41 protein-coding genes (1 of these 41 only partly in view) are annotated in these 43,268 nt (G+C 40.8%); 26 read left to right on the forward strand and 15 right to left on the reverse strand.

Going from position 1 to position 43,268, the window contains the following annotated elements; translation table 11 throughout:
- The 8 genes from J500_RS10120 to yjgA all read left to right on the forward strand — a co-directional run.
- Positions 1-48, forward strand: partial view of a ComEA family DNA-binding protein gene (locus J500_RS10120; protein WP_004994674.1) — the final stretch only. The gene continues 414 nt to the left of window position 1, outside the view; only the last 48 of its 462 coding nucleotides appear in the window; its start codon lies beyond the left edge, outside the window; the stop codon is at positions 46-48.
- 130 nt (positions 49-178) lie between these two features.
- Positions 179-1,633 carry a polynucleotide adenylyltransferase PcnB gene (gene pcnB / locus J500_RS10125; protein ID WP_004992978.1) on the forward strand — a complete coding sequence of 485 codons (1,455 nt, stop codon included), beginning with the start codon at positions 179-181 and terminating at the stop codon, positions 1,631-1,633.
- Positions 1,630-2,118 (forward strand): 2-amino-4-hydroxy-6-hydroxymethyldihydropteridine diphosphokinase, encoded by a 489-nt coding sequence (folK, locus tag J500_RS10130; RefSeq protein ID WP_034699472.1) that lies wholly within the window; start codon positions 1,630-1,632, stop codon positions 2,116-2,118. Before pcnB ends, folK begins: the two co-directional genes overlap by 4 nt.
- Before the next feature lie 36 nt (positions 2,119-2,154).
- Positions 2,155-2,964: a 3-methyl-2-oxobutanoate hydroxymethyltransferase gene (gene panB / locus J500_RS10135; RefSeq protein WP_010588722.1), complete on the forward strand. Its 810-nt coding sequence runs from the start codon at positions 2,155-2,157 to the stop codon at positions 2,962-2,964.
- Between the two features lie 3 nt (positions 2,965-2,967).
- The gene (gene panC, locus J500_RS10140) at positions 2,968-3,813 is read left to right on the forward strand and encodes a pantoate--beta-alanine ligase (RefSeq protein WP_004992987.1); all 846 of its coding nucleotides are present in this window, start codon (positions 2,968-2,970) and stop codon (positions 3,811-3,813) included.
- A gap of 24 nt (positions 3,814-3,837) precedes the next feature.
- Positions 3,838-4,689 carry an RNase adapter RapZ gene (gene rapZ / locus J500_RS10145; protein ID WP_004992999.1) on the forward strand — a complete coding sequence of 284 codons (852 nt, stop codon included), beginning with the start codon at positions 3,838-3,840 and terminating at the stop codon, positions 4,687-4,689.
- Complete coding sequence (locus tag J500_RS10150; protein ID WP_004993001.1) at positions 4,686-4,955, forward strand: HPr family phosphocarrier protein; 270 nt, start codon at positions 4,686-4,688, stop codon at positions 4,953-4,955. Before rapZ ends, J500_RS10150 begins: the two co-directional genes overlap by 4 nt.
- Positions 4,956-4,957: 2 nt before the next feature.
- Positions 4,958-5,494: a ribosome biogenesis factor YjgA gene (gene yjgA, locus J500_RS10155; RefSeq protein ID WP_004993003.1), complete on the forward strand. Its 537-nt coding sequence runs from the start codon at positions 4,958-4,960 to the stop codon at positions 5,492-5,494.
- Between the two features lie 77 nt (positions 5,495-5,571).
- Here the strand turns inward: yjgA and J500_RS10160 are convergent, their stop codons facing one another.
- On the reverse strand, positions 5,572-7,212 hold the full coding sequence (locus J500_RS10160; RefSeq protein ID WP_034699475.1) for an acyl-CoA synthetase: 1,641 nt from the start codon (positions 7,210-7,212) through the stop codon (positions 5,572-5,574).
- Between the two features lie 435 nt (positions 7,213-7,647).
- Between J500_RS10160 and thrS the strand changes: the two genes are divergently transcribed.
- The 4 genes from thrS (at position 7,648) to J500_RS10180 (ending at position 11,685) form a co-directional block, all read left to right on the forward strand.
- Positions 7,648-9,570: a threonine--tRNA ligase gene (gene thrS / locus J500_RS10165; RefSeq protein ID WP_004993008.1), complete on the forward strand. Its 1,923-nt coding sequence runs from the start codon at positions 7,648-7,650 to the stop codon at positions 9,568-9,570.
- 5 nt (positions 9,571-9,575) lie between these two features.
- Entirely contained in the window at positions 9,576-10,127 is a 552-nt protein-coding gene (gene infC, locus J500_RS10170; RefSeq protein WP_080632311.1) for a translation initiation factor IF-3, read from the forward strand.
- A 444-nt stretch (positions 10,128-10,571) separates the two neighbouring features.
- A complete protein-coding gene (locus tag J500_RS10175; protein WP_004993015.1) occupies positions 10,572-11,192 on the forward strand; it encodes a glutathione S-transferase N-terminal domain-containing protein in 621 nt (206 codons plus the stop codon).
- Between the two features lie 64 nt (positions 11,193-11,256).
- Positions 11,257-11,685 (forward strand): YqaA family protein, encoded by a 429-nt coding sequence (locus J500_RS10180; protein WP_034699478.1) that lies wholly within the window; start codon positions 11,257-11,259, stop codon positions 11,683-11,685.
- Between the two features lie 32 nt (positions 11,686-11,717).
- Here the strand turns inward: J500_RS10180 and J500_RS10185 are convergent, their stop codons facing one another.
- Positions 11,718-12,458: a TonB family protein gene (locus tag J500_RS10185; RefSeq protein WP_034699482.1), complete on the reverse strand. Its 741-nt coding sequence runs from the start codon at positions 12,456-12,458 to the stop codon at positions 11,718-11,720.
- A 133-nt stretch (positions 12,459-12,591) separates the two neighbouring features.
- On the reverse strand, positions 12,592-13,845 hold the full coding sequence (locus J500_RS10190; RefSeq protein WP_034699485.1) for an MFS transporter: 1,254 nt from the start codon (positions 13,843-13,845) through the stop codon (positions 12,592-12,594).
- Positions 13,846-14,081: 236 nt separating this feature from the next.
- On the opposite strand from J500_RS10190, the gene rpmI reads away from it, so the two are divergent.
- The 4 genes from rpmI to J500_RS10210 all read left to right on the forward strand — a co-directional run bounded on the left by rpmI (position 14,082) and on the right by J500_RS10210 (position 15,447).
- Entirely contained in the window at positions 14,082-14,276 is a 195-nt protein-coding gene (gene rpmI, locus J500_RS10195) for a 50S ribosomal protein L35 (protein WP_002054552.1), read from the forward strand.
- An 11-nt stretch (positions 14,277-14,287) separates the two neighbouring features.
- Positions 14,288-14,647, forward strand: a complete 360-nt coding sequence (gene rplT, locus J500_RS10200) for a 50S ribosomal protein L20 (RefSeq protein ID WP_004664213.1) — start codon at positions 14,288-14,290, stop codon at positions 14,645-14,647.
- A gap of 102 nt (positions 14,648-14,749) precedes the next feature.
- On the forward strand, positions 14,750-15,127 hold the full coding sequence (locus tag J500_RS10205; RefSeq protein ID WP_034699488.1) for a hypothetical protein: 378 nt from the start codon (positions 14,750-14,752) through the stop codon (positions 15,125-15,127).
- Positions 15,128-15,249: 122 nt separating this feature from the next.
- Positions 15,250-15,447, forward strand: coding sequence for a hypothetical protein (locus J500_RS10210; protein ID WP_005002516.1), 198 nt, complete (start codon positions 15,250-15,252; stop codon positions 15,445-15,447).
- A 54-nt stretch (positions 15,448-15,501) separates the two neighbouring features.
- Here J500_RS10210 and J500_RS10215 read toward each other — a convergent pair whose 3' ends face one another.
- A complete protein-coding gene (locus J500_RS10215; RefSeq protein WP_004993030.1) occupies positions 15,502-16,545 on the reverse strand; it encodes a hypothetical protein in 1,044 nt (347 codons plus the stop codon).
- Positions 16,546-16,721: 176 nt separating this feature from the next.
- On the opposite strand from J500_RS10215, the gene pheS reads away from it, so the two are divergent.
- Genes pheS through J500_RS10230 form a run of 3 tightly spaced genes read left to right on the forward strand, consistent with a single transcriptional unit; the run spans position 16,722 to position 20,407 of the window.
- Entirely contained in the window at positions 16,722-17,702 is a 981-nt protein-coding gene (gene pheS / locus J500_RS10220) for a phenylalanine--tRNA ligase subunit alpha (RefSeq protein ID WP_004993033.1), read from the forward strand.
- A gap of 33 nt (positions 17,703-17,735) precedes the next feature.
- A complete protein-coding gene (gene pheT / locus J500_RS10225) occupies positions 17,736-20,117 on the forward strand; it encodes a phenylalanine--tRNA ligase subunit beta (RefSeq protein ID WP_034699491.1) in 2,382 nt (793 codons plus the stop codon).
- Positions 20,114-20,407: an integration host factor subunit alpha gene (locus tag J500_RS10230; RefSeq protein ID WP_004993038.1), complete on the forward strand. Its 294-nt coding sequence runs from the start codon at positions 20,114-20,116 to the stop codon at positions 20,405-20,407. The genes pheT and J500_RS10230 overlap by 4 nt, the downstream gene beginning before the upstream one ends.
- A 497-nt stretch (positions 20,408-20,904) precedes the next feature.
- Here J500_RS10230 and J500_RS10235 read toward each other — a convergent pair whose 3' ends face one another.
- From J500_RS10235 to trxA, 3 genes are all read right to left on the reverse strand, one after another.
- Positions 20,905-21,201 (reverse strand): hypothetical protein, encoded by a 297-nt coding sequence (locus tag J500_RS10235; protein ID WP_004993040.1) that lies wholly within the window; start codon positions 21,199-21,201, stop codon positions 20,905-20,907.
- 412 nt (positions 21,202-21,613) lie between these two features.
- Positions 21,614-22,882 carry a transcription termination factor Rho gene (rho, locus tag J500_RS10240; protein ID WP_004993042.1) on the reverse strand — a complete coding sequence of 423 codons (1,269 nt, stop codon included), beginning with the start codon at positions 22,880-22,882 and terminating at the stop codon, positions 21,614-21,616.
- 336 nt (positions 22,883-23,218) lie between these two features.
- The gene (trxA, locus tag J500_RS10245; RefSeq protein ID WP_004993046.1) at positions 23,219-23,545 is read right to left on the reverse strand and encodes a thioredoxin; all 327 of its coding nucleotides are present in this window, start codon (positions 23,543-23,545) and stop codon (positions 23,219-23,221) included.
- Positions 23,546-23,822: 277 nt separating this feature from the next.
- On the opposite strand from trxA, the gene ppx reads away from it, so the two are divergent.
- The 5 genes from ppx (at position 23,823) to J500_RS10270 (ending at position 28,974) form a co-directional block, all read left to right on the forward strand.
- Positions 23,823-25,343: an exopolyphosphatase gene (gene ppx / locus J500_RS10250; protein ID WP_004994646.1), complete on the forward strand. Its 1,521-nt coding sequence runs from the start codon at positions 23,823-23,825 to the stop codon at positions 25,341-25,343.
- 74 nt (positions 25,344-25,417) lie between these two features.
- Entirely contained in the window at positions 25,418-26,242 is an 825-nt protein-coding gene (locus tag J500_RS10255) for an acetyl-CoA carboxylase carboxyltransferase subunit alpha (protein ID WP_004993051.1), read from the forward strand.
- Positions 26,179-27,558, forward strand: a complete 1,380-nt coding sequence (tilS, locus tag J500_RS10260) for a tRNA lysidine(34) synthetase TilS (protein ID WP_081402794.1) — start codon at positions 26,179-26,181, stop codon at positions 27,556-27,558. The genes J500_RS10255 and tilS overlap by 64 nt, the downstream gene beginning before the upstream one ends.
- Positions 27,555-28,391, forward strand: a complete 837-nt coding sequence (gene proC, locus J500_RS10265) for a pyrroline-5-carboxylate reductase (RefSeq protein ID WP_004994642.1) — start codon at positions 27,555-27,557, stop codon at positions 28,389-28,391. The genes tilS and proC overlap by 4 nt, the downstream gene beginning before the upstream one ends.
- Positions 28,392-28,407: 16 nt before the next feature.
- Positions 28,408-28,974, forward strand: a complete 567-nt coding sequence (locus J500_RS10270) for a YggT family protein (RefSeq protein WP_004993058.1) — start codon at positions 28,408-28,410, stop codon at positions 28,972-28,974.
- Positions 28,975-29,064: 90 nt separating this feature from the next.
- On the opposite strand, the gene polA is transcribed toward J500_RS10270, so the two are convergent.
- The gene (polA, locus tag J500_RS10275; RefSeq protein WP_004994641.1) at positions 29,065-31,827 is read right to left on the reverse strand and encodes a DNA polymerase I; all 2,763 of its coding nucleotides are present in this window, start codon (positions 31,825-31,827) and stop codon (positions 29,065-29,067) included.
- 148 nt (positions 31,828-31,975) lie between these two features.
- Here polA and J500_RS10280 point away from each other — a divergent pair, with 148 nt between their 5' ends.
- Positions 31,976-34,825, forward strand: a complete 2,850-nt coding sequence (locus tag J500_RS10280) for a DUF2339 domain-containing protein (protein ID WP_004994640.1) — start codon at positions 31,976-31,978, stop codon at positions 34,823-34,825.
- A 60-nt stretch (positions 34,826-34,885) separates the two neighbouring features.
- Here the strand turns inward: J500_RS10280 and J500_RS10285 are convergent, their stop codons facing one another.
- The gene (locus tag J500_RS10285) at positions 34,886-35,806 is read right to left on the reverse strand and encodes a mechanosensitive ion channel family protein (protein WP_004994636.1); all 921 of its coding nucleotides are present in this window, start codon (positions 35,804-35,806) and stop codon (positions 34,886-34,888) included.
- Positions 35,807-35,815: 9 nt separating this feature from the next.
- Complete coding sequence (locus tag J500_RS10290) at positions 35,816-36,640, reverse strand: hypothetical protein (protein WP_004994631.1); 825 nt, start codon at positions 36,638-36,640, stop codon at positions 35,816-35,818.
- A gap of 99 nt (positions 36,641-36,739) precedes the next feature.
- On the opposite strand from J500_RS10290, the gene gspE reads away from it, so the two are divergent.
- Positions 36,740-38,227 (forward strand): type II secretion system ATPase GspE, encoded by a 1,488-nt coding sequence (gene gspE / locus J500_RS10295; RefSeq protein WP_004994629.1) that lies wholly within the window; start codon positions 36,740-36,742, stop codon positions 38,225-38,227.
- A gap of 496 nt (positions 38,228-38,723) precedes the next feature.
- Here gspE and J500_RS10300 read toward each other — a convergent pair whose 3' ends face one another.
- The 5 genes from J500_RS10300 to J500_RS10320 form a co-directional block, all read right to left on the reverse strand.
- Entirely contained in the window at positions 38,724-39,170 is a 447-nt protein-coding gene (locus J500_RS10300) for a MarR family winged helix-turn-helix transcriptional regulator (protein WP_004994627.1), read from the reverse strand.
- Positions 39,171-39,252: 82 nt separating this feature from the next.
- Complete coding sequence (locus J500_RS10305; protein ID WP_004994624.1) at positions 39,253-40,077, reverse strand: carbon-nitrogen hydrolase family protein; 825 nt, start codon at positions 40,075-40,077, stop codon at positions 39,253-39,255.
- Positions 40,078-40,108: 31 nt separating this feature from the next.
- Positions 40,109-40,630, reverse strand: coding sequence for an anti-anti-sigma factor GigB (gene gigB, locus J500_RS10310; protein ID WP_004994622.1), 522 nt, complete (start codon positions 40,628-40,630; stop codon positions 40,109-40,111).
- A gap of 113 nt (positions 40,631-40,743) precedes the next feature.
- Positions 40,744-41,712 (reverse strand): RsbU family protein phosphatase GigA, encoded by a 969-nt coding sequence (gene gigA / locus J500_RS10315; protein ID WP_004993079.1) that lies wholly within the window; start codon positions 41,710-41,712, stop codon positions 40,744-40,746.
- Positions 41,713-41,838: 126 nt separating this feature from the next.
- Positions 41,839-42,738 carry a VacJ family lipoprotein gene (locus tag J500_RS10320; RefSeq protein ID WP_004994620.1) on the reverse strand — a complete coding sequence of 300 codons (900 nt, stop codon included), beginning with the start codon at positions 42,736-42,738 and terminating at the stop codon, positions 41,839-41,841.
- Positions 42,739-43,268 lie beyond the last annotated feature (530 nt).

Below are 43,268 nucleotides of genomic sequence, written 5' to 3' on the forward strand. Positions count from 1 at the left end.
ATCGGGCCAAAATTTATTGAAAAAAATAAATCAAATCTTGGTTTATAATACGCAGGATTTAACAAGATTTTTGAGCTAAGTGCCTAATCATTGAGAGAATCAAATTGCCCTTTAGGCGGGTTAGAGATATGATTAGCGCATCTTATCATTTACGTTCAGACGTAGGAGACAGCGTCTTTTGCAAACTTTGCGCGCGTCAAAATGTGGTTTATCTACAACGCAACTTCCTTCTTCTATCTTAGATGTGATCGATAGTCTGACCAAAGCAGGCTATGAAGCCTATATCGTTGGTGGTGGGGTTAGGGATCTCATGTTAGGTCTTAATCCAAAAGATTTTGATGCCGTCACCAATGCTACACCTGCTCAGGTAAAAGAAGTTTTTGGACGACGTTGTCGTATTATTGGACGACGTTTTGAGTTGGCACATGTGTATTCTGGTCGTGAACTGATTGAAGTTGCGACTTTCCGTGCGCCACCTAAAAAAGCAGTCACCAGTACATCAGGTATGATCTTGCGTGATAATAACTGGGGCACTATCGAACAAGACTTTGCTCGACGTGATTTTTCAATTAATGCGCTGTATTATCAACCACGCAAAGGTATTGTGCTGGATTTTTGTGATGCCATTTCCGATATTGATCATAAAACATTACGCTTATTAGGTGATCCGAAACAGCGTTTTGAAGAAGATCCAGTCAGAATGCTTCGTACACTGCGTTTTGCAGCCAAATTAAATTTTGATATTGATCCACAGATTTTAAAAATCTTTGATGTGGACATGACGCAACTGTTACGTGATGTATCGCCACATCGTTTATATGATGAATCGCAAAAATTATTCACGATGGGGCATTTGGCTCGTGTTTTACCAATGCTCATCGAATTTGATATCTGGAAGCAATTATTTGCAGATATTAAGCCTGATATCAGCAAATTTATTGAACGTGCCGCGAAAAATACTGATCAGCGTATTCAAATTGGTAAAACCATTAACCCTGCATTTTTCTATGCGGTGTTGTTATGGAAGCCTTTTTTAGAGCGTTGTGATTTTTATCTGGCGAAAGGCATTGTTCCTGCTGAAGCACGTGCGCAGGCAGGTTTAGACGTACTTAAGCGCCAAGCCACCCGTACTGTTATTCCTCGTTTTGCAGAAACTTTTATTCGTGAAGTTTGGGAAATGCAGGTACGTTTACTTAATCCTAAACCTCAACAAATTGAAGCACTCGCAAGTCATGCGCGTTTCCGTGCAGGTTTTGACTTCTTGTTGTTGCGTGAAAAATCGGGCGATGATTCAACACAGGGCATGGGGCAATGGTGGGATCATTATCAGTCCCTGTCGAGTGATGAAAAAGAAACTGCGATTAGTCAATATAATCGGCAACGTGCTAAGACGCGCCGTAAACAAAATATTGAAGCAAACGAATCTAAAGACACTACGGCTGAAATTGAACCTTTAGTTAACGTACCAGAAGCACGTAGTCGTCGTGCGCGCCGTGAACAAACACGGAGTAAAGACCATGTGGCTCGTAGTCCCGAATCTTCGACGGCAAACCTCAATACTGATCACCCAATTATGAAGCGTAAACGGGTACAGCGTGATTTGAGTCAGGTTGTTTTTGGACCTACTCAATGAATGTTGTCACCTATATTGGGATGGGCAGTAATTTAGGTGATTCCCGTCAGATTCTTCAATATGCAGTTCAGCGTTTAAAAGATTTGGGTCAGGTTCAGGTTTCTCGACTTTATCAAAGTCCTCCGATGGGACCGCAGGATCAACCGCATTATTATAATGCCGCGGCACAGTTAATCACTTTGCTTGAACCTTTGGATTTGCTGGATCAATTACAGCGTATTGAACATGAGGCAGGTAGAGTACGTCTGCGCCGTTGGGGTGAGCGTACATTGGATCTGGATTTACTTATTTATGCTGAGCAAGATATTCAAAATCAGCGTTTGACTGTGCCACATCCTGGGTTACTTGAGCGTGATTTTGTGATTGTACCTTTGTTGGATATTGATGCTGATCTCATTGTAAAAGGTCAAAAGCTAAAAGATTTAGAACTGGTAAAACATCCGTCTTTAACTGTTGTGGCGGATCGCAACTGGGTTGAAAAATAACTTGCCTGTTCGGGTTGGTTGATAGAGGACATCATGATGATTAGTCTAAGTGACTTAAGAAAATTTAAAAGCGAAGGACGCAAGTTTTCCTGCCTGACCTGCTACGATGCGAGCATGGCCAAAGCGATGGAGCTTGCTGAGGTTGATTCAATTTTGATTGGTGATTCTCTGGGAATGGCAATACAGGGTCATGACTCTACGTTGCCTGTGACTGTTGATGATATGGCTTACCACACTGCTGCGGTACGCCGTGGAAACAGCCATGCATTTATTATGACTGATCTACCCTTTATGAGCTATGCCACCTTAAATGATGCTTTGCAAAGTGCCAAAAAAGTCATGCAGGCAGGCGCGCAAATGATCAAAATCGAAGGCGGTGCGTGGCTCAGTGAATCTGTCCGTGTATTGACACAAAACGGTATTCCTGTTTGTGTACACTTGGGTTTAACCCCACAATCTGTGCATGTGTTTGGTGGTTATAAATTACAGGCCAGAACTCGTGAAGCCGCAGATCAGTTAATCGCAGACTGTACTGCGGTGGTGGACGCAGGTGCTGCGATTTTATTACTGGAATGTGTTCCTGCACAATTGGGTCAGGAAATCGCTGAATTATTTCCAAACATTCCTGTTATTGGGATTGGGGCTGGTCATCAAACCGATGGTCAGGTCTTGGTGGTACAAGATATGCTGGGTTTGACATTCGGGCGTGTGGCACGATTTGTACGTAACTTTATGAAAGAACAATCAGGTGAAACTGCGATTGTGGATGCGTTTAAAGCTTACCATGCAGCTGTGCAAGATCAATCTTTCCCAGCACCAGAACATACTTTTCAGGTCGAGTTATAACTCATGAAAACAGAAACAACCATTCATGGATTGGCGGCATCTTTACAAGCTGCTCGTGCGGCGCGTAAAAGTATTGGCTTTGTACCAACCATGGGGAATTTGCACCAAGGACATTTGAATCTGGTGCGTGAAGCAAAAAAACTCTGTGATGTTGTTGTGGTTAGTATCTTTGTGAATCCAATCCAGTTTGGTGAAGGCGAAGATTTCGAAAGCTATCCGCGTACCTTAGAGCAAGACAGTCATTTATTGGCAGATGTTGGCTGTGACATTATTTTTGCACCCACGGTTGAACAAATGTATGGCAAGCAACCACGTTTGACCAATATCACGGTCGGTGGTATTACCAATGACCTCTGTGGTCAATCACGTCCGGGTCATTTTGACGGTGTTGCAGTTGTTGTCACTAAACTGTTCAATATTGTGCAACCAAACTTTGCATTCTTTGGACAAAAAGATTATCAACAATTGGCGGTGATTCGCCAGTTTGTAAAAGATCTAAACATTCCTGTTGAAGTGATTGGAGTGCCGATTGCGCGTGCAGAAGACGGTCTGGCATTGAGTTCACGCAATGGTTATCTGACTGAAGATCAACGTAAAATTGCACCAACTATTTACCAATCGCTGAAACAGGCTGAAAAAGAGTTGCAAGCAGGTCATTCATTATCTGATGTGTTACAAAGTATCAAAGCGCAATTGACAGCTGCGGGCTTTGTTGTGGACTATGTCGAAGCACGTCAGCCAAACTTGCAGCCAATTGAGATATTTAATCAGGACATCGTATTGTTTGTGGCGGCAAAATTAGGCTCAACACGTCTCATTGATAATTTGCAGGTTCAATTTAAGGCATAATACTCATAAAAGGACAGCCATGCCATGAAGCGTATTCTTATCGTCACAGGACAATCTGGATCGGGTAAATCCTCAGCATTGCAGGTTTTAGAAGATCTGGGTTATTACTGTATTGATAACCTACCTTTGGCATTGCTGCCAGAAATTGTGTCTAAACTAGATCATGAAAATAATTTGGAGCAGTTGGCACTTGGTGTAGATGTTCGAAGTACACGGGCAGACTTGCAGGAGTTTGATCAGGTGTTTGAACAATTACAACGACATGGTTCTGTCGATGTGATTTATTTAACCACACAGGATCAAGAGTTAATTGCACGCTTTAGTTCCTCGCGTCGTCCGCACCCGTTGGCGAGTCGTTTTAAAAGCCTGAATGAATGTATTCAGGAAGAAAAACAGCTCTTGATGCCGATTCAATTTCGCTCAACGGTACATATCGATACCACGGATAAAAGTGTGCATGATCTTAAGCATACTTTACTTTCGAAACTGGGGCAGTCAGACAAATTAATTCTGATTTTACAGTCGTTCGGTTATAAACATGGTATTCCCTTAGATGCGGACTATGTGTTTGATGTACGGCATTTGCCTAATCCGCACTGGGATTTGGAGTTACGTAAATTTTCAGGATTAGACCAACCTGTTCAGGAATTTTTGGAAGCCAGTGAACAAACCAATGATATGTTTAATGATGTTTATCATTTTTTAGATAAATGGTTGCCTGTTTTTGCAGAAGGGCATCGACATTACATGACCATTTCGATTGGTTGTACAGGCGGTCAACATCGCTCAGTCTATATTGTAGATAGACTAAAAAAGGCACTTGAGGCAAAATGGTCTATTCAGGTTTTACATAGAGAAATGAAGCACTGGTCATGATTGATACCACTGTTGATGTAATTAATAAACTTGGCCTACATGCACGTGCGTCGGGGAAATTGATCGAAGTGACAACGAAATTTCGATCTTCTATTCAGATTGGTAAAGGCGAAAAGCTCGTCGATGCTAAAAATATTATGTCCTTGCTGATGCTTGGTGCTGGTAAGGGCACGACTTTGCGTTTGGTGATTGACGGCGCTGATGCTGAAAAAGCAGAAGACGAAATCAAGGCATTATTCGCAGCAAAATTTTATGAGGCAGATTAACCGTGGCACGTCGTCCCAATAAGCGTTACAGTGAAGAAGATTTTGATTCTTTAGAAGGGCGTGCAAGTAAAACTGAACAGAAGAAAGCTGTGCAGCGTATGGCAGCATTAGGTGAACAGTTGGCAGAGCTTTCTGCGAAACAAATCCAGAAGTTGCCTGTAGATGAACGTTTAATTGATGCTTTGCTCGATGCGCAAACGATTACTTCATTTGAAGCACGTCGTCGTCAATTCCAGCGTGTGGGTAAGTTGCTACGCAATGAAGATGAAACGGTCATTCTGTCCTATTTGACCCCACAACAAGGACTCAAAAAACAGGCACAATTACAGCGCTGGGTCGATCGTATGATTGAACAAGGTGACCCTGCGATTAATGAATTTAGTAAACTGCATAATGCGTCTGAACGTCATACCTTGCGTCAGCATGTATTACGTATTCAACGTGACATCACTCAAGCGCTAAGCGAAGAAGAACTCGCAGCCTCCAAGTTAAAGCTTTTTAACTACGTACAGCAAGTAGCATTATTATCGGATAATTGATTTTACTGACAGTTTCAAACGATGAATTTATAGTAAATGCCAGTCAGATCAAGTGTTGACTGGCATTTTTATTGACGTTAATTAAACTCACCTGTGGCACGTTGTTTGGCCCAGTCACGTAAAATAAATTTCTGTAATTTACCTGTTGAGGTTTTTGGAATCTCGGTAATCACAATATCTTTAGGGACTTTAAAACGCGCCAATTGTTGCTGACAATGTGCAATTAATTCATCGGTACTGACACTGATGCCTTGTTTTAATTCAATAAAAGCGCAAGGCACTTCCTGCCAGCGTGGGTCAGGTTTGGCAACGACTGCGGCGGTCATGACCGCTGGATGCTGATACAACACCTCTTCCACTTCAAGCGATGAAATATTTTCACCCCCTGAGATAATTACATCTTTGGCACGGTCAGTAATTTTGGCATAACCATCGGCCTGACAAACAGCTAAGTCGCCGCTATGAAACCATCCGCCTGCAAACGCTTCTTCTGTGGCTTTCGGATTTTTCAGATAACCCTTCATCACAATATTGCCACGGAACATAATTTCCCCCAGTGTTTGTCCATCGGCAGGCACGGGGTGCATGGTTTCAGGATCAAGTACCCGCATACTGTCTTGTAATGGATAAGGCACACCCTGACGAGAATGTAACTGCGCCTGTTCCTGAATCGATAAATCATTCCAGCCTGCCTGAGAGGCACAAAGCGCAGAAGGGCCATAAGTTTCAGTGAGTCCATAAACATGGGTCACATTGATACCAATATGACGCATCCCTTCAATAATCGCAGCAGGTGGTGCTGCACCAGCGACCATGACTTCAACGCGATGATCAAAATGAACCTGTTTGTCTTTAGGGGTATTGATCAACATGGATAATACGATGGGTGCGCCACAGAAATAATCCACTTTATGTTTGGCAATCAGCTCAAATACAAGTTCTGGATCTACTTTACGCAAACAGACATTGGTGCCGCCATTGGCTGCAATCGTCCATGCGAAACACCAACCATTACAGTGAAATAGTGGCAGTGTCCATAAATAACTGGCACGAGGCGTCATACCACAGGCAATAATATTGCTTGCTGCATTGAGATAAGCTCCGCGGTGATGATAAACCACACCTTTTGGATTACCTGTGGTGCCAGAGGTGTAATTCAGACTAATCGCATCCCATTCATCATTGGGAAGTGACCATTCAAAATTGGCATCGCCTTGACTCAGCCATGTTTCATATTCAATTTGACCAATCGGGTTGGAAAGTTCAGATTCATATTCGAGATCAGCAACATCAATCACGTAAATTTGTTGTGAGATCAGCGCCAGTGCTTCCCGAGCAACATGAGCAAATTCTGGATCGACTAAAAGTACTTTACTTTCTGCATGTTCCAACATAAACGCAATGGTTTTGGCATCAAGTCGGGTATTCAAGGTATTTAGCACAGCGCCTGCCATAGGAACAGCAAAATGTGCTTCGATCATGGCAGGGATATTCGGAAGTAGGACCGAAACTGTATCGTTTTTTTGAATCCCTAACTTTTGTAGTTGATGTGCAAATTGACAACAACGTTGATAGGTTTGTTTCCATGAGAGCTGACGTGCACCATGAATAATAGCTGCCTGATCTGGATAAATATAAGCGGCGCGCTCTAGATACCGTAAGGGTGAAAGTGCTACAAAATTGGCAGCCGTTTTAGGTAGCTCATCATAAGCATTCATGGCAATAGACTCCGTGTCATTGTTTTAATGATTGTTAACTAAAAGATAGGGGTTTAATTTCATCAAATCATTTAGGCTTTAGTCTTAGAATTGGTTGCAACCTATGAGCTTTAAATGCTGGATGAAAAAAACTTGTGGTTATTTTTATCATAAACGCCTCATAAACTAATCCGAGCAATAATTTTGCGTCTATTTGTTTTTATATGATTGAGCTTGTAAATGCTCCAATTGTCCTCATTAACTAAGACATGAATGCAAAAAATTGAGAAACTTATCTTTTTTTAAGTGTAGCTGTTTTCTCAAACTCTTAACCCGTGTAAAATTCTGCCATAATTTTATATTATCCACCGTTTTTATCTTTTGAGGTCTTCCTCGATCATAATCTCGCGGTGATATGCTCCATTGTGCGGGGCATCACTCCTTAAGGATTTTCTTATGCCAATTATCACATTGCCAAATGGCGATCAAAAATCATTTGATCAAGCTGTCTCTGTTATGCAAGTCGCTCAGAGTATTGGACCAGGTCTTGCTAAAAATACCGTTGCGGGTCGTGTCAACGATCGCCTTGTAGATGCATGTGATTTAATCACCGAAGATGCAACAGTACAAATTATTACGCCGAAAGACCCAGAAGGTGTCGAGATTATTCGTCACTCTTGTGCGCATTTGGTTGGACATGCAGTCAAGCAATTGTTCCCTGACGTGCAAATGGTGATTGGGCCTGTGATTGAAGAGGGCTTTTATTACGATATCTTTAGTCCAAAGCCATTTACTTTAGAGGATATGGCAGCGATTGAAGCACGTATGAAACAATTGATCGATCAGGACTATGATGTCATTAAAAAAATGACACCGCGTGCTGAGGTGATCAAAGAATTTCAATCTCGTGGTGAAACTTATAAATTGCGTTTGATTGATGACATGCCTGAAGAAACCCAAATGGGTTTGTATTATCACCAGGAATATGTGGATATGTGCCGTGGTCCTCACGTGCCAAATACCAAGTTTCTAAAGAACTTCAAGCTGACTAAAATTTCAGGTGCTTATTGGCGCGGTGACGCTAAAAATGAGCAATTACAACGTATTTACGGCACAGCTTGGTCAGACAAAAAAGAGCTAGCGGCTTATATCAAACGTATTGAAGAAGCTGAAAAACGCGACCATCGTAAAATTGGTAAAGCGCTTGATTTGTTCCATATGCAAGAAGAAGCGCCGGGTATGGTGTTTTGGCATGCCAATGGCTGGACGATTTATCAAGTTCTTGAACAATACATGCGTAAAGTTCAGCAAGAGAATGGTTATCAGGAAATCAAAACCCCGCAAATTGTCGATTTTAGTTTATGGGAAAAATCTGGACATGCAGCAAACTATGCTGAAAACATGTTTACCACACATTCTGAAAATCGCAATTATGCTGTTAAACCGATGAACTGTCCTTGCCATGTGCAAGTCTTTAATCAGGGTTTAAAATCTTACCGTGATTTGCCGATTCGTTTAGCCGAGTTTGGCTCATGTCATCGTAATGAACCATCTGGTTCTTTACATGGCATTATGCGTGTCCGAGGTTTTACTCAGGATGACGCGCATATTTTCTGTACCAAAGAACAGATTGGAAAAGAAGTTGCAGACTTTATCCAATTAACTTTGGATGTCTATAAAGACTTTGGTTTTGAAGATGTACAAATGAAACTTTCAACTCGCCCTGAAAAACGAGTGGGTGAAGATGCACTTTGGGATCTGGCAGAAAAATCATTGGCAGATGCTTTAGATGCTGCTGGACTGGATTGGGAATTACAACCTGGTGAAGGTGCATTCTATGGTCCAAAAATTGAGTTTTCATTAAAAGACTGTTTGGGTCGTGTTTGGCAATGCGGTACCATTCAATGTGACTTTAACTTGCCAGAGCGTCTGGATGCCTCGTTTGTAACAGAAGACAATGAGCGTGATCAGCCTGTGATGTTGCACCGCGCAATACTTGGCAGTTTTGAGCGTTTTATTGGTATACTTATTGAACACTATGCGGGTTTTATGCCACCTTGGTTGTCACCTGTACAAGCTTGCGTCATGAATATTACCGATTCGCAAGCTGAAGCATGCCAACAAGTAGTGGCAAAACTCAAAGAAAATGGTCTTCGAGCGATTTCTGACTTGAGAAATGAGAAAATCGGCTTTAAGATTCGTGAGCGTACACTTGAGCGTATTCCGTACCTTTTGGTTCTTGGTGACCGTGAAGTTGAAGAAGGTACTGTTAATGTTCGTACTCGCTCAGGAAAAAATTTAGGTACTATGTCAATTGATGCATTCATTGACTTAGTGAAATCTGCCGTTGCCGAACGTGGCCGGTACATTGTGGAGTAAGAAAGATTAAACAGCCTGATCGTAACCAACAACAAGGTGCAAAAAGTAACCGTCCTGCGATTAATGACGAGATCCGTGCAAAAGAAGTACGCCTCGTAGCCGCAGATGGAGAACAAAAAGGGATCGTTTCACTTGCTGAAGCGTTGCGTGCTGCCGAAGATTCAGATCTTGACCTAGTCGAGATTGTTGCTAATGCAGAACCACCTGTTTGTAAAATCATGGATTACAACAAGCACTTGTTTGATTTGAAGCAGAAGCAAAAAGATGCGAAGAAAAAACAGCATCAAGTACAGGTCAAAGAAATCAAACTACGTCCAGCAACGGATGTAGGTGATTATCAAGTCAAGCTTCGTGCGATTTTAAAGTTCCTTGAAGAAGGGAACAAAGTTAAAATCACGTTACGTTTCCGTGGTCGTGAGATGGCACACCAACAGTTAGGTTTGGCGCAATTGCAAAAAATTGAAGCAGACGTGACCGATTTTGGTGTGGTTGAACAGGCTCCGAAAATGGAAGGTCGTCAAATGGGCATGTTACTTGGACCAAAAAAGAAAAAGTAAGCTTTTACCCATTTTAAAAAACGCAGCCTAAACGCTGCGTTTTTTTATGTTGCTGCTTTTTTTATGTTTAGATTTATAGATAATTGAAAAAATAATCAGCACACTCTCACCGTATAAAAAATCTGGAGAAAAACAAGAACTCGTCCTAGTCATTCCTATATTATTTAAGGTGAATCTATTTGATCTGTTTCCTGTAGAAAAGTGAATAAAGGGAGAAAATCCAGGGCGTAAATTTGTCGGTAAGCAGGCAAAACCATATCAGAATAAACAGCATAGACTGACTAGATAAAGATTTAGATTCTCATTTTATGATTTTCTTTAAGGTTGTTAAGCAAAGTCACTGCTAAACTAAATCACTCTTTATACTTTTATTCGATGTTAAAAAACATGTTATAAACGTATACAAAGACTTAAAGATAGAAAAATAGGATAAGAAGGTATTTCATGATAGACCTATATTATTGGGGAACCCCCAATGGACATAAGATCAGCATCGCGCTCGAAGAAATGGAGCTGGAATATCAAATTTTTCCAATTAATATTTTAGAAAATGATCAGTTTCAGCCAGACTTTCTGAAAATATCACCGAACAATAAAATCCCTGCCATTATTGATCAAGATGGCCCAAATCATGAGCCAATTTCGATTTTTGAATCGGGTGCAATTTTACAATATTTGGGTCGTAAGACTGGACTTTTTTACCCGACAGATGAGCAAGAACGCGTTGAAGTTGAGCAATGGTTAATGTGGCAAATGGGCGGTTTTGGTCCAATGCTGGGTCAAAATCATCATTTTGGTCGCTTTGCTAAAGAAAAAATTCCTTATGCCATCGAGCGTTATGTCACTGAAACTAAACGCTTATATAGCGTACTTAATACGCAGCTCATTGGACAAAAATTTGTGGCAGGTGAGTACTCGATCGCAGATATGGCAATTTTACCGTGGGTATTACGTCATGAGTGGCAATCCATTGATTTAAACGACTATCCTTATGTGAAGGATTATGTAGAACGTTTGACTGCGCGCCCAGCCGTACAGAAAGCTTTATCCATTCAAATCATCTGATTTTTTTCTGAAAGATCATTCAATCTTTGATAAAAAGTAATGGCATTTTGTCAAAGATTCTCAGATGGCTGATTTTCTTTTATTTTTGTCTGCGTTTGGTGCAGCAACATTGTTGCCATTGCAGTCAGAAGCCGTATTGTTTTCTCTGTTCGTACTTCAACAGCATCCAGTCGTGTTTTTATTATGGGTAGCGACGTTGGGTAATGTATTGGGTTCGTGTGTCAACTGGTGGTTAGGTCTGCAAATTGAACATTTGAAATATAAAAAATGGTTTCCTGTTTCAGCAAAGCAATTGGAAAAAGCACAAAAGATTTATCATCGTTATGGTTTTTATTCCTTACTGCTAAGTTGGGTACCGATCATTGGGGATCCCATTACCTTAATTGCAGGTGTCCTGAAAGAAAATTTCTGGCGTTTCGTAATAGTGGTCAGTTTTGCGAAAGCAGGACGTTATTTGTTTATTTATTTACTTTATATCGGAATGATTGATTGACCAGAAAGCGATGTTTCTGGTCAATTTAAACTTTAGAGTGCAGAACATTTATCCAGTTTAAAATGGATTTCATCTTTAAGCTTGGATTTTTTAAAGAACCAAAGTTTTTTAGGAACATCCACTTGAGTATTTGAAAGGGCTTGCATCACCTGTGCATCTAAAGCGTAAATCCCTGAGCCTTTGTTAATTTTGACTTGGGTTGCTTCACTTTGTTTATTCACTTTAAAATTAAAACGCACCAAGCGATCTTTGCCTTTAAGTTCATCACGTGGCACATTTAATCTAGGTTGCTGAACATAGCGAAAAGGAACTGATTTGGCATTTTGCTGTTTTAACCAGTTCTTTGAATCAAAATGATAAATACATTCAGCAGTTGAGTCATCGCGGTCTTTATAATCCAGATTAAAAGTTTGGTAACCTATTGTCGAAATGAGATTTCCATCTTGTTGGAACGGTTTTACTTTGGCTTGTTCTACTGCTTTTACGAGCAAATCGTCCAGCTTTTTATTACCAGTACTTTCCTGAACTTTGACTTGAGTGACTGTTCCTGTTTCATCTGCCGCGACACGTAAAATCGCAGCCCGATCCTGTCCTTGTAAATCTGCATTGTCATAATTGAGCTTTGGAAATTCACGCCATTCAAGCCGAGTTGTCAAATGTGCGGGAAGGGCAGAGCTTTTTTGTGGTGCCAATTGTGAAGAGTTTTCTTTTGCATCAGCTTGGGTGATGGATACACTTGCAAAAAGTGCAAGGCAAAAAATAGATTGTTTCATCTTGGATGGTTTGTGATTGTAAAAGCATTGTTGCGAAGTATTCCCTGTTCAGGAAATACACGCAACAAAAAAATGCAGACTTGAGGGTATCTAATGAAAAATCATATTATTTGAGTGAAAACATACCTTAAACTTAAGGATCGGTGCCTTTATTAATATCTACATGAAATAAATCTTTGGTTTTCGTCCAGCTTAATATCACCACTGCAAGCGTCATACAGCCACCAAACAGGGTTGCTGCAAGAGTTCCCATATATTTAGCAGCCAAACCTGATTCAAACGCTCCTAGCTCATTACTACTCGAAACAAACATACCATTGACCGCGGCAACGCGACCGCGCATATTTTCGGGTGGAAAAATTTGTAGAATGGTTTGACGCACCACCACAGAAATACTGTCGCAAGCGCCTGTCATAGCTAAAGCAAAGAGTGACAACCACATGTGACTTGAAAAAGCAAAAATAATGGTAAATATGCCGAAACCAGCTACAGCCAGTAGCATATTGCGCCATGCATGATGTGTTGGTGGAAATCGGGTTAAAGCAATCATGGTAAAGAGCGCACCAATAGAAGGAGCTGCTCTTAAATAACCTAAACCTTCGGGACCAACTTTTAAAATATCTTCAGCAAAAATTGGCAGTAACGCCACTACGCCACCAAATAAGACGGAAACCAGATCCAGTGAGATTGCCCAAAGCACAATCTTGGTTTTCCAGATAAAACGAAAGCCTTCTCCCAAACTTGACCACATATTTTCATGTTCAATTGCGGGAAAGCTTCTTTTCTTCAGCAACATGATTAAACAAAAACAAATGAACAGAAGGATGGAAACACTTAATAGACTGGTTCCACGACCTAAAAAAGCCAGCATAAAGCCGCCGAGCATCGGCCCTAAAATCACTCCACTTTGCCAACCTATGGTTGTCCAAGTTGCGCCATTGGTATAAAGCTCTCGTGGAATCAAAAACGGCTTAAGTGATGTCGCAGATGGGCTATAAAAGCCTCGAATCACACCAAAACAGAAAATAACCGCATAAATCCCTAATGCTAGGACATGGACACTGATTTGATTTAAACCATATAAGTGAAAGAGTCCCCACCGCACTAAGGGCAAAGGAAATGAAAAGAACAGACAAATTTTCATAATCAGTTGTTTATTAAATTTATCTGCTATATAGCCGCCCCAGAGTGACAGACTAATAAATGGAATCGCTTCTGCAAGACCAATCAGACCCAAAGTGAGTGGATCTTTGGTAATTTTATAAAGTGAATAGGCCACAATAATTTCCTGAATCAAAATGGCAAGTGTCAGGCAAAATTGATTGACCGTAATAATGGAAAAATCGCGGTATCGGAGTGCGGCAAAAGCATCCTGCTTGGGTTTCATAACTATCGTATTTTGAGAATCTTGCTTTAATTATAAGCACGAATTCTTAAAAGAAGGCTATAAAACTAAGTTTTTTGATGGATAAAATAGTCAAACTGAGAGCTGTGTATACGATATAATTTCAACTGAATTTGCTTTTGTTTTAAGCAAAGATGCTATATCATACTGCCTTCCTTACCTGCAGGTCGATTTGCAATGGTGCAAACGTGCCGAACAGGTGCTCAAAAGAGGTTACTATGGCTAAGTTAAAAACTCGCCGTGGTGCAGCTAAACGCTTCAAAGCGACTGCAAACGGTTTTAAGCGTAAACAAGCGTTCAAGCGCCACATCTTGACCAAAAAATCTGCTAAACGTATTCGTCAATTACGCGGCTGTGTAATGGTTCATGTTTCTGACATGAATTCAGTTCGTCGTATGTGCCCATACATCTAAGGAGATTATAAATGGCTCGTGTAAAACGTGGTGTAGTGGCTCATCGTCGTCACAAAAAAATTCTTGCTCGCGCTAAAGGTTACTATGGTGCTCGTTCACGCGTTTACCGCGTAGCGTTCCAAGCGGTAATCAAAGCTGGTCAATACGCTTACCGTGACCGTCGTCAGAAGAAACGTCAATTCCGTGCTCTATGGATTGCGCGTATCAATGCCGGTGCTCGTCTAAACGGTTTGTCTTACAGCCGTATGATCGATGGCTTGAAAAAAGCTCAAGTGATCATCGACCGTCGCGTATTAGCTGACATCGCTATGCATGATGCAGTTGCATTTGCTGCCTTAGCTGAAAAAGCGAAAGGTGCATTAGCTGCATAAGCTTAGAGATTCAAAAGAAGGCCGCTTTTTAGCGGTCTTTTTTATTGGTTGATTTATGGTTGAGGCAGATTTTTCAAAAATTATAAAAGAAAGAGAGATAAAATGCGTAAACAATACCATTTTCGTCAGGTTGGTCATGATACTTATATTTGGGATGTCCATCGACTTGTAGCGTTATCCAAAAACTTAAAGATCAAAAAAGTCTTGCTCAGCCAAATTATCGAGCTAAATGAAGCGTATTGGTTTCCTGATCAATTTCCGACGACACTGCAAATTCTTGAACATATTCAACTCATCGAGCAGGCGGATTTAACCTATCCAATTATTCTAAGCGCTGATGGTCGGATCATGGATGGTATGCATCGAGTGGCTAAGGCAAAACTACAGGGAGATTTGAAGATTCTCGCTGCACAATTTGAGAAAACGCCTGTACCTGATTTTATCAACGTTGATGAGGATGACTTAAACTATGATGAATAAGATGATGCATTGATTGTCTTGAAGATTACACAACCCCAACATCTTTGATTAGACATTTAGCCTCGAATCTTTCTACAGTAAAGAAGCTTTTACAGTCAAGAGAAGTCGAGGAGAATAAAAACATGTTAGTCAGTGTAGAAGGTTTAGAGCAAGGTACAATTGAAACGGAATTGAGTATTTTGCCAAGAAAAGGTGAAACAATTCGAGTTTTTTATGGGCCAGATGCAGAAGTTGAAGGTGAAATTGAAAATGTTCATCACATTGTTAATCAACATGATGGTGGGCACAAAGTCATTATAAAAATAAAACCCAGTTATTGAGAGATAAATCTAAAAACCTAAAGTAAATGTACTTTAGGTTTTTATTCAAAATCGTTATAGGCCAAAATAATACGCGCAAGCGCAAATAATAATGGTCAGAATAATAAGTTTGATCACTCCCGATGAACCTACTTTATGATGTTGATGATCTTTAGAGGTAGAAGGCTTTTTATTTTGCGATAGCGTCTGTGCTTGAGGATCGAGAGGGGATACGATTTCGATAGGAGTGCGCTGTGCGGACTTATAATGATTGGCGATCTTTACAATCAGTTTGGCACTCAGATCGTCCAGTTTCTGAGAAAAATTACGCAGATTAATCTGATCTTCAGGTGTAAGCATTTCACCAGATTCGCGATAAGGATGTTGACGTAACTGCTCAATAAAGTCTGACAAAGCTTCGGTACGATGCAAAAGTTCATGCGCAACATCGGCGGAATAATCTGTTGGAATAAGCGCTAGATATTGCATGTCCTGCAAAAGTGATCCATCTGGTTTTTGTACCAGTTTGGCATCGATTCCATAATAGGGTAAATCAAGATTTTGCGGTTCAACAAAATTTTGAGCGTACTTGCTGCGAAATAATTCATTTTCAATAAAGGTTTGAATTTCGTTCCAATCAGACTCTTTTAAATCGGCTTCAATTTTTTTGGATAACTTATCAGACAGATCAAAGCGCCAAAATGTTTCCTGATGCAAAGTTGACTGTTGTGAAGCTGGAATTTCAAAGTCATTGTCATTTAAGTACCATTCGGCAAGTTCTTTACCTAAGATCCATGCGGTTTTTTTATTCTTTTCATGACTCACAATAAAATGGGCAAAGGGCAGTAGCTCCACATTGGCATTTGGATTTTGTTCATCAGTGAGTAATGTGGAAAGATGTAGACTAATGCGGTAAACACCTTGCTTTTTTAATCCTTCAAGCCAGACTTGAAAATGCTGTGCCAGCAGGTGCTGTGAACTCAGATCACGAAACTGAAAATAGTGCTGATAAAAAATAGAATGCTGTAACCAACGACTAAAACTGAGTTCATGGTTGAGATATTCATTGCCATAGGTGATTAGAGTAAGTTGTTGTTTCCAGATTTGATCAAGTGCCATAGTTCAGTTTTCTCATCTGTGCTGAATGCAATCTTATACGTTTTATAATTCGTATGACTAGAGGTCACTCGCATTGAACAGCAATTTTCCTGCGTTTGATCTTCATCATTGTGTCTAAAAACTGTTAGAATGCAGAGTTTTATTTTATTTATAACTTTGTTGCTTTGAGAGTTACTATGTCACTGGAAGCCCTGACCACCGAAGCGCTTGCTGCCATTGCAGCAGCTCAAGACCTTGCTGCACTCGATCAAGTCCGAGTTCAATTTACAGGGAAAAAAAGCCAGCTTGCAGAACAATCGAAAGCATTGGGCAAAATGGATCCTGAGGAACGTAAGGTTCAAGGTGCTGCTATTCATGCTGTTCGTGAAGCGATGAATAACGCACTGACTGAGCGTCAAAATGCGTTACAACAAGCTGCATTACAACAAAAACTGGCGAGCGAAACGATTGATATTACCTTGCCAGGACGTGGTCAACACACAGGGAGTATTCATCCTGTGATTCAGGTGCAAGAACGTATTTGTCAGTTCTTTACCAAAGCAGGTTTTATGGTCGCGACTGGGCCTGAAGTGGAAGATGATTATCATAACTTTGAAGCCTTGAATATTCCAGGACATCATCCTGCACGCGCGATGCACGATACCTTTTATTTTGATGCCAATCATTTATTGCGTACGCATACCTCTGGTGTGCAGATTCGTACCATGGAAACCACACAACCACCGATTCGTATTGTGTGTCCGGGTCGTGTCTATCGTTGTGATTCGGATCAAACCCATTCTCCGATGTTTCATCAAATCGAAGGTTTGTACGTTGCAGAACATACCAGTTTTGCTGAGTTGAAAGGTTTATTGATCAACTTGCTGAATGAGTTTTTCGAAAAAGATTTAAAAGTCCGTTTCCGTCCATCTTATTTCCCATTCACAGAGCCGAGTGCTGAAGTGGATATTATGGATGAGCGCGGACGTTGGTTAGAAGTTTTAGGCTGCGGCATGGTACATCCAAATGTACTACAAGCAGCAGGAATTGATCCTGAAAAATACAAAGGCTTTGCCTTTGGTTTAGGGGTAGAACGTTTTGCGATGTTGCGTTATGGCATTAATGATTTGCGGATGTTCTATCAAAACGATGTGCGTTTCTTACGCCAATTTGCTTAAACATTTTTCAGGATTAAATAAGGTTTTATACAAATGAAAATTAGCGAAAACTGGTTACGCACTTGGGTGAATCCAGCGATTGATAGTGAAACTCTGGCTGATCAACTGACCATGCTGGGTCTGGAAGTCGATGAACTTGCACCTGTTGCCAAGCCATTTACTGGTGTGGTTGTCGGTGAAGTACTTACGGTTGAGCAGCATCCAGATGCAGATCGCCTACGTGTCACCAAGGTCAATATTGGTTCAGGCGAAGCTTTACAAATTGTGTGTGGCGCGCCCAATGTACGTGTAGGCATGAAAGCACCTGTTGCCACCATTGGCGCAGTATTGCCAGGCGATTTTAAAATTAAAAAAGGCAAACTGCGCGGGGTTGAATCTCAAGGCATGCTGTGTGGTGCTTCAGAAATTGATCTGGAAGACAAAATCGACGGTTTACTTGAGTTGCCTGATGATGCACCAGTGGGTGTCAATGTTCGTGATTACTTAAAACTTGATGACAACGTCATTGATATTAGCATCACGCCGAACCGTGGTGACTGTTTTAGTATTCGTGGAATTGCCCGTGAAATTGGTGTGATCAATCAGTTGCCTGTTACTCAGCCTGAGATTCAAGCGATTGCAGCAAACATTACTGAGCAAAAACAAGTTCAATTGACCACTGATGGCGCACCGCGCTATTTAGGCCGTGTTGTCAAAAATGTCAATGTCAAAGCAGCGACACCTGCTTGGATGGAACAAGCTTTAGCACGTTCAGGGATTCGTACCCATAGCATTTTGGTCGATATTACCAATTATGTGTTGATGGAATTGGGTCAGCCGATGCATGCCTTTGATTTGGCAAAATTGCAAGGCGATATTCAGGTCCGTCAAGCTCAGCCTCAAGAAAAATTGATGCTATTGAACGAACAGGAAGTTGAACTCAATCCTGAGATTATGGTCATAGCGGATGATGTCAAAGTATTGGCGATTGCAGGGATCATGGGCGGTCTTGAAACTAGTGTAACTGATGACACACAAGATATTTTCCTTGAAAGCGCATTCTTTGCCCCACTTGCAATCGCAGGTCGTGCACGTCGTTTTGGTTTGCATACAGATTCTTCACAACGTTATGAACGTGGTGTCGATTTTGAATTACCAATGATCGCAATGGATCGTGCTTCACAGTTGATTCAACAATATGCAGGCGGAGAGTTTGGTCCGATTACAGTAGCTGAAAAAACTGAGCGATTGCCACAACGTAACTCGATCGAACTCAATCAAGCACAGGTTGATGCCTTACTAGGTTACCAAGTATCGGCTGAGTTTATTGCAGATGCTCTAACGCGTCTAGGTTGTATAGTTACGGTTAAAGCGCAAGGGCAGTGGTCAGTTGTACCGCCATCACATCGTTACGATATGGCGATTTATCAGGACTTGATTGAAGAAGTTGCCCGTATTCATGGCTATGATAATATTCAGATTCGTTTGCCACAGATTGATGTGAAATTTAGTGCTTATCAAGATGGTTTTGAGCAAGATCAGTTACGTCAAACGATGGTCACACTGGGTTATCAAGAAGCGATTAGTTTTAGCTTTGCTGACTTAAAACTGGAAAAACAATTGAATCCAGCTGTTCATCCGCTGGCATTGGCGAATCCAATTTCAAGTGATTTGGCGGTGATGCGTAGTACTTTACTGTCGAGTTTGATTCCGTGTGTACAATACAATTTAAATCGTCAACAAAATCGGGTACGTCTGTTCGAACTTGGTCTGCGTTTTGATTATCAAAATGCTCAGTCGATTCATGATTTAAAACAAATTCCGACTTTGGCGTTAATTGCAGTGGGTTCACGTATTCCTGAACAATGGCATGCCAAAGCACAGCCTATGGATTTCTTTGATCTTAAAGGTGAAGTTGAGCAGATATTGGCAGCTGGGCGAGTGCAAGTTGATTATGTCCGTTCAGAACGCGCTTGGTTGCATCCGGGGCAATCTGCTGAGATTGTAGTAAATGGTCAATCGTTCGGATATTTGGGACGTTTACATCCATCACTTGAAAATGATCTGGATTTAGGTGTAACTTGGGTAGCAGAATTAGATCAAAGTACAGTTTTGCAATCTTATGTATCTAATTTTACAGAATTATCACGTTTTCCATCGGTTCGACGTGATATTGCGCTGTTAATCAGTGATAATATAAATGTGAATGATATTCAGCAGTTAATTAAACAAACAGGTGGAGACCTTTTGGATTCTAGTTGGTTGTTTGATGTGTACACGGGTCAAGGTGTTGAACAAGGCAAGCGCTCTCTAGCATTTGCATTGTTATGGCAACATCCTTCACGTACGCTTGAAGATGCTGAAATTAAATCTGGTATGGATCAAATTATAGAAGTGTTAGAAAACACTTATCAAGCGACATTGAGGGCCTCATGACAGCACTAACTAAAGCAGACATGGCGGATCATTTAAGTGAGCTCACGAGCTTAAATCGTCGTGAAGCAAAACAAATGGTTGAGTTGTTTTTCGACGAGATTAGCCAAGCGCTCATCGCAGGTGAGCATGTCAAACTTTCGGGTTTTGGCAACTTTGAATTACGTGATAAACGTGAGCGCCCTGGGCGTAATCCTAAAACAGGAGAAGAAATTCCGATTTCTGCACGTCGTGTTGTGACTTTTAGAGCGGGTCAAAAATTTAGACAGCGCGTGGGAAATGAGCAGGATTAAACTGTTCTATTCCAGAGCTGTGTTCATTTGATTTTTCTTTTTTTATAAAATGGCAGGTTTAATCCTGCCATTTTTTATGTCTAATTGGGTGATTTAGAAAATCCAGAAATTTACATATGACCTTTGATCACTTCATTTGCCGTTCTTATATATTTGAGTGTGTAGGCTGTTTGTTTGAAATTCGAGATAAAATTTACGCTGAACCTAATACTTTTCATTAGATGACTCTAATATTGCAAAATCGATATGAATGTACTATGCCATGATTTTATTATAAAAAATAAAATAATAATGAACTGGTAAATAGAAAGGAAAAGGAGCTTATGGTTATGAAAATTATGATCTTAAGCAATAATATGTGAATCGTGAATCGTGAATCGTGAATCGTGAATCGTGAATCGTGAATCGTGAATTTATTAATTTAATTGTGAGTTATTTCTAGATAAAAAAAGAGAGCTAAAGAGCTCTCTTTTTTGACACTAAATCTAGATACTAGATTAGTGAGCAGCTTCTGATGCAGAAGCAGCAGCGTCAGTTGCAGCGCCAGCAGCGTCAGTTGCAGCAGCAGCAGCTGTGTCAGCAGCAGCAGCAGCGTCAGATGCAGCAGCAGCAGCTTCTGGAGCAGAAACAGCAGCAGCGTCAGTTGCAGCAGCAGAAGCTTCAGATGCAGCAGCAGTAGCTTCAGATGCAGCAGCGTTAGCGTCAGCAGCAGCTTCTTCAGTTTTCTTTGCACAACCAACGAAAGCTAAAGTAGTAGCGATAGCAGCAGCAATAGCGATTTTCTTGAATAACATGGCATCACTCTCATAAATTTTGTGAGATTAAAAAAAACCGGTGTTAGCCTGTTTGTGCTTTAATTATTCCTAACGAAGCTAGGTAACAACGCATGGAGCAGTCTAACTGGTCTGGAAATATGCTATCATTGCCTATGATGAAATACTACTGCTGAACGATAAAATTAAGAGAAAAAAGCGATAAAATAGACGAATTATTAACAGAAAATAACAATCAAAAAGTCAGTTTATATTGGAGAAATAATTGTTAAGCCTCTAAAAGCTAAACGTTTTTTCTTTTTAATCTTGAAATTTATCATTTAATAACACGGGGTTTAACATTAAATACCTACAATTGTATATTTATGTAAAAAATGTCAACCAAAACAAAAGGCTGCCATATGGGCAGCCTTGATATGAAATAACAACGAAATTAATTCGCAGCTTTTCGTTTCATCTGATCGAAGAAATCATCATTGGTTTTGGTTTCTTTCATACGATCAAGTAAGAATTCCATTGCAGCAAGCTCATCCATTGGATGAAGCAGTTTGCGTAGAATCCAGACTTTACGTAGGTTATCTTCATCCATCAAACGCTCTTCACGACGCGTACCAGATTTCTTGATATTCATTGCAGGGAAGACACGTTTTTCGGCAATACGACGATCCAGTGTAATTTCCTGGTTACCTGTACCTTTGAATTCTTCGTAGATCACATCATCCATCTTACTGCCAGTTTCGATCAATGCAGTTGAAATGATGGTCAGTGAACCGCCTTCCTCAATGTTACGTGCTGCACCAAAGAAACGTTTTGGACGTTCGAGAGCATGCGCATCGACACCACCCGTTAACACTTTGCCTGATGATGGAATCACCGTGTTATAGGCGCGAGCCAGACGAGTAATCGAGTCGAGTAGAATCACGACATCTTTTTTGTGCTCAACCAGACGTTTCGCCTTCTCAATCACCATTTCGGCAACTTGAACATGACGTGCAGGAGATTCATCAAAAGTGGAAGCCACGACTTCACCGCGAACGGTACGTTCCATTTCAGTGACTTCTTCTGGACGTTCGTCAATGAGTAGAACGATCAGGAAAACCTCTGGATTATTACGAACAATCGACTGTGCGATGTTTTGTAATAACATGGTTTTACCCGCTTTAGGTGGGGCAACAATGATGGAACGCTGGCCTTTACCAATTGGCGCAATAAGATCTACAACACGCGAGGTCAAATCTTCAGTGGTACCGTTACCAAGCTCCATGACCAGTTGCTCGGTTGGGAAAAGTGGTGTTAAGTTTTCAAAAAGAATTTTATTACGAGAGTTTTCAGGAGTGTCGTAGTTAATTTGGTTGACTTTTAACAGTGCAAAATAACGTTCACCTTCTTTTGGTGGGCGAATGGTTCCTGTAATCGTGTCACCTGTGCGCAAATTAAAACGACGAATTTGCGAAGGGCTGACATAGATGTCGTCTGGACCTGCAAGGTAAGAACCCGCAGCTGAACGTAAAAAACCAAAACCATCAGAGAGGATTTCGAGAACACCATCACCAAAGATTTCTTCACCGTTCATGGCGTGGCGTTTTAAGATGGCGAAAATAATATCTTGCTTACGGTTACGAGCCATTCCTTCAAGGCCCATAAACTCAGCAATCTTAATGAGTTCGCCAATCGGTTTTTTCTTGAGTTCGGTTAAGTTCATAAGTGGTCAGATTGATAAGGAAAATAAAGTTGGAGTCAAATAAGAGAAGCAAAAGTCAGCCGCAAGTTTCAAATGCGAAATATACGCACTTGCATAGTCACAAACGCAGAAGTCTGGTTGATTGTTTCGGTATGAAATATATGAAAACAATTGCTAGTGCCGAGCGGCGATCTTATGTTTTGTGTCTTGCTTTGTAAGAAGGCAGGTGAAGTGATTTTCCTTCAGCACTTCTTGCTCAAGAAATATAAGTCAGATCAGCGCATTTGTCAATTTTTCAGCAAAAAAAATACGCTATTTGAAATAGCGTATTAGGGACTCGCATCGTTTGGCAAAAACTTAGGTGTTTTCATCCAGGAAAGCAGCAAGTTTAGAACGAGGTGCCGCACCCACTTGTTGAGCAACGACTTGACCGTCTTTGAACAAAAGTAGTGCAGGAATATTACGGATGTTGTACTTCACCGCAGTTTCTTCGCAAGAAGTCACATCTACTTTTACAATTTTTACTTTACCTTCATATTCTTGAGACAAATCTTCAAGCACAGGCGCAATGGCTTTACATGGTGCACACCATGCTGCCCAGAAGTCAACCAGTACAGGCGTTTGTGAGTCTAGAACATCTGCTTGGAAATCAGCATCAGTGGTATTTACAATATTAGCAGACATAAGCTTGCTCCAAATCTTTTAAGAAATTTTTAGAAGGATAAGAACGTATCGGCATGAAGTATTACATAGCCTTCTAAGTCAATGTAAGGGTTGTTTTACATTATTCAAGGATTCGATTAATTTGTCTAATAGATGTTGGCAATGCTGATCATCGTGACAAACAATGCTGGATCAGCATTATTTTTATATAAAAGCAGCCAACTGATTGGCAAAAATGGCTTTTCAATTGCATGTATGTGAATTACTCTAAGCGACAATTCTGTAGGGGTTAGTTTCAATGGCTGATTTTTTAATTGATGAAGAATTACTTGCTGCCATCGACATGGGATCGAACAGCTTCCATTTAGCCATTGCACGTGTAGATCATGGTGAAGTCAAAAAAGTCGCTTCAATGTCTGAAAAAGTGCAATTGGCGGCAGGCCTTGATGAAAATAAAAATTTGACCGAAGCCGCGCAACAGCGCGGTTTGGCGTGTCTGGCCCGTTTTGTCGGGCGTTTGGGGTCGGTACAGCCGAACCGTTTACGTATTGTGGCGACCAATGCTTTGCGTCAGGCCAAAAATGGTCATGAATTTATTCAAAAAGCGGCTGAAATATTACCTAAACCCATCGAAATTATTGCGGGTCGTGAAGAAGCTCGTTTAATTTATTTGGGCGTCTCGCATACCATGGCGAACGGTGGTCGCAGATTGGTGATTGATATTGGTGGTGGTTCAACAGAGCTGATTATTGGTGAAGAGTTCGAGCCGATTCAAACCGAATCTTTACAAATGGGTTGTGTTGCCTATACCAAAGCTTTTTTTCCAGAAGGTGATATTAGCCCTAAAATTTTTGATAAGGCCGTCACAGCTGCACGTAAAGAATTATCTGCAATTGCCAATACCTATAAAGCTGAAGGATGGGATACCGTAGTTGGTTCTTCAGGTACTATTAAAGCGGCCAAGCAAATTATGGTTAATTTAGGCTTGAGTGATGAGCAGGAAAATGTCACACGTGACGGTCTGGAAAAACTCAAAGATAAACTCCTCAAATTTAAGCATAGCGCCGAGATCGATTTTGAAGGTTTAAAAGACGATCGGCGAGCAGTTTTGCCAGCAGGCTTGGCGATTTTGTATGCAGTTTTTGATGTTTTAAATATCGATAAACTCGCATACTCCGATGGTGCGCTACGTGAAGGGGTCATGTACGACTTACTTGGTCGTTTTAAGCATGAAGATATTCGTGATCGAAGCGTACAGGCACTGATGGGGCGCTACAATGCCGATTTAAAACAGGCAGAGCGTGTGGTCAATACTGCACAACAATTGTTTGATGATGTCGCACAACAACTGGATTTAACCAACGAAGACAGTGATTTATTGCGCCGTGCAGCCTATTTACATGAAATTGGTCTGGCGATCAGTCACGGTGGTTATCATCGTCATGGTGCATACTTATTGCAACATTCGGACATTCCAGGCTTCTCACAAATTGACCAAAATCATCTCTCTTTGTTGGTTGCCTATCATCGCCGCAAATTGCGTAATGACGCTAAACAGGACGTTTTAAAAGGCGGCGGCATCAAATTGGTCTATCTTTGCCTACTGCTACGTTTGGCTGTTTTACTCAATCACAGCCGAAGTGATCAGATGCTTCCTGCCATTGAATTGACAGTACTAAATAGTCAACAATGGCAACTTAGTGTTTCTGGTGATGCAAAACAATGGCCGTTGCTGGTTGCCGATCTGCATGATGAGCAAGAGCAATTTAAGCATTGGGACATTGAGTTGGATATTCAGTCGGAAAAATTTATCGATTAACTCGACTTGGTTGGGCGATTGAGCATGTGCTATATGCGGTCAATACGCCCCAATTTAGGGATAATACTCGACTTATGAAAAGTAAAGCTGCTCAGTCTAAAGCGTGGAAAACAGTGCAAATCGCACGACATCCTGATCGACCACAATTTCTAGATTATGTCGGTGAAATTTTCACTGAATTTGATGCCTTGCATGGCGATCGTCTGTTTGGTGATGATGGTGCAATGGTCGGTGGTTTAGCACGCTTTGAAGGCCGCCCAGTGATGGTGGTGGGTCAGCATCGTGGTCGTAGTACCCGTGAAAAGTTAAAACATAATTTTGGGATGTCGAATCCCGAAGGTTATCGTAAATCACAACGCTTACTGGATATGGCGGAACGTTTTAATCTGCCTGTTTTTACCTTTATCGATACCATGGGAGCATATCCCGGTGTCGGTGCAGAAGAACGCGGTCAGGCTGAAGCGATTGCAACGAGCTTGGCGCAACTGTCTCACTTAAAAGTGCCTGTCATTGCGACAGTATTAGGTGAGGGTGGTTCTGGTGGAGCGTTGGGGATTGGCGTTGCTGACCGTGTGATTATGTTGTCACATAGTATTTATTCGGTGATTTCACCTGAAGGCTGTGCTTCTATTTTATGGAAAACAGCAGAAAAGGCAGAGCAGGCCAGTGATGCTTTGGCATTGACTGCTGATAAGCTGCAAAAGATCGGTATTGTCGAATATGTCGTCGATGAAGGCGAAGGCGCACATTTACATCCAGAACAGGTTATGCAAAATCTGCAAGTCGTGTTAAAACAGGCGCTAGATGAATTGCTACCGATGGATGCAGATGAACGATGCGAAGCTCGTTACCAGCGTTTAATGAAATTTGGCAGCGAAAATTTAGGTCTCACCTCTTAAATCAAGCTGAACAGTTTTCACCTGAAACCACATTTTTAATTGGATGCAGTGGCGGCATGGACTCCATGCTATTGCTGCATTTAATGTCGATTGTTTTTCCAGCGCGCGTTCGTGCGATTTATGTCGATCATCAATTACAAGCCTCCAGCCCTGACTGGGGCATCTTTGTGCAAAACTATGCACAGCAACTCAATATTCCCATTATTATTCAGAAGGTTGAAGTTGCCTCAGGCAATCTGGAAAATCAGGCACGTACCGCCCGCTATTCTGCATATCAACAATATTTAAAATTTCATGACATTTTAGTCTTGGCACATCATCAGCAGGATCAGGCAGAAACTGTTTTACTGCGATTACTGTCAGGTGCAGGTGTAAATGGTCTGTCTGCCATGCAAGAGTTGGAAAATCGGGAAAATTTTCAATTGTGGCGACCTTTTTTATCGTTATCGCGTGAACAAATTGAGTCATGGTTGGTGCAATTAAATCTGCCATTTGTACAAGATCAGACTAATTTTGACACACAGTATGATCGGGCATGGTGTCGTCAAGACGTCTGGCCATTATTGCAACAACGTTATCCCAAAATGCAGCAAGCCTTGAGTCGCACCAGTATTTTAATGCAGGATGCTAATAGCATTTTACAGGAGGTATTACTTCAAGATACGCAGTACTGTGGTGATACCCATCAAATCGATCTAGAAAAATTACAACAACTGAGTTTGCCTCGGCAGCGTCAGCTTTTATCGGCGTGGATGAAAGGAGAGGCAGATTATCGACCACCTTTTGAGATGGTGGCGCGTTTACAACAAGAAGTGATCAATGCCAAAGTAGATGCCCAGTCGGCTTTGCATTGGCATGGACACTATTATGTCCGGTATCAAAAACAACTTTATCGAATTGCTAAAGCCTTATATTTAGCGTCAAAAAATTGTTCTCATGTAACGGGTGCGATTTGTTTAGATCTTGATCAAAGCATTTCTTTAATTTCAGGGAAATTTAAAATCGTTTCTGCTGAAATAGGACTTTCTGCTGATTTATTAAAGCAAAACTTAACGATACACTCACGTCAGGGCGGTGAAAAAATCCATTTATATGGGCGTGTTGGGCATTGGCCATTAAAAAAAGCCATACAAGAGGCACAAATTTTGCCGTGGTTACGTCATACAATTCAAATATTAGCCATAGATAATGTTATGCTAGGGGTTTTTACCCCAAAAGGGTTTTGGCTAGCACAATCGAAATATTGTGAAAATGACGGTTGGTTGCCACATTTAAGTTCTGAGATAGATAATTTGCGAGTTGAGCATAATTCATGAATGCGACATTAAATTCAAATATCACATTTATTGGTGGTGGTAATATGGCGCAAGCCCTGATTGGTGGCTTGCTGGCACGTGGATTACCAACAACTCGGATTATGGTGTCTGATCCTGTCGAAGCGATTCGTCAGTTATTGCATGAAAAAGAAATTCAGGCAGTGGATGATAATGTAAAAGCTATTAAGAATGCCGATGTGGTCGTTTTAGCGGTGAAACCACAAGTTTTAGGTACGGTTTTAAAGCCTTTACACGGTCTATTTGAAGGCAAGTTAATTGTTTCGATTATTGCTGGAGCAGAAATAGAGACGATTGCTGCATTGACTGGAACGGATCGCGTTGTACGTGTCATGCCGAATACACCTGCTTTAGTTCAGACTGGTGCCCATGGTTTATATGCCAATGAAAATGTAACAACGAAAGACCGTGATTTAGCCAGTCAGATTTTAGCTGCAACGGGTTTAACCATTTGGGTAAATTCAGAAGCACAAATTGATGCTGTAACAGCGGTTTCAGGCTCAGGCCCAGCGTACTTTTTCTATTTAATGGAAAGTATGATTCGCGCTGGAAAAAATATGGGACTGGATGAAAAAGTCGCGACTGCGCTCACTTTGCAAACTGCTTTGGGTGCAGCGCAGATGGCGATTACCAGTTCCAATACCCCAGCGGAATTGCGTAAAAATGTGACCTCTCCCAATGGTACGACGCAAGCAGCACTTGAAGTCTTTGATCGCGCCCAGATTTCACAAAATATCCAGACAGCACTTGCTGCTGCGCAAAAACGTAGTCAAGAATTAGCACATGAGCTAAGTGACAGTACCAAGACCCATTAAGTAGGAAAGTAACAGTATGGCGAGTTCTGCGCTTATTTTTGGTATTTTAATTAATGTAGCCATTTTATTGGTGTTCTTCCGCTTTTTAATGCAGTTGACAGGGGTAAGTCCTTATAACCCTGTAGTTTTATCAACGGTCAAAGCGACTAAAATTGTGGATATTTTTAGCCGTATTTTTCCGACAGTGGCAAAAGGTCGTGTCAATCTAGCGGCATTGGCACTTTTAATCGTGCTTTATTTACTCAAAATTTTTGGGTTGATGTATCTATCAGGTGCGATGCCAAATAGCCCGATCCATTTGTTGATTTTAACTTTTGTGACCATGATTCAGGATTTGATCCGTTTCTGCCGTTATTTGATTTTTGCTACGATTATTTTGAGCTGGGTGGTGATGTTTACTCAATCACGTTCTCCGTATATTGAAGTGATTCAGGAATTGGCTGAACCTTTACTTGCACCATTTCGTCGTTTATTGCCGAATATGGGGATGATTGATCTTTCTCCAATTATTGCATTTTTAGCTTTATATATTGCTGAAATCTTAATGAATGAAGTCGCAAAAATTTTACTGACTGGATTGTAAAATTGATGTGGTTTTTTAATACGTAAAACTCTTAGATAAAACAAAGGCCGAATCAATCGGCCTTTGTTTTATCTGGATTTTTTCTAAAGATTAATGTGCTTCTTCCCAGTTCAATCCTTTACCGACTTCAACCACTAAAGGCACTGAAATTTCAACCACCGATTGCATGGTTTCAGCCAGCTTTGGAGCCAGTTCATCTGCCAAATCGGCATCGACTTCAAAGACCAATTCATCGTGGACTTGAAGTAACAATACGGCCTGATCCTTTGGCAGCATTTTATCCACTTCAATCATCGCAAGTTTAATGATATCCGCCGCGCTGCCTTGCAATGGCGCATTAATCGCGGCACGTTCTGCACCTTTACGCACCATCATATTTCGGGCATCAATGTCTGGCGTATATAAACGACGACCTAAAATGGTCTCTACAAAGCCTTGTTCTAAAGCCACCTGACGGGTACGTTGCATGTATTCATAAATACCCGGATAGCGATGAAAGTATTGTTTAATGTAATTTTGTGATTCTTCACGGGTAAAGCCCAATTGACGAATCAAACCAAATTCGGACATTCCATAAAGTAAGCCAAAGTTAACAGCTTTGGCTTGACGGCGCTGATCATGGGTGACTTCTTCTAGCGGAATATTCAATACTTCGGCTGCGGTACGGCGGTGTACATCCTGACCGTGTTTAAACGCATCGAGCAAGGCTTCATCTTGAGAAAAATGTGCCATTAAACGTAATTCGATTTGTGAATAATCGGCAGCCAATAATACGCGACCTTCAGGAGCGATAAAGGCTTTGCGAATTTGACGACCAATTTCTCCACGAATCGGAATATTTTGTAGGTTCGGATCTGAAGAAGATAAACGACCAGTGGCAGTCAATGCCTGATGATAACTGGTGTGCACTCGATGCGTTTTATTGTGTGATTGCTCGACCAAACGATCGGTATAGGTGTTTTTCAACTTCGATAAAGTACGATGTTCTAAAATTACTTCTGCAATCGGATGCTCGACTTTTTCCAGAATACTTTCACCTGTACTGTGCTGACCTGTTGCGGTTTTTTTGCCGCCTTTTAGCCCCATTTTATCAAATAAAATTTCCCCCACTTGTTTAGGGGAGCTGACGTTAAAGGTTTCGCCTGCCAATTCAATCGCCTGATTTTCCAAACCTTGAATAGTTTCAGTAAATTCGAGGCTGAGTTGATCCAAAAATGCATGATCAAGTTTAATGCCAGCTTCTTCCATACCCGTGAGGATAGATGCGACAGGCATTTCGATGTGATACAGAATATTTTCAAGCTCAGGTGAAGCTTTTAGTTTTTTTGCCAACACTTCATATAAGCGATAGGTGACATGTGCATCTTCGGCAGCATAATGTGCAGCCACTTCAATTTCGATTTGATTAAAAGTTTTTTGTTTTGCGCCTTTTCCTGCGATTTGTTCAAAAGTTGTGGTCAAATGACTTAGGTAGACTCGTGCTACATCATCCATCCCGTGACGGGTGGCAACTGAGTTCAATACATAAGAGGCCAGCATGGTATCAAAATACCAACCTTTGAGATCAATGCCATGATTAGCAAAAATATGTGCATCGTATTTAAGGTGATGTCCAATTTTCTGGACTGAATCATCTTCCAGAATGGGCTTCATTTGTGCCAATATTTGCTCACGATCAAGTTGCTCTGGTGCACCTTCGTAGTCATGTGTGAGTGGTACGTAATAGGCATCATGAGCATCAAAAGCGATAGAAAAACCGACCATTTCGGCAACACGATAGTCCAGACTGGTGGTTTCTGTATCAATGGCAAAACGTTTCTCAGTCTGTAAACGCTTGAATAAATTGTCCCATGCATCTTGGGTGAGAATCGTATGGTAATTGGCAACACCGAGCTGATCATCATCACTGGTCATGCTAGATTGATCTTCTGTTTCAATAGGTTGCGCACTTTCAGCTTTAGCGATTTCTTTGTTGGCTTCTTTATAGCTGTTGCTGACAGGATTATTAGGATGATCTAAAGATTGCAACTGATTTCTAAATTCGAGTTCGGTATAAAGATGACGTAAGCTATCGACATGTGGCTCGCGTAATTTTAAATCATCCCATGTTAGACCTAAGTCCAGATCGCAGACGATACTCGCAAGTTGATGATCAATGGCAATACCATCGACATTGTCTTTAATGCTCTGACCGACTTTGCCTTTGATTTGATCGACGTTTTCTAAAATGCCCCCGATCGAGCCATATTCCGTTAAAAGCTTAGCTGCGGTTTTAGCACCAATGCCGGGAACCCCCATAATGCCATCTGAGGCATCACCCATCAGCGTTAGGTAATCAATGATCTGGTTCGGCCATACGCCAAACTTATCAAAAACGCCTTGAATATCCATGGGTTTATCTTTGAAACTATCTTCAAGCGTGACTTTTTCGTTGACCAGTTGCGCCATGTCTTTATCACCAGTCGAAATTAAGACTTGATGACCTTCTTTTTCTGCATGTTTCGCCAACGTCCCAATAATATCATCGGCTTCTGCACCCGGCAGCATGTATAAAGGAATGCCTAATGCTTTAATTAAAGCATGTAAATACGGAATTTGCTGTGCCAATTCATCGGGCATGCTTGGGCGGTCGCCCTTATAAATAGGCGAAAGTTCATGACGAAATGTGGGTTCTGGGGTATCAAAAATTACCGCCATATGCGTGGGCTGAGTGCGGCGCATCAGTTTTTGAATGGCAGAAATCGCACCACGTATTGCATTGGTTTGTAATCCTGTTGAGGTCGTCAACGGTGGGAGTGCATGAAATGCACGAAATAAAAAATAAGACCCATCAACCAAAACAAATGGTGGCATTGAATACTTCCTTACGAACGATTGGGTCTTATTCTACGTGAAAATGAAGCAAAATGTAGAACTTCGCCTTTAGGGACGGTGGCTAAATATACGCAGATGTTTTGATGAGGTAAGATAGCTTTAAAATAACTGAGTTTGTTTTTTTAATATGGATAAAAATGATAAGTACTACCCCACGATAATCATTATTCTTGCTGTCGCTTTATTAGGTGCACTTGCTTTTGAGATCAAACATGCAGTGGCCGTTGTTACTGTACTTTTGATCTTTTTTATCGTACAACAATTCACAGCTTTTGAGCGCCGCATTCAACAGCTTGAACAGCAATATCAAGTGACTGCATCTGTTGATCATTTATATTTACCGCAATGGGCTCTATATCTTGGAACTTTAATTGGTCTTGCAGGTTACTATTTGCACAGTGGTTCGGCTATTTTAGTTGGAAGTGGATTGGTGTTGTTTAGTCTGATTCAGATGTTAAGTTCGATGAATGAGCGCCTAAAAAATCTTGAAAACCATAAAAAGATTCAACAAACATTACTGAGTTTTGATGTTGAACCAATTGAATTGAATCATTTGGAGCAATCGGAAACTCCTGTGTGGTTTCAATCTCAAGGTGATACACCGATATTGTCAAGCCTAGAGAATGATCCGACTCATGATGCTCTTGCTGTAGATCCACCATCTCAAAAACGGGCATGGTGGCAACCAGCACTGGATTGGCTGATGCATGGTAATCCAATTTTGCGAGTTGCGATTGCGATTTTAATGATTGGGGTGGTGCTGTTATTGCGTTTTGCCAGTGAACATTGGCAACTCAGTTTGAGTATAAAGTTATTGGGAATCGCTATTACAGGCGGTGCATTGACTATATTTGGCTATTATTTGAGAAAAAAGAACGCATTATTTGCAGTTGCTTTGCAAGGTGCAGGTCTGGCAATTATTTTCCTGACTTTAATTTTTGCGCATCATTATGCGGTGATTGCAAATTTAAGCATCGCAAGTGTTGGTTTTGCTGTTTTGCTGCTTATTACGGTCGCTTTAAGCTTAAAACAAAATGCGGTTTATCTATCGATGCTTGCATTAAGTATGGCTTATCTTGCACCTTTATTGATCCCACAATCGCATCCAGATAGTGTCTTTTTGTTGAGTTACTATTTGATGATTAATCTGGCTGTGGCCGCGATGAATTTTATCAAGCCATGGAAAATACTCAATCAAATTGCTTTTTTCGCGTCAGGATTACTTGCGGGCAGCGTCATTGTTATCTATGCAAATCCAGCACAATATCATACGCTTGATCTTATTTTGTGGCTGCATATCGCCTTGTTTATCTGGCTGAGTGTACGTTATAGCCAACTGATTCAGAAAGAATATCGCTCTTTAAAAGATCAGTCTTTAAATGATTCTTTCTTGAACCATCAATCCAATATTCAACTTCCACCATTGGTCGATGTTGGTTTGATTTTTAGTGTGCCGATTTTGGGATTTTCCTTACATGCTTTTTTAGTGCAACAGTCAAGTCTAGCACTGACTCTGGGGGCAGCACTTCTGGGAGGAACTTATGCTGCTTTGGGCTGGTGGATTAAACAAAAACAATCTGAATTATCAATTTTAGCCAAAAGTTTTTTTATTTTAGCGGTGGCATTTATTGCGCTGATTTTCCCGTTATATCAAGGGGCGCACTGGACAGCAATTGGTTGGGTGGTGCAAGGGACAGCTTTAATTGTTTGGGGTGTTTCTGAGCGTTATCGATTGAGTCGTTATCTGGGGATATTTTTAGTCGTACTCAGTTCCGTTGTCCTATTTTATCAAGTCTGGTCAGATGACCATTTTCCTGTGTTAAGCACCAGTATCTATGCCATGTCACAATTCATTTCGGCATATTTTTTATTTCGAGATCCATCCTCTCGACAGGATTCATCAGTCATTGCCAGTTTATTTTTGAGTCTGGCTTTATATTCAGGCGCAGTGGCAGGTGTCGAGTATTTTACATGGCACGGGCAGGGCTTAAGCCCTTATTTGGCGGTTGCCGCAGTTTTATATTTTGGCTTTACTGGAGTGGTGTATTTACGCGCACGTTTGGATTGGCAGCTTCCACAGTTGACGATCTTGAATATTTTTATCGGCTTGTGTTTCGTAGAGCTGATTCAACAGGGAATATTCACACATTTTGATTGGATTGCTTCGTTACAGCAAATGTGCTTTTTCATTGCAGCAACCACTTTGGCATTGCTCTTGATTAGCATTCAAAAAAACCAGCAAATTGATTCGAAGTTTAATGCTTGGTGGGCAGCTTTACTCTGGCTGAGTTTGGCAATAATAGGCCCAGCACTTTGGCCAGATGCTGCATTGCTTTCTTTCGCTGTCATCCCTGTCTTATATAGTATTTGGCTGTTTAAGCGAAAAAATGACCTTATGCTAGATCAGTTTTCAGTTTGGGCGCTGACTTGGTTTTGGTTGTTAATGATTAGTTTGAGTGATCAGGTTTTTGTCGCTTATTATTTACCGATCTTCAATCCTGTAGATTTACTGTGCTTAAGTTTGTTATCTGGATTATTGTGGATGGTTTATCATCATAATTTTACTGCTTCATTTAAAACATCAGAATGGTTTTCTAAAGTAGTCAGCATTCTGATTGCCTTAGTGGTGTTTAGCAGTATTGTCGTTCGGGCCTTACATATTTATTTGGCGACACCTCTTTGGGGTTGGACAATTTGGTTGAATGGTACGGTACAACTTAGCTTAACTTTACTTTGGGTAATTTTGGCTTTCGTGTTAATGACTTTTTCAAGTCAGCGTCAAATCCGTCAGCTTTGGTTTGTTGGGGCAGCATTACTTGCTATTGTGGTGATTAAGCTAGTGGTACTTGATTTGTCGCAGAGTGGAACCTTAACTCGTGTGGTTTCATTTATTGGTGCTGGAACTATCATGTTGGTCATTGCTTATCTGGCGCCATTGCCACCAGCACAATCAAATAAGGAAAGCATTGAGCATTAAATTTAAAACCTTATGGATAAACTATTTTAAAGGGTGGCCGTGCCACCCTTGTCAATTTGCCTAAAGTTTTGGTTCTCGTTTAAGTTCCTGTGTATTGGCATAGGAGTCAATGTCATCTTCCGTTAAAGGCGTTGTTGGTGGACGATCAACAAAGCCCATCTTCGGTACAGGAATCTCAATTTGATTTTCCAAAAAGCCATTACGAATACGTTCTTGTAACTCATCACGAGTTTTTAAATACAACTCTTGACGGCACCAGACTGAAAATAACAGCTCAATTGAAGATTCACGAAAGGCGGTGACAGTCACCTCAGGTTTGGGGTCATCTAATGCCAAAGGATATCTGGATGCAACCTCAAGAAGAACCTTACGCACTTTCATGATGTCTTCCTGAAAGTTGATGGCGAGGGTAATCGGAATGCGTCGTATTGGATACTTGGACATATTCATGACTGGAGCTCGAATCAATTGTTCATTGGGTAAACGTACATAGACATTATCTAATGTCAGTAATTTGACCGAAAGCAAATCGATCGAAATCACTTGCCCTTCAATGGTATGACCACGAATTAAGGTAATTTGAATAGTATCCCCGACCTCAAATGATCCTTCACCAATCAGGAACAAACCACTAATCAAGTTACTGGCTGAGGTTTGTGAAGCAAAACCCAAAGCGACAGTTAAAATTCCTGCTGCACCTAAAAATACGCTAAGTTTAAAGCCTGCTTCTTTCAGGCTAGCCATCACAAAAATAATAAAAATAAAGTAGAAGATCCCGCGTCGCCAAACCATTCGTTGGTGTGCATTGAAGCGCATGCCTACGGTTCGGATAAACGTATTTGAAACCAAGCGGGCAAAAATAAAGCCAATTAAACATAGAACAACAGCGACCAGAATTTCACTCAGTCGATCCAGATTAATATTGGTAAAAATCCCTTTGAGGCTGACAGCGACATCTTTGGGGATATTGGAATCTGCCATAATGCCTCCTTAGAAAAATGAATCAAACATGTTAAACAAGGCACCGCCCGGTGAACGTGGTGGATGTACATAAGTGACTTCACCTGCCAATGGGGGCGTACGATTTTCCAGACGAATACGCGGTGGACGATCTGAACCTTCGTGTATGACTTTAATTTGAGATGTCCATAAGCGATTAGTGCTTTCACTATAAAATAAAGGCAAGGCAGACACAGGCACATTCATACGATCAAAGCGTAATTGTTGGCTACTGGTGTTGTGAAATTCAACTGGAGTAACAGCTCGAAATGCACGTGGTTTAAGTAGATTTAAATCGGTGCGACCATCAACTGCTGTGGCATAACACATTTCCCCAGTACGATGATCAGGGCCAAACCAAGTATCTTTGGGGCGAATCACAGGAAGATCAAAAATGGGTTCTCGCTGATTTTCAACAAAGCCTGCAATCCATAATGGCGTACTAATATAAAGTGTGCCACGTTCACCTGCTGGAATATAAATTGGATCGACTGGTTTGATAACCACTGAACGATCTGCCAAACGTGGCATCAGTTGAAATTCATTATGGGTATTACGAAACATATAGCGTTCAATTTTTGCCCCTTGTGGAAAGGCAAAATGTGGGTCTGCAATTCTCTGCCATTGTTGTTCATAGTCATGTTGGTATTGCGGACGATAATACTCCAGTCGCCATTCATTAATTCCGCGTGTCAAACGAAAGAGCAATGACCCAAACTGCCATGCTTTAGATTCGCTGAGTTCAAATTTCTGTTCACCCCACCACTTTAAATTGGTTTGCTCGGGTTCGAGATGATCGTATTGCTGTTGTTCCAAGTTAAAAAATTCCTCTGGTGAGTTTGTAAAAACAGACTTCACGCTGTAGTACGCTTAGAGTACACTCAAAACTCTATTTTTGATCATTATAAATTTGTGATGCAAATACTTAAACAAATACAAATTCCATATAGTTTTGCGAAACGTCATGGCGTTTTGTTGCGTTATGAAGGGGATCAAGTCTTTATTGTACGCCGTCAAAATACAGAGTGGATTGCATTGCAGGAAGCAAGACGGATCGTAGGGAAACCAGCTCAACATCAAATTTGCGATGATCAGAGTTTTAATGCATTACTGAGTTCGAGTTATGCAGGCGATACAGGAGAATCGCAACAAGTTGCCGCGGGGCTTGAAGACCACCCAGATTTATTAAGTTTGGCAGATCAGGTGCCAGAAGCCGAAGATTTGATGGATCAGGAAGATGATGCGCCGATTGTCAGGCTGATTAATGCACTTTTGTCTGAAGCCATTCGGGTCAATGCGTCAGATATTCATATCGAATCTTTTGAAAAAAAACTTTCAGTGCGTCTGCGCGTCGATGGTCAACTACGTGAAATTGTACAGCCGCGCCGTGAACTTGCGCCTTTATTAGTTTCACGTATCAAAGTTATGGCAAAACTGGATATTGCCGAGAAACGTATTCCTCAGGATGGTCGTATTTCGTTGCGTTTAGCAGGGCGTGAGGTCGATGTACGTGTCTCTACCTTGCCTTCTTCGCATGGCGAACGTGTGGTGATGCGTTTACTGGATAAACAGGCAGGACGTTTAAACATGACCCATTTGGGACTCATGTCCAACGATTACGAACGCTTGACGCATTTGGTCCATCGTCCGCATGGCATCATTTTAGTCACAGGGCCGACAGGTTCAGGTAAGACTACAACTTTATACGCGGCGCTTTCTGATTTAAATGACAATACTCGCAATATCCTGACGGCTGAAGATCCGATTGAATATCAGTTAGAGGGAATTGGGCAAACTCAGGTCAATACCAAAGTCGATATGACCTTTGCCCGGGCTTTAAAAGCCATGTTGCGTCAAGATCCCGATGTCGTGATGGTCGGAGAAATCCGAGACCTTGAAACGGCTGAAATTGCGGTACAAGCCTCATTGACAGGTCATTTGGTTTTATCTACGTTGCATACCAATACTGCAATTGGTGCCGTCACTCGTCTAAAAGATATGGGAATTGAACCTTTTCTTCTATCAAGTTCATTAATTGGGGTGATCGCACAGCGTCTAGTCCGAACTTTATGTTCACATTGCGCGACTTGGCGCGAAGCAGACGATTTTGAGCGTCAATTATTTCAGCATATTAGTGCTGAACAAAACTTAAAACTACCAGAGCCTCAAGGTTGTGAGCATTGTTCACATTTAGGTTTTACTGGGCGAACTGCCATTTATGAAATTGTCCCTGTAGATGACCAAATGCGTCGTTTCATTCATGGTAATGCTGCTGAATTTGAACTAGAGCGCTACGCGCGCCAATATTCAGGTTCAATTCGTGATGATGGTTTAAGAAAAGTGTTGGCGGGGAAAACCACATTGGAAGAAGTACTGCGTGTGACCAATCAAGCTGAAGAATAGCGAACAAAAATTTAAAAAGCACAAAGCACCGATTAAGGTGCTTTGTGCTATGCATGAGAGGGAGTATGCATTGGGGGTGATATTGAAAGCCTATTCTTTAGCTAATTGTCTAGCAGTCAATTTTATGATGGCTTATCTCATCAAAAAACTATCATGAAAACTAGCCTTTAAAACGAAAGTGCTAATGGCTTCAATATCAAAATCTATTTAACGATTTATTTCCTTTAACTCAGTACATTCACCTTTAGAAGCATTGTTTATCCTGACAAATGTATCGATGCGACTTTTTCATCATGGTTTAAACTCTCTTTATTTTTCTCCCATAGGCAGAAATAAAGGGAACTTATGAAAATAAGTCTATTATTTGGGTATGGATAAACCTGCTTTGATGAATAAATATCCCTTAATATAAATTGTGTGATATTAATTTGTGCTTAAATATATAGTATGCGATTTAAATAATTTAGCAAGAAGATATTCAAAAATATTTTAAATTTTATTTGTTATGCATAAAAAGGTTATTGCGTAAAATTTGTAACTGATCTTTGAGTGCTAACAGCTGATCTAAATCACAGGATGTCGTGCTAATGACTTTTTCAGGAACTTCGAGTGCTTTTTTTTGCAGATTAATCCCTGAATCAGTCAAGGTAATAATCACTTGTCGTTCATCCTGAGACGAGCGTTGACGTTGAATCAGTTGATGTGATTCCAGTTTTTTTAAAAGCGGAGTTAAAGTGGAGGATTCTAAAAATAAACGTGCGCCTATTTCAGAAACGGTCACCTGATCTTTTTCCCACAATACGAGCATCACCAGATATTGAGGATAAGTTAGCCCTAAGGATGCTAGAACTTTTCGATAAATCTGATGAAATGCAAGATTCGTAGAATAAATCATAAAGCACAACTGATTATCTAGTTGTAAACCCGATGAATCTTGTTGCATAAAAATTCTTCAATACAAAAAAGATGCGATATTGGATTATAGCTTTAAATAAATGATTTCAGTAATAAAAAAATATGATGTATCAAAAAGAAATTAAACGTCGATGCTGCATCAGTGGCATTGATGCTCGAATTTGATCCTGTTCTTTGGCATCGAATTCAATTGTGATGAGTCCTGCGCCTTCATCTTGGATCATCTGCAAAAGCTGTCCACGACTATTGGTTGCTGCTGTATGCCCCCAAGTTTGGCGCTTTTCACCATGCCAGCCTTGTTGCGCTGCACCCAATACATCACATTGAGTATCCATTGCACGAGCTTGTAATAAAAGCTGCCAATGCATTTGACCTGTCGTATAAGTAAAAGCCGCTGGAGCAGTTAAAATGCGTGCACCTTGCGCTCGAAGAGTTAATGCCAGTTCTGGAAAACGAAGATCATAACAGACCATCATCCCGATATTGCCAAACGGTGTTTTGGCGACCACAGGCTGATCACCGGGTTCAAAAAACTTGGATTCCTGATACCCTCCGACAGCATCACCCACTTGCACATCAAACAAATGAATTTTGTCATAACGTGCCTGTGTCCCTTCAGGACTGATACATAAGCTGACTGTACGTACACGTCCATCTTGAATGATCGATCCATCAGGACGAAATGGGCAGGGCAATGTCCCTGCAATAATCCAAATATGATATTGATGCGCCAGTCGTTCTAAACGCTGCTGGATATGTTCAAATTGTGCTGCTGTTTCACGCTGTTTCCCCGCAGCAAAGCACACAAAATTTTCAGGAAATACAATTAGCTCTGCATGTTGCGCTTTACTCTGTTGAATCAAAGACTCGATCATACGAAAATTATCGTCGATCTCATTTTGAGAATTCATTTGTGCAACAGAGAGTAAAGTCATATGCCAATTTTATCCTGAAAATATCTGGAGGCTAAGCGTTTTGCTTGGCAGATACTTGATCTATTGTATCTTGTTCTTTTTGTAGTTGTTTGACTAAAGGCTCAAACATATTTTGGTTGTTTTCGTTTAGTTGCATCAGGGTTTTATGTGCATCAAGTACTGTTTTAAGCATGGTGTTATGTGTAATTTCTTCTTCACATAATTCACGCGTACAGACTTGTGGTTCTTTACAATAATTCAGGATGACAAAAACCTGCCCTAGCCCCATGCTATTGGCCAGAGTCGTAATATCAGGATTAGTTGATAACATGACTGCCTGAATATGATGGACCTGCTTCAGTTTTAGACCTAGCTTTGCCAATATTCCAAGAACCGTACTATCAATAAAAGTTGTTTCAGTTAAATCGACAATTGCACCAACCACATTTTGCTGTTGTTCAATTCGATTTAGAAGTTTGTCTAGACTTATGCAAGACTGGGCGCGTACTTCACCAATAAGTTTGAAAATATGCGTTCCATTCAAGCTTGCATATTCAACATGACCTGTTGACATATAAATGCCATTTTCAGAGAAGGATTGCAAAATTATCACATAGGGCGCTTAGATACTCAAGTATCTAACAGTCGGATAAGGAATACTAAAAAGACATGCTATTGATTATGCTGCTAATTCAGTCGACAAAGACTTAGGATTGCAATGTCATCAGCAACATGTTCAGGGGCTTGAAAAGACTGTTTTTGTAAATGATCAACCAATTGAGCAAACTGTTCATTTAGTCCACCATCAAAAGGTTCGAGTGCACCGTCTGAACAAATAATAAACCGGGTCTGACGATTTAAGGTGAATTCGAATTCTTCAATGTCTAGATCATCCGTTAAACCCAGCGGAAAACTACTGGTGTTTAAAATTTTAGGCGGTTGATTGGGTTCAAAAATAATCGGAGGCGGGTAGTGACCAGCACTTGACCAGCGAATTTGATGGGTGTGTAGATTTAAAATACCTGCCACCATCGTAATATGCTTTTCGATATTTTCCTGTAACAGCATTCCATTGAGTTTTTTAATTAACTCGCGTGGCGTTTTAGAACGTCCATGAAAAGCCGCCATCCATGAAGTGAGTAAACTACTGGTGACCCCATGTCCAGAAACATCGGCTAAATAAAATAATACTTCTTTATCATTAAGCTTCCAGTAATCATACCAGTCACCTGATAAATACGCAGAAGGCTGAAAAAAAGTTTCAATTTTATAGTCGAGTAAATCGAGTGTATTGGGCAGGAGTTTCTTCTGCAATTCAGCCGCAGCAGGAAGATCACGACTATCTTGATTACGCTTATATTGAGCATCAATCTGCAATAAAGCTTCTACAGGATTCTGCGGCAATTTCCCCCAAATCCAACCTGCAAGCGCACCAAGTTGCCAAGCTTGAGCAAGAGCTGCACCTTCGTCTTCACGTGCAATAACTACGGTAGGTAGTGCCCACTGGTATTGTAAAAAATCTTGAACGTCTGCAATCGCGATAATCGTAGGGTCATATAATTCCAGATCATCTATGTGAATGACTTGTAGGCTCGGTAGCTCATCAAGGGCTTTATCTAAATGAGGGACTGAACGTGTCGGTTGAATAAAATACATAGACGATTAAATGGAACCTTATCAATAATCACATTTACTATAATAGATGTACTATAGAAAGCAAAAGATTGCTAGAAAAACTCAATCTCTAACAATCTTAAATGAATACATTATGTAAGCTAAAGCTTAATTTTGATCACCTGAATCATCTGATTCATCATCGATAAACTGGATCTGTTCTGCGGAATTGCCTTTTTTCTCTGCTATCTGGAAGTTTTTACGTTGTAAGTATAGATCACGAATGACTGCATACTTGTCGCCTTGCAGAATTTGCTCAATATCGAGAACTTGCGCACGAGTATCAATCGCTTGCAACATATTGGTCGACCAATATAAACCGTCTTGATCATCCATAATATATTTTTGTGGACGTGCTTGACTATCTACAGCGAGCCCAAAACCATCACGTAACGTACTTGGACCAAAGAACGGCAACATCAAAAATGGCCCCGATGGAACACCATAATACCCAAGCGTTACCCCAAAACTTTCTTCTTCAGCGGGTAAGCCTAAACGACGTGCTGGGTCGGCTAAGCCCAAGGTTGTTAAAGTATTAATCGTAAAACGGCCAAATGTTTTTGCTGCACGAGAAGGTCGACCCTGAATTAACTGATTTACAGCATTCCACGGTTCGCCTAAATTTTTACGGAATTGGCGATAAGAACCACGAACTTGTTCAGGTGTTTTTTGGGTATATTGAACAGCGATCGGACGCACAATAGTTCGATCTAAAGCATCATTAAAAGCATAAAACTGACGATTAAGTGGCTGTAAAGGATCTTTAACTTGATCAGGCTGTGCGGCATTCGCATTTACCTTGAAATCACTGGCCTTAACATTTTTAAGGTCGTCTTTGATTTCCTTTAACTTCTGAAATCGTGCACGGTGTTCAGGTGTATCAGATTCAGGAATAGACGAGTCTTCTGTAGCATCAGTCACCACATCATTTGTACTCTCTTGAGCAAAAAGGTGAAAAGACATGCCAGTTGAAAGAAGTCCGATAAAGACGAGTTTTGAGTAATGCATAAGAATCCTTAGTCGCCTCTTGCGGCAAGATTTTATACCATTCTATATAAAGATGGTTCTATTGAATAATAGGATCATAGCTGTTATTAAAACAAAACTGGGTAAAAAATGTTATAAAAAAGATAAAAAGATTAAAAACCGATCAAACACTCAAAATATTAAATAAAAGGACTTGCGTTGGTTGAGGAATGCTGTAGAATGCGCACTCATCGGCGGTGATGCGGATAAAACTTGTTGAAAAACAGGGTGTTGATTGGGTCTTGAAGGATTTGATTGATATTTTGGTTGAGTAAAATGAGTTTTAAAAATATCTAAATTGCCTGTTGACTTTTAAGAGATTGAGAGTAATATAGCCGACCTAGCTTGATGCTGACGAAGCATGAAGAAGATCATTAAGAAAATAGAAGAACAACTTGTGTGGATTTTTACCAATTGATTGATCGAAATATTATCATTAATTAATTGGTTTAAATTACTCGAAGTTTATTTGAGAGAATTTGTCAGTAATTGATGAGCCAGAATTGGCGTCT

It is taken from the genome of Acinetobacter sp. 479375, from assembly GCF_000581715.1.
In the GTDB taxonomy this organism is placed as follows: domain Bacteria; phylum Pseudomonadota; class Gammaproteobacteria; order Pseudomonadales; family Moraxellaceae; genus Acinetobacter; species Acinetobacter ursingii.

Excerpts from the sequence above, each read along its gene's own strand:
- pheT (WP_034699491.1), top strand. The coding sequence starts at position 17,736 with ATGAAAATTAGCGAAAACTGGTTACGCACTTGGGTGAATCCAGCGATT.
- ppx (WP_004994646.1), top strand. The coding sequence starts at position 23,823 with ATGGCTGATTTTTTAATTGATGAAGAATTACTTGCTGCCATCGACATG.
- J500_RS10175 (WP_004993015.1), top strand. The coding sequence starts at position 10,572 with ATGATAGACCTATATTATTGGGGAACCCCCAATGGACATAAGATCAGC.
- gspE (WP_004994629.1), top strand. The coding sequence starts at position 36,740 with ATGCAAATACTTAAACAAATACAAATTCCATATAGTTTTGCGAAACGT.
- J500_RS10320 (WP_004994620.1), bottom strand. The coding sequence starts at position 42,738 with ATGCATTACTCAAAACTCGTCTTTATCGGACTTCTTTCAACTGGCATG.
- J500_RS10150 (WP_004993001.1), top strand. The coding sequence starts at position 4,686 with ATGATTGATACCACTGTTGATGTAATTAATAAACTTGGCCTACATGCA.
- J500_RS10215 (WP_004993030.1), bottom strand. The coding sequence starts at position 16,545 with ATGGCACTTGATCAAATCTGGAAACAACAACTTACTCTAATCACCTAT.
- J500_RS10285 (WP_004994636.1), bottom strand. The coding sequence starts at position 35,806 with ATGGCAGATTCCAATATCCCCAAAGATGTCGCTGTCAGCCTCAAAGGG.
- J500_RS10235 (WP_004993040.1), bottom strand. The coding sequence starts at position 21,201 with ATGTTATTCAAGAAAATCGCTATTGCTGCTGCTATCGCTACTACTTTA.
- J500_RS10190 (WP_034699485.1), bottom strand. The coding sequence starts at position 13,845 with ATGAAACCCAAGCAGGATGCTTTTGCCGCACTCCGATACCGCGATTTT.
- J500_RS10210 (WP_005002516.1), top strand. The coding sequence starts at position 15,250 with ATGTTAGTCAGTGTAGAAGGTTTAGAGCAAGGTACAATTGAAACGGAA.
- folK (WP_034699472.1), top strand. The coding sequence starts at position 1,630 with ATGAATGTTGTCACCTATATTGGGATGGGCAGTAATTTAGGTGATTCC.
- rplT (WP_004664213.1), top strand. The coding sequence starts at position 14,288 with ATGGCTCGTGTAAAACGTGGTGTAGTGGCTCATCGTCGTCACAAAAAA.
- rpmI (WP_002054552.1), top strand. The coding sequence starts at position 14,082 with ATGGCTAAGTTAAAAACTCGCCGTGGTGCAGCTAAACGCTTCAAAGCG.
- J500_RS10205 (WP_034699488.1), top strand. The coding sequence starts at position 14,750 with ATGCGTAAACAATACCATTTTCGTCAGGTTGGTCATGATACTTATATT.
- gigA (WP_004993079.1), bottom strand. The coding sequence starts at position 41,712 with ATGTATTTTATTCAACCGACACGTTCAGTCCCTCATTTAGATAAAGCC.
- gigB (WP_004994622.1), bottom strand. The coding sequence starts at position 40,630 with ATGTCAACAGGTCATGTTGAATATGCAAGCTTGAATGGAACGCATATT.
- tilS (WP_081402794.1), top strand. The coding sequence starts at position 26,179 with ATGCGAAGCTCGTTACCAGCGTTTAATGAAATTTGGCAGCGAAAATTT.
- proC (WP_004994642.1), top strand. The coding sequence starts at position 27,555 with ATGAATGCGACATTAAATTCAAATATCACATTTATTGGTGGTGGTAAT.
- J500_RS10300 (WP_004994627.1), bottom strand. The coding sequence starts at position 39,170 with ATGCAACAAGATTCATCGGGTTTACAACTAGATAATCAGTTGTGCTTT.
- J500_RS10280 (WP_004994640.1), top strand. The coding sequence starts at position 31,976 with ATGGATAAAAATGATAAGTACTACCCCACGATAATCATTATTCTTGCT.
- rho (WP_004993042.1), bottom strand. The coding sequence starts at position 22,882 with ATGAACTTAACCGAACTCAAGAAAAAACCGATTGGCGAACTCATTAAG.
- pheS (WP_004993033.1), top strand. The coding sequence starts at position 16,722 with ATGTCACTGGAAGCCCTGACCACCGAAGCGCTTGCTGCCATTGCAGCA.
- trxA (WP_004993046.1), bottom strand. The coding sequence starts at position 23,545 with ATGTCTGCTAATATTGTAAATACCACTGATGCTGATTTCCAAGCAGAT.
- J500_RS10305 (WP_004994624.1), bottom strand. The coding sequence starts at position 40,077 with ATGACTTTACTCTCTGTTGCACAAATGAATTCTCAAAATGAGATCGAC.
- rapZ (WP_004992999.1), top strand. The coding sequence starts at position 3,838 with ATGAAGCGTATTCTTATCGTCACAGGACAATCTGGATCGGGTAAATCC.
- J500_RS10270 (WP_004993058.1), top strand. The coding sequence starts at position 28,408 with ATGGCGAGTTCTGCGCTTATTTTTGGTATTTTAATTAATGTAGCCATT.
- J500_RS10180 (WP_034699478.1), top strand. The coding sequence starts at position 11,257 with ATGGCTGATTTTCTTTTATTTTTGTCTGCGTTTGGTGCAGCAACATTG.
- panB (WP_010588722.1), top strand. The coding sequence starts at position 2,155 with ATGATTAGTCTAAGTGACTTAAGAAAATTTAAAAGCGAAGGACGCAAG.
- J500_RS10160 (WP_034699475.1), bottom strand. The coding sequence starts at position 7,212 with ATGAATGCTTATGATGAGCTACCTAAAACGGCTGCCAATTTTGTAGCA.
- panC (WP_004992987.1), top strand. The coding sequence starts at position 2,968 with ATGAAAACAGAAACAACCATTCATGGATTGGCGGCATCTTTACAAGCT.
- polA (WP_004994641.1), bottom strand. The coding sequence starts at position 31,827 with ATGCCACCATTTGTTTTGGTTGATGGGTCTTATTTTTTATTTCGTGCA.
- J500_RS10185 (WP_034699482.1), bottom strand. The coding sequence starts at position 12,458 with ATGAAACAATCTATTTTTTGCCTTGCACTTTTTGCAAGTGTATCCATC.
- J500_RS10255 (WP_004993051.1), top strand. The coding sequence starts at position 25,418 with ATGAAAAGTAAAGCTGCTCAGTCTAAAGCGTGGAAAACAGTGCAAATC.
- thrS (WP_004993008.1), top strand. The coding sequence starts at position 7,648 with ATGCCAATTATCACATTGCCAAATGGCGATCAAAAATCATTTGATCAA.
- J500_RS10230 (WP_004993038.1), top strand. The coding sequence starts at position 20,114 with ATGACAGCACTAACTAAAGCAGACATGGCGGATCATTTAAGTGAGCTC.